41 protein-coding genes and 1 pseudogene (1 of these 42 running past the window's edge) are annotated in these 41,401 nt (G+C 61.1%); 19 read left to right on the top strand and 23 right to left on the bottom strand.

What is annotated here, in order from left to right; translation table 11 throughout:
* The 3 genes from ASD00_RS17710 to ASD00_RS17700 all read left to right on the top strand — a co-directional run.
* Window positions 1-588, top strand: a 588-nt coding sequence (locus ASD00_RS17710; RefSeq protein ID WP_156585653.1) for an aminotransferase class I/II-fold pyridoxal phosphate-dependent enzyme, incomplete at its 5' end; no start/stop codon positions are given.
* A 203-nt stretch (window positions 589-791) separates the two neighbouring features.
* Window positions 792-1,826: an L-threonine 3-dehydrogenase gene (gene tdh, locus ASD00_RS17705; protein WP_057207779.1), complete on the top strand. Its 1,035-nt coding sequence runs from the start codon at window positions 792-794 to the stop codon at window positions 1,824-1,826.
* A 217-nt stretch (window positions 1,827-2,043) separates the two neighbouring features.
* The gene (locus tag ASD00_RS17700; RefSeq protein ID WP_057207793.1) at window positions 2,044-3,366 is read left to right on the top strand and encodes an MATE family efflux transporter; all 1,323 of its coding nucleotides are present in this window, start codon (window positions 2,044-2,046) and stop codon (window positions 3,364-3,366) included.
* 211 nt (window positions 3,367-3,577) lie between these two features.
* On the opposite strand, the gene ASD00_RS17695 is transcribed toward ASD00_RS17700, so the two are convergent.
* A complete protein-coding gene (locus ASD00_RS17695) occupies window positions 3,578-5,173 on the bottom strand; it encodes a winged helix-turn-helix domain-containing protein (RefSeq protein WP_057207792.1) in 1,596 nt (531 codons plus the stop codon).
* Between the two features lie 251 nt (window positions 5,174-5,424).
* Between ASD00_RS17695 and ASD00_RS17690 the strand changes: the two genes are divergently transcribed.
* From ASD00_RS17690 to ASD00_RS17675, 4 genes are all read left to right on the top strand, one after another.
* On the top strand, window positions 5,425-6,177 hold the full coding sequence (locus tag ASD00_RS17690; protein WP_057207778.1) for an SDR family oxidoreductase: 753 nt from the start codon (window positions 5,425-5,427) through the stop codon (window positions 6,175-6,177).
* 75 nt (window positions 6,178-6,252) lie between these two features.
* On the top strand, window positions 6,253-6,666 hold the full coding sequence (locus tag ASD00_RS17685) for a cupin domain-containing protein (RefSeq protein WP_057207777.1): 414 nt from the start codon (window positions 6,253-6,255) through the stop codon (window positions 6,664-6,666).
* A 90-nt stretch (window positions 6,667-6,756) separates the two neighbouring features.
* On the top strand, window positions 6,757-7,854 hold the full coding sequence (locus ASD00_RS17680) for an HlyD family secretion protein (RefSeq protein WP_057207776.1): 1,098 nt from the start codon (window positions 6,757-6,759) through the stop codon (window positions 7,852-7,854).
* Complete coding sequence (locus ASD00_RS17675) at window positions 7,851-9,461, top strand: DHA2 family efflux MFS transporter permease subunit (protein ID WP_057207775.1); 1,611 nt, start codon at window positions 7,851-7,853, stop codon at window positions 9,459-9,461. The genes ASD00_RS17680 and ASD00_RS17675 overlap by 4 nt, the downstream gene beginning before the upstream one ends.
* Before the next feature lie 191 nt (window positions 9,462-9,652).
* Here ASD00_RS17675 and doeB read toward each other — a convergent pair whose 3' ends face one another.
* The 10 genes from doeB to ASD00_RS17625 form a co-directional block, all read right to left on the bottom strand.
* On the bottom strand, window positions 9,653-10,663 hold the full coding sequence (gene doeB / locus ASD00_RS17670) for a N(2)-acetyl-L-2,4-diaminobutanoate deacetylase DoeB (RefSeq protein ID WP_057207774.1): 1,011 nt from the start codon (window positions 10,661-10,663) through the stop codon (window positions 9,653-9,655).
* Between the two features lie 2 nt (window positions 10,664-10,665).
* Window positions 10,666-11,847, bottom strand: coding sequence for an ectoine hydrolase DoeA (gene doeA, locus ASD00_RS17665; protein WP_057207773.1), 1,182 nt, complete (start codon window positions 11,845-11,847; stop codon window positions 10,666-10,668).
* Between the two features lie 31 nt (window positions 11,848-11,878).
* The gene (gene eutC / locus ASD00_RS17660; RefSeq protein WP_057207772.1) at window positions 11,879-12,871 is read right to left on the bottom strand and encodes an ectoine utilization protein EutC; all 993 of its coding nucleotides are present in this window, start codon (window positions 12,869-12,871) and stop codon (window positions 11,879-11,881) included.
* Window positions 12,868-13,875: a hydroxyectoine utilization dehydratase EutB gene (eutB, locus tag ASD00_RS17655; RefSeq protein WP_057207771.1), complete on the bottom strand. Its 1,008-nt coding sequence runs from the start codon at window positions 13,873-13,875 to the stop codon at window positions 12,868-12,870. Before eutB ends, eutC begins: the two co-directional genes overlap by 4 nt.
* Window positions 13,876-13,877: 2 nt before the next feature.
* Window positions 13,878-14,657, bottom strand: a complete 780-nt coding sequence (eutA, locus tag ASD00_RS17650; protein WP_057207770.1) for an ectoine utilization protein EutA — start codon at window positions 14,655-14,657, stop codon at window positions 13,878-13,880.
* Window positions 14,657-15,319, bottom strand: coding sequence for an ectoine/hydroxyectoine ABC transporter permease subunit EhuD (gene ehuD, locus ASD00_RS17645; RefSeq protein ID WP_057207769.1), 663 nt, complete (start codon window positions 15,317-15,319; stop codon window positions 14,657-14,659). Before ehuD ends, eutA begins: the two co-directional genes overlap by 1 nt.
* A 4-nt stretch (window positions 15,320-15,323) precedes the next feature.
* Complete coding sequence (gene ehuC, locus ASD00_RS17640) at window positions 15,324-15,983, bottom strand: ectoine/hydroxyectoine ABC transporter permease subunit EhuC (RefSeq protein WP_057207768.1); 660 nt, start codon at window positions 15,981-15,983, stop codon at window positions 15,324-15,326.
* 82 nt (window positions 15,984-16,065) lie between these two features.
* Window positions 16,066-16,917: an ectoine/hydroxyectoine ABC transporter substrate-binding protein EhuB gene (gene ehuB, locus ASD00_RS17635; RefSeq protein WP_057207767.1), complete on the bottom strand. Its 852-nt coding sequence runs from the start codon at window positions 16,915-16,917 to the stop codon at window positions 16,066-16,068.
* Between the two features lie 62 nt (window positions 16,918-16,979).
* On the bottom strand, window positions 16,980-17,765 hold the full coding sequence (gene ehuA, locus ASD00_RS17630) for an ectoine/hydroxyectoine ABC transporter ATP-binding protein EhuA (protein ID WP_025431380.1): 786 nt from the start codon (window positions 17,763-17,765) through the stop codon (window positions 16,980-16,982).
* A 123-nt stretch (window positions 17,766-17,888) separates the two neighbouring features.
* On the bottom strand, window positions 17,889-19,274 hold the full coding sequence (locus ASD00_RS17625) for a PLP-dependent aminotransferase family protein (protein ID WP_057207766.1): 1,386 nt from the start codon (window positions 19,272-19,274) through the stop codon (window positions 17,889-17,891).
* A gap of 102 nt (window positions 19,275-19,376) precedes the next feature.
* On the opposite strand from ASD00_RS17625, the gene ASD00_RS17620 reads away from it, so the two are divergent.
* From ASD00_RS17620 to ASD00_RS17605, 4 genes are all read left to right on the top strand, one after another.
* Window positions 19,377-19,859: an Lrp/AsnC family transcriptional regulator gene (locus tag ASD00_RS17620; RefSeq protein WP_057207765.1), complete on the top strand. Its 483-nt coding sequence runs from the start codon at window positions 19,377-19,379 to the stop codon at window positions 19,857-19,859.
* Between the two features lie 119 nt (window positions 19,860-19,978).
* Entirely contained in the window at window positions 19,979-21,475 is a 1,497-nt protein-coding gene (locus tag ASD00_RS17615; protein ID WP_057207764.1) for an NAD-dependent succinate-semialdehyde dehydrogenase, read from the top strand.
* Between the two features lie 49 nt (window positions 21,476-21,524).
* A complete protein-coding gene (locus ASD00_RS17610) occupies window positions 21,525-22,901 on the top strand; it encodes an aspartate aminotransferase family protein (protein ID WP_057207763.1) in 1,377 nt (458 codons plus the stop codon).
* A gap of 11 nt (window positions 22,902-22,912) precedes the next feature.
* The gene (locus ASD00_RS17605; protein ID WP_057207762.1) at window positions 22,913-23,983 is read left to right on the top strand and encodes an alcohol dehydrogenase family protein; all 1,071 of its coding nucleotides are present in this window, start codon (window positions 22,913-22,915) and stop codon (window positions 23,981-23,983) included.
* Window positions 23,984-24,162: 179 nt separating this feature from the next.
* Here ASD00_RS17605 and ASD00_RS17600 read toward each other — a convergent pair whose 3' ends face one another.
* Entirely contained in the window at window positions 24,163-24,552 is a 390-nt protein-coding gene (locus ASD00_RS17600) for a RidA family protein (RefSeq protein ID WP_057207791.1), read from the bottom strand.
* Window positions 24,553-24,717: 165 nt separating this feature from the next.
* On the opposite strand from ASD00_RS17600, the gene ASD00_RS17595 reads away from it, so the two are divergent.
* A complete protein-coding gene (locus ASD00_RS17595) occupies window positions 24,718-25,311 on the top strand; it encodes a TetR/AcrR family transcriptional regulator (protein ID WP_057207761.1) in 594 nt (197 codons plus the stop codon).
* Window positions 25,312-25,550: 239 nt separating this feature from the next.
* On the opposite strand, the gene ASD00_RS17590 is transcribed toward ASD00_RS17595, so the two are convergent.
* From ASD00_RS17590 to ASD00_RS17580, 3 genes are all read right to left on the bottom strand, one after another.
* Window positions 25,551-26,948, bottom strand: a complete 1,398-nt coding sequence (locus ASD00_RS17590; RefSeq protein WP_057207760.1) for an MATE family efflux transporter — start codon at window positions 26,946-26,948, stop codon at window positions 25,551-25,553.
* Window positions 26,949-27,388: 440 nt separating this feature from the next.
* Entirely contained in the window at window positions 27,389-27,613 is a 225-nt protein-coding gene (locus ASD00_RS17585; RefSeq protein ID WP_057207759.1) for a hypothetical protein, read from the bottom strand.
* A gap of 269 nt (window positions 27,614-27,882) precedes the next feature.
* Complete coding sequence (locus ASD00_RS17580) at window positions 27,883-28,611, bottom strand: invasion associated locus B family protein (protein ID WP_200951474.1); 729 nt, start codon at window positions 28,609-28,611, stop codon at window positions 27,883-27,885.
* Between the two features lie 140 nt (window positions 28,612-28,751).
* Between ASD00_RS17580 and ASD00_RS17575 the strand changes: the two genes are divergently transcribed.
* From ASD00_RS17575 to ASD00_RS17550, 6 genes are all read left to right on the top strand, one after another.
* Window positions 28,752-29,135 (top strand): hypothetical protein, encoded by a 384-nt coding sequence (locus ASD00_RS17575; RefSeq protein WP_057207757.1) that lies wholly within the window; start codon window positions 28,752-28,754, stop codon window positions 29,133-29,135.
* Window positions 29,136-29,476: 341 nt separating this feature from the next.
* Window positions 29,477-30,322, top strand: coding sequence for a CsgG/HfaB family protein (locus tag ASD00_RS17570; RefSeq protein ID WP_082523618.1), 846 nt, complete (start codon window positions 29,477-29,479; stop codon window positions 30,320-30,322).
* A gap of 289 nt (window positions 30,323-30,611) precedes the next feature.
* Entirely contained in the window at window positions 30,612-34,136 is a 3,525-nt protein-coding gene (locus ASD00_RS17565) for a hypothetical protein (RefSeq protein WP_057207755.1), read from the top strand.
* Between the two features lie 67 nt (window positions 34,137-34,203).
* Window positions 34,204-34,626: a curli-like amyloid fiber formation chaperone CsgH gene (gene csgH / locus ASD00_RS17560; protein WP_057207754.1), complete on the top strand. Its 423-nt coding sequence runs from the start codon at window positions 34,204-34,206 to the stop codon at window positions 34,624-34,626.
* A 31-nt stretch (window positions 34,627-34,657) separates the two neighbouring features.
* Entirely contained in the window at window positions 34,658-35,266 is a 609-nt protein-coding gene (locus ASD00_RS17555) for a hypothetical protein (RefSeq protein WP_057207753.1), read from the top strand.
* A 30-nt stretch (window positions 35,267-35,296) separates the two neighbouring features.
* Window positions 35,297-35,569 (top strand): curli assembly protein CsgF, encoded by a 273-nt coding sequence (locus ASD00_RS17550; RefSeq protein ID WP_057207752.1) that lies wholly within the window; start codon window positions 35,297-35,299, stop codon window positions 35,567-35,569.
* A gap of 100 nt (window positions 35,570-35,669) precedes the next feature.
* On the opposite strand, the gene ASD00_RS17545 is transcribed toward ASD00_RS17550, so the two are convergent.
* From ASD00_RS17545 to ASD00_RS17530, 5 genes and pseudogenes are all read right to left on the bottom strand, one after another.
* On the bottom strand, window positions 35,670-36,074 hold the full coding sequence (locus ASD00_RS17545; protein ID WP_057207751.1) for a hypothetical protein: 405 nt from the start codon (window positions 36,072-36,074) through the stop codon (window positions 35,670-35,672).
* Window positions 36,075-36,273: 199 nt separating this feature from the next.
* Window positions 36,274-37,056: a hypothetical protein gene (locus ASD00_RS17540; RefSeq protein WP_244496080.1), complete on the bottom strand. Its 783-nt coding sequence runs from the start codon at window positions 37,054-37,056 to the stop codon at window positions 36,274-36,276.
* Window positions 37,057-37,725: 669 nt separating this feature from the next.
* Window positions 37,726-37,870, bottom strand: a pseudogene (locus tag ASD00_RS41185) (IS630 family transposase); the annotation flags it as partial.
* A gap of 285 nt (window positions 37,871-38,155) precedes the next feature.
* A complete protein-coding gene (locus tag ASD00_RS17535; protein ID WP_057207790.1) occupies window positions 38,156-38,434 on the bottom strand; it encodes an HU family DNA-binding protein in 279 nt (92 codons plus the stop codon).
* A 55-nt stretch (window positions 38,435-38,489) separates the two neighbouring features.
* Entirely contained in the window at window positions 38,490-38,783 is a 294-nt protein-coding gene (locus tag ASD00_RS17530; RefSeq protein ID WP_057207789.1) for a WGR domain-containing protein, read from the bottom strand.
* Window positions 38,784-38,921: 138 nt separating this feature from the next.
* Between ASD00_RS17530 and ASD00_RS17525 the strand changes: the two genes are divergently transcribed.
* Window positions 38,922-39,941, top strand: a complete 1,020-nt coding sequence (locus ASD00_RS17525) for an IS110 family transposase (RefSeq protein ID WP_057207749.1) — start codon at window positions 38,922-38,924, stop codon at window positions 39,939-39,941.
* Window positions 39,942-40,573: 632 nt separating this feature from the next.
* On the opposite strand, the gene ASD00_RS17520 is transcribed toward ASD00_RS17525, so the two are convergent.
* The 3 genes from ASD00_RS17520 to vapB form a co-directional block, all read right to left on the bottom strand.
* Window positions 40,574-40,822, bottom strand: a complete 249-nt coding sequence (locus ASD00_RS17520) for a DUF982 domain-containing protein (protein WP_025431368.1) — start codon at window positions 40,820-40,822, stop codon at window positions 40,574-40,576.
* A gap of 101 nt (window positions 40,823-40,923) precedes the next feature.
* Window positions 40,924-41,328, bottom strand: coding sequence for a tRNA(fMet)-specific endonuclease VapC (gene vapC, locus ASD00_RS17515; RefSeq protein ID WP_057207748.1), 405 nt, complete (start codon window positions 41,326-41,328; stop codon window positions 40,924-40,926).
* Window positions 41,328-41,401, bottom strand: partial view of a type II toxin-antitoxin system VapB family antitoxin gene (gene vapB / locus ASD00_RS17510; protein ID WP_025431366.1) — the 3' portion only. The gene runs 157 nt beyond the window's last position; 74 of the gene's 231 nt are visible here — the last part of the coding sequence; the start codon falls outside the window, past its right edge; it ends in the stop codon at window positions 41,328-41,330. The genes vapC and vapB overlap by 1 nt, the downstream gene beginning before the upstream one ends.

The following is a 41,401-nucleotide window of genomic DNA, read 5'->3' as shown; positions in this document are numbered from 1 at the left end:
GGCGCCATGGTCATGGTCGATGACAGCCATGCGGTCGGCTTCGTCGGCAAAAACGGGCGCGGCTCGGCCGAACATTGCGGCGTCGAGGGCCGCGTCGACATCATCACCGGCACGCTCGGCAAGGCGCTCGGCGGYGCCTCGGGCGGYTAYACGTCGGCCAAGGCCGAGGTTGTCGACTGGCTGCGCCAGCGCTCGCGGCCCTATCTGTTTTCCAACACGCTGGCGCCGGTGATTGCCGCCGCCTCGCTCAAAGTGTTCGACCTGATCGACAACGGCGATGCGCTGCGGGCGCGGCTGTCGGACAATGCGGCGCTGTTTCGTGACCAGATGTCGAAGCTCGGCTTCACGCTSGCCGGCGAGGGCCATCCGATCATCCCGGTGATGCTCGGCGATGCCGCMCTGGCGCAGGAGATGGCGGCGCGCATGCTCAAGAAGGGCGTCTACGTCATCGGCTTCTCCTTCCCGGTGGTGCCAAAGGGCCAGGCGCGCATCCGCACGCAGATGTCGGCCGCCCACAGCGAAAACGACGTGCGCCGGGCGATCGCCGCATTCGAAGAGGTCGGCCGCGAGCTCGGTGTGATCAAGTGAGTGTAGAGCTCTGCYCCTCACCCTRRCCCTCTCCCCGYAKRCGGGGAGAGGGGACGTGCCCGGCAAGAGGYTGAGCCTGCGGGCAGTCCGAGATGGGCSCAAGGGGTGCGGCATAGYCCTTCTCCCCGTCTCGCGGGGAGAAGGTGGCGGCAGCCGGATGAGGGGCAGGCCCCAGGCGGGCAGTTGATTTTGGAGACAACCAAATGACGAAGATGATGAAGGCGCTGGTCAAGACGAAGCCGGAGGTCGGGCTCTGGATGGAACGCGTGCCGGTGCCGGAGGTCGGACCGAACGACGTGCTGATCAAGGTSAAGAAGTCGGCGATCTGCGGCACCGACGTGCATATCTGGAACTGGGACCAATGGGCCCAGAARACCATTCCGGTGCCGATGGTCGTCGGYCAYGAGTTCATGGGCGAGATCGCCGCGGTCGGYTCGGCCGTCACCAAATACCATGTCGGCGAGCGGGTCTCGGGCGAGGGCCATATCGTCTGCGGCAAGTGCCGCAATTGCCGCGCCGGGCGCGGCCATCTCTGCCGCAACACGCTCGGCGTCGGTGTCAACCGGCCGGGCTCGTTCGGCGAATTCGTTTGCCTGCCGGAATACAATGTCGTGCCGATCCCGGAAGACGTTCCCGACGAGATCGCCGCGATCTTCGATCCCTTCGGCAATGCGRTGCACACCGCACTGTCGTTCGATCTGGTCGGCGAGGATGTGCTGGTGACCGGCGCCGGGCCGATCGGCATTATGGGGGCACTGGTTGCCAAGCGCTCGGGCGCGCGCAAGGTGGTGATCACCGACATCAACCCGACGCGGCTGGAGCTTGCCCGCAAGGTCGGCATCGACTACGTCGTCGACGCGTCGAAGCAGAACCTGACCGACGTGATGAAGGCGATCGGCATGACCGAGGGCTTCGACGTCGGGCTGGAAATGTCGGGGGCGGCACCCGCCTTCCGCGACATGATCGACAAGATGAACAATGGTGGCAAGATCGCCATTCTCGGCATCGCGCCGGCCGGCTTCGAGATCGACTGGAACAAGGTGATCTTCAAGATGCTCAACCTCAAGGGCATCTATGGCCGCGAGATGTTCGAGACCTGGTACAAGATGATCGCCTTCGTCCAGGGCGGGCTCGACCTGTCACCGGTCATCACCCACCGCATCGGCATCGACGAGTTCCGCGACGGCTTCGAGGCCATGCGCTCCGGCAACTCCGGCAAGGTCGTCATGGACTGGTAAGCGGGACNTCATCACCCACCGCATCGGCATCGACGAGTTCCGCGACGGCTTCGAGGCCATGCGCTCCGGCAACTCCGGCAAGGTCGTCATGGACTGGTAAGCGGGACAACGTTTTGCAGACAGTATCGACGTAAACAGGCCAACCGGCCGGGGTGATAGAGATGTTTAGGCAAACTGGTGCGGCCGTGTGGATACTTCCGCCAAGGTCGAATGCGCGATGAACATTTCGCCACCTGTGGAGCTGCAGGAAAACTGGAACCGCCGGATGGTCACGCTGGCGTTTCCGATCATCCTGGCCAATCTCGCGCAGCCGGTGTTGTCGCTGGTCGACACGATGGTGGCGGGGCATCTTCCCGGTCCCTGGTATCTCGGCGGGGTGGCGCTCAGCGGCGTTCTGTTCAATTTCCTGTTCTGGAGCTTCAGCTTTCTGCGGATGGCGACAACCGGACTGGTCGCTCAGGCATCGGGGGCCGAGGACAGCGCACTCATGCGCAAGCATCTACTCAGGGCGCTTCTCATTGCCGCTGCCGGTGGCGCGATCATCATAGTGCTGCAGAAGCCGATCATCGAAATCGGGCTTGCGCTCCTTGGTGGCAGCGAAGCGGTCTACGAGAGCGCCGTGGCTTACGCTTCGGCGCGAATCTGGTCGGCCCCCGCGGCTCTCGGGAATTTCGTCCTGCTCGGCTACCTACTGGGTCGCCAGCGGGTGATGATTTCGCTTGCGTTGCAGGTGGCGCTCAATGTGCTCAACCTGGCCGCGACCGTGACCTTGGTCTTCGTGTTCGACTGGGGGGTCGCAGGCATCGGCGCTGGCACCGCCATGGCCGAATGGGCTGCCTTCATTGCCGGTTTGTTGATCGTGCGACCGTTCAGTGCGGGGCAACCGCTGGACTTGCGCGACCTCCTTGATGGTGCCGCCTTTCGAAGCTTGATTGCAGTCAACCGCGACATATTCTTGCGCAGCCTCTTCCTGCTGGTGTGCTTCGGCTGGTTTGCGCGAAGCGGCGCTGCAGAAGGCGACGCGATCCTGGCGGCCAACGCCGTGCTCTTGAACCTCCATGGCATCACCTCCTATGGCCTCGATGGTTTTGCCCATGCGACCGAGACCCTTGTCGGATCCGTCATCGGTGCACGCCGCAAACAGGCCCTTCGACGTGTGATCCAGGCGGCCTTCCTGTGGTCCGGCCTGGTGGCGCTGCTGTTTTCGCTGTGTTATGCGCTGGCTGGTCCGACGATCATTTCCCTGTTGACCAACCAGGAGGAAGTTCGCGCCGCGGCCGTCCGCTTTCTTCCCTACGTCGTCGTGTTGCCGCTGATCTCGGTGACGAGTTACATGCTCGATGGTGTGTTCATTGGCGCAATACGCACCCGGGAACTGCGCAACAGCATGTTTATCTCGACGATGGTCTTCCTCGCGACGGCATACATTCTCCAGCAAGTCTGGGGCAATCACGGGCTCTGGCTCGGGATGATGGTGTTGATGCTGGCGCGCGCGGCGACATTGGGCCTCAAACTGAAGCGTATTTTTGCGCAGCTGTGATCTGGGCGCGTTGACGAAAGGCGCCCTCGGGCCTTCGCCATCGCCTGCTTCGCGTTGCCACTGGGCGATACCGGGCTGTCTTCTGGATTGACCCTGTCGAGTAGCCTTTAGAGTGCTCGGTTGAGCAGGGAAAAGAGGACTGGCTCGTTGACGGCGGCCAGTCTGTCCCGGCGAGGGCGGTGACGTCGTCATCCAGTTCAAGCCGGTGGGCTCATTCCGGCAACCCAGACAGGCGCAGACCATCGGCAAACCGCGCATAATCTTCCGGGCGATGGATCGGAAGCCAGTCCTTGAGATTGGCGATGCGCAAGGATGGATCAAGCGCGCGCAGGCGCCGCATGGCCTGTCGCGCTTCTACGAGCCGCCCCGCGAGCGCGTGGCTCGACGCCAGAAGGGCGACCGCGACGAGGAGGCTGGGCAGGTTTCCCAGCGCCTTTTCCGCCCAAGACGAGGCGGAATCAAAGCGCCCGTCGAAGAAATGCGCGAGCGAAGTGGCGGCCTCCATTCGAAACATTTCCGGATCTAATGGGCTCAAACGAACGGCATGCGCGAGATCCTCGATGGCGTTTTCCGTTTCGCCACGGAAGACACGCAGAGCCCCGCCGAGGAACCAGGCGGGGGCGAAGTTCGGATTGAGTAGCCGTGCCCTGTCGATGAGCGCAATGCCGCCGTCGACGTCGCCGGTGAGATGCCCGAGCGCGTGGCCGGCTCTCGTTAATGCCACCGCATCATCGCGACCCAGCTCCACCGCCAGCCGCGCCAGCCGCACGCCTTCGGCGATCTCGTGGTTCCGGTCGACCATCCAGCCGTTCAGCTTGCGCCAGAAATGGCACCAGGCCGCCCCGCCATAGGCCGATGAAAAGTCGGGGTCGAGCTCGATCGCCTTGTAGAAAAGGGCCAACGCTGCCTCGATCGCTTCGCGGGTTCCGATGTGCAGTTTCGCCATGCCGCGCAGGTAATAGTCGTAGGCGTCAAGGCTTTCCGTCGGCTTGCGTTTGGCGCGCTCGATTTCCACGCGCTCGAGTTGCGGTGAGATCGCGCCGACGACACTGGCCGAAATCTGATCCTGAAGGTCGAAAATGTTGTCGAGCGCGCCCTCGAAGCGCTCTGCCCAGAGATGCGCCCCGGTCGTGGCGTCGATCAACTGGCCGGTGATGCGCACCTGATTGCCCGCCTTGCGCAGGCTGCCTTCCAGCACGTAGCGCACGCCCAGTTCCCGGCCGACTTCCTTCACGTCCACCGCCCGGCCCTTGTAGGTAAAGCTCGAGTTGCGCGCGATGACGAACAGCCAGCGGATGCGCGACAGTGCCGTGATGATGTCCTCGACCACGCCGTCGGCGAAATACTCCTGCTCCGGATCGCCGCTCAGGTGCTGGAACGGCAGGACGGTAATGGAGGGCTTGTCGGGAAGGACAAGCGCGGACGGCTGCTCCTGCAATTTTCCCAGGGCCTGCTCGGTGGCGCCGTGCACGCCGGGTTGTCGCGTCTTACCGGTCTCATCGACGGTGATTTCGCCGACGAAGCGGAAACCCTTGCGCGCGATCGTGCGAACCAGGCACTGCTCCTCGCCACTGTCGCCGATGGCCTTGCGAACCGCATTGATGTGGCTGGTGATCGTCGATTCCGAGACAATCCGACCGCTCCACACCGCCTCCAGCAAGTCGTCCTTGCTGACGACGCGGTTGCGGTTCACCACCAGGTGGAGCAGAAGATCGAACACCTGCGGTCCGACGGCCACGACTTGCCCGCGCAGGGTCAGTTCCCTGCGCTCCCGATCAAGCACGTAGTCTGCAAACATGAACTGCAAGGCCGGCATCCCTGAACGCGCGCCACCGGCTCGCGGCCGAGCCAACTGACGAATTGATGTCTGACATCGGTAGCAGACGTCTGGCCCGCCACCCGCCCCGTAAGGGCTTCGGTCAGGCAGGCGTCTTGGACATATATTCAAGCATCCTTCAAAGGCAATTCAAGCCTGCCTCAAGGACTTCCCACATACCCGCAGGTACTCTCCATTCGTACAGACGGCAATGGTTGCGGTCGGAAAAGCGGAGAAAACCCATGAAGATCGTCGTCATCGGAGGCACCGGCCTCATTGGATCGAAACTTGTGAAGAACCTGCGCGAGCGCGGTCATGACGTGCTGCCTGCCTCTCCCAATACCGGCGTGAACACTATCACCCGCGAGGGGCTCGCGGGAGCGATGGATGGCGCCGAGATCGTCGTCGACGTGGCGAATGCGCCGGTCTGGGAAGACAAGGCCGTTCTCGAGTTTTTCGAGACCTCGGGTCGTAATCTATTGGCGGCCGAAGCCGCTGCCGGCGTTCGCCATCACGTTGCCCTGTCGATCGTCGGCAGCGAACGCCTTCCGGACAACGGTTATTTCCGGGCCAAGATCGCGCAGGAAAACCTGATCAAGGCGTCCGGCATTCCCTACACCATCCTGCGCGCCACGCAGTTCTTCGAGTTTGTCGGCGGCATCGCGCAATCGGCCGACGTCGACGGCGAGATCCGCCTGTCGCCGGCGCTGTTCCAGCCGATTGCGTCCGACGATGTGGCGGCGGCGCTCACCGATGTCGCACTCGCACCGCCGATCAACGGCACGGTCGAAGTCGCCGGCCCCGAGGCCGTTCCGCTCGATGAACTGGTGAGGCGCTTCCTCAAGGCAAAGCATGACACGCGCAAGGTCGTGCCGGACGTTCACGCACGCTACTTCGGTGCGGTGCTTAACGATCAGTCGCTGACACCAGGCGACAAACCGCGCCTCGGCATGATCCGCTTCGAGGACTGGCTCGGCCAGCAAGTCACACACTGAGCCTGGCGCAGACGCCAAAGACGCCCGTGCGGGACCTGGCGCGGCGTCCCACGAAACACCCAAAGGAAAACGACAATGCTGACACGGTTTCTCCAGGCCTTTGCCCTGGCAACGATCTCGATCACCCCGGTTTCAGCCTCCGACCGACCCGAAGGCAAGGTGACAATCGTATTCGACCACGTCCTTCCGAACGTTCCCGGCAAGAGCATGAAGGGCGTGCTCGTCGAATACGGGCCGGGTGGCGCATCGCCCGGCCATACGCATCCGGACTCGGCCTTCATCTACGCAACAGTGCTCGAAGGCTCGATCCGCAGCAGCGTCAACGGCGCACCGGAACGGGTCTACGCGGCCGGCGAGAACTTCTACGAGGATCCCGGCGCTCGTCATGGCGTCAGTGCAAACGCCAGCGACACGAAGCCGGCGCGATTGCTCGCGGTGTTCGTCGTCGACACTGGTGAAAAGGAACTGACCACGCCGATCGGCGAATAACGCGTCGAACGCGTTTCCGCTCAGGCAGCCTTTGGCAACTCCATCGAAGGGCTGCCTCGCGGCCACTTAACCCCAACAGGAACTGAGAAAATGGATCCGCTCGAGGACAAAGCCGCCAGCGTCGTAGGCGAGGGCGCAGCGATCCGTGGCGCCGCAAAACAAGGCAACAAGAAGAAGGTCGTCGGCCTGCTTCTGTGCCTCGGTGCCGTGATCGCCGTGGCCGGCGGATGGGCTTGGGCTCGTCCGAGCGGCGAGGCGTCGACCGACAATGCGTATGTGCGCGGCGATGTGACCTCGCTTGCCGCAAAAGTCGGGGGTTACGTCACGGCGGTGGAGGTTGATGACAACGAAACCGTAAGCGCAGGGCAGGTGCTGTTCCGGATCGATGATCGGGACTACAGGGCGCGCCTTGCGCAAGCGGTCGCCAATATGGAAGCCGCCGAAGCTCGCCTCACCAATGTCGACGCGGAGACCGAACTTCAGCACGCCCTCATTCGACAGGCCGAAGCACAGAAACGTTCGGCTGTCGCCGAGATGGATCTGGCGACCAAGGCCTATGGCCGCCGCCGGGAGCTTATCCGCAGCAACACGATCAGCCAGGCCCATGTCGATGAAAGCGATACGGCGCGATCAAGAGCGGAGGCGGGCGTGGCGGCCGCATCCGCCACAGTCGAGGCTCAGCAGCAACGCATAACGGTCTTTGCCGCTCAGCGCGAGGCGGCCGTTGCCGCCGTGGCACAGGCACGGGCCGCTCGCGATCTCGCTCAGATAGATCTCGAAAGCACCGTGGTTCGCGCGCCTGTCGCCGGCGTTATCGGCAACCGGCAAGTCCGTATCGGAAGACTTGTCGCGCCGGGGAACGCTTTGCTCGATATCGTACCGGTCGCCGGTGTGTGGGTGGTGGCGAACTTCAAGGAAACCCAGCTCGAACATATCAGGTCCGGCCAGCGTGTGCGCATTCGCATCGACGGTTATCCGAACGATGCCCTTGAGGGTGTGGTTGACAGTTTTGCGCCTGGCAGTGGGTCTGCCTTCAGCTTGCTCCCCACCGACAATGCGACAGGCAACTTCGTTCGTGTCGTACAACGCGTTCCGGTGAAGATCCGGCTTGCCGGCAATCCGCTGCTTGGCCGTCTGGTTCCTGGCCTATCGGCACGAGTCGCGATCGATCTGGGGAGCGGATCATGACAATGGCCGTCACCGCGATCCCGGAGCGTGAGAGATCGACGACAGGTGCGCTTCTAGTCACTGGCATCGTGCTTGCCGCCCTGACGGAGGCGATCGCCAGCACTGTCCTGTCGCTCGGGCGTGGTGATATCATCGGCGACACCTATGCAACGCCAGACGAATTCGCCTGGCTGGATGTCGGGTATACCAGCTTCAAGCTCATCGGCTTCATGACGGCCCCCTGGCTGCTCAGCCGCATCCATCCCTTGCGCCTGATCATTGCCTCGACACTTGCCATGGGCTTGGCGTGCGCCATTGCCGCCATGGCCACCCGCTTGGATCTGCTGGTCGTGCTTCGCATCGTCCAGGGGTTGTCCGGCGGCACGCTTTTGGTTGGCGGCCAGGCGATCATCTTCTTCGCCTATCCCAGAACTCGTCAATCAATCCTGCAGGCGTTGTTTGCCATGGGGGCCGTTGTCGCACCCGCAACGATCGCCCCGGCGCTTCAGGGATGGTTGTTGGACAGCCAATCCTGGATGTGGATCTTCTTCAGCGTCGTTCCGGTGTCGCTGGCAGCTACCGGGCTTCTGCTGATCGCAGACATGCCATTGCCGGCAAAAGCGGCGCATCGCCCGTTTGACTGGATCGGTTTTATACTGATGTCCGTCGCGCTCTTTTCGCTCACGTATGTCCTCGGCCAGGGAAGTCGATGGGATTGGTTCGAGGAGCCTCGCATCGTGTGGCTAACGGTGATTGGCATGGCCACGCTGTTGGCGTTTCTTGGCCAACAGGTGCTGGCAAAAGGGCAGGGTCTGCTCGATTTTACCCTGTTCCGGTCGGAGGATTTCAGCTTCGCCTTCATCGTCAGCTTCGTTGCCGGCGCCGCACTTTTCGGCAGCGCCTTCCTCATTCCCTCATTCGCCGTGTCCGTTCTCGCATTCACGCCCACCGACGCTGGGCAGCTCTTGTTGCCGAGCGGTGCACTTTTCATCGGTGCGCTCCTGCTGGCTGCCTTTCTGATGCAGGCCCGCCACCTTCCTCCGTTTGCCACCGTGCCCTTCGGCATCCTGATGATCATGGTCGCCATGTGGATGCTGTCCGGTTCGACCAGTGAGAGTGGCGCGGACGACATGATGGCAGCGGTCCTGTTGCGCGGTCTAGGTCTCGGTTTCCTGTTTCTATCGATCACCCTGATTGCGTTCAGTAATCTCAACAGCCGCAATCTTGCCTCCGGGATCGGCCTCTTCAATACCGGTCGCCAGCTCGGTGGGCTGATCGGAGTCGCAGGGCTGCAGACATTGATCGACCATAACGTTGCCGCCAATGTCGCCGTGCTTGCCGCCGACGTGACCGGAGGGGAGATCGCGGTGCTCGAACGGCTGAAGATCACGACAGCCATGCTGATGGCGAAAGGGATGGAAGGAGCTGCCGCTAGCCGGGCAGCGACGAGCCTTCTGGGCCGGGCGGTCACAAGTCAATCGACGGTGATTGCCTTCGACACTGCCTTCAACGCCGTCGCACTGCTTTTTCTGGTTGCCGCCCCAATTTTGGTCGCCATCAAGATCGGATTGGCAAAATATGCAAAGGCACGCGTTCGGCAATCGCAAGGCGAAGAAGTCGAATTGTAAGAGCTTCGCCAGTAACCCCGCGGCCCGGTCCATGCTTCGCAAAGGCACACGCGGACCAGATGGCGCATCTTGCTTCGGCGGACTGAGCGGCGCCGAAGGGCTGCATTTGCGACACATCCCTTCAGCAGTGACGACCCGCCCGATCACTTGCATATGACGCCGGTTCAACGCGTGCGGTAGAACGGGTCGAACTAGACGGCAACCGCAACGACCGCGACGCAGTCTCCTGCCTTGACGAGGCCAGGGAAATGCCGGGCGCACAGGATGCCATCCATCTTCGTGCAGACGTCGGAAGGCAGGGCGCCGGTTTTGCCGATCGGGTGGATGCGGGCGACGACCTGACCGGCAACGACGCTGTCCCCCATGTCGACCAGAGGTTCGATCAGGCCGGCGTCCTCGGCAAAGGAAAAGCAATTTCCATCCGGCATATCCAGCCATTGCGTCCGGCCGGCAGCCGACCTGTCCCCACCCTTCAGGATGCCGGCCCTGCGCAAGACGTTGGCGACACCTTGTTTGGCGATGCCTGCGCTTTTCGCGGTCGCCGTACCTCCGCCCCCAAGTTCCGTCGTGATAAAGACTTTGCCCATCTCCTCCGCCGCGGTGTCGTACATGCCGACCGCGTCGATCTCGAGCATCTTCATCGAGTAGGGCGCGCAAAATGCGTCCACGAGTTCAAACGATCGTGCCTCCTGCTCTTTGTCCGACAGGAGGTGCGCCGCGCAGAACGGCAGGAAATCCAGCGTCTTTCCGCCGGAATGAAAATCGAGGACGATATCGGCGAGCGGCAGCAGTTCGCGCTGGAAGTAATCGGCGATCTTCTCCGTCACCGTGCCGTCGGGCCTTCCGGGAAAGCTGCGGTTCATGTTGCCCTTATCGATCGGCGATGTGCGCGTCCCCGATACGAAGGCGGGATAGTTCATGGCCGGCAGAATGATGACCCGGCCGGCCACATCTTCAGCCTTCAGCGTGCGCGCAAGGTCGAACAGGGCGATCGGTCCCTCATACTCGTCGCCGTGATTGCCACCCGTCAGAAGGGCCGTCGGCCCTTCGCCGTTTTTTACGACGGTGACGGGGATCATCACCGAGCCCCAGGCGGAATCATCGCGGCTATAGGGCAGCCGCAGGAAGCCATGCTGGACGCCGTCCATCGAGAAATCGACGGTCGGCGAGATCGCAGGCGGGCGCAGCTCTGAAACCGTCATGATCAGTCCTTCACGAAAAGCTTGCGCGGCACATTGGCGAGGCATTCGACCCCCGTCTCGGTGATCAGGATGCTTTCTGTGGTCTCAAAACCCATGTCCTCGAGCCACAGGCCGGTCATGAAGTGGAAGGTCATGCCAGGCTTCAGTTCGGTCCTATCGCCGGGACGCAAGCTCATGGTGCGCTCGCCCCAATCCGGCGGATAGGACATACCGATCGAGTAGCCGGTACGGTTGTCCTTGACGATGCCGTGCTTCTTCAGAACTGCGAAGAACGCCTTGGCGATATCCTCGCAGGTGTTGCCCGGCTTAGCCTGGGCAAGTCCGGCCTCCATGCCTTCCAGTGTCGCCTTTTCTGCGTCGATGAACGCAGGCGTCGGCTTGCCGAGGAAGACGGTACGCGAAAGCGGCAGGTGGTAGCGATTGTAGCAACCGGCAATTTCGAAGAACGTGCCTTCGCCCGACTTCATCGGACGGTCGTCCCAGGTCAGATGCGGTGCCGATGCCTCGACGCCTGAGGGAAGCAGAGGGACGATGGCGGGATAGTCGCCGCCGATGCCGTCGACGCCGCGCGTGCCGGCATCGTAGATCTCGGCGACAAGGTCGCATTTGCGCATGCCGACCTCGATCTTGTCGAAAATGCGCTGATGCATGCCTTCGACGATACGGGCAGCGTTGCGCATATAGCCGATTTCGGTTGGGCTCTTCACCGCGCGCTGCCAGTTGACCAGCGCCGTCGTGTCGACGAAGCGGGCATTGGGCAGATGCTTCTGCAAGGCCGCATAGGCGGCCGCCGAAAACCAGTAATTGTCCATCTCGACACCGATGCAAAGCTTGTCGAGACCGCGCTCGACAAGCTTTGCAGCGAGATAATCCATCGGGTGGCGCTCCGTGGACTGAACATAGTGATCGGGGTAGCCGATGATGTTCTCATGGCTCAGATAGGCCGTCAGCTTGGCGCCATTGGCATCCTGCCCGCGCCCGTACCAGATCGGCTCGCCGGTCGGCGGCACCACCACAGCCTGATGCACGTAGAACGACCATCCGTCATAGCCGGTGAGCCAGGCCATATTGGTCGGATCGCTGACAATGAGCAGGTCGACGCCCTTTTCCTCCATGGCCTTGTGCGTCTTTTTCAGTCGCGCCTCATACTCCCCAAGGGAAAATTTGAGATTGGGTTGGGTCATGTCTCTCCCTCATTCTCCGGCCGTGCCGGTCTCAACTTTCAAATGTCGTGCCCTTGCCGCGCTCCTGCGCGCGGGCGAAGGCAAGCGTGGCAATGGCGGTGTCCTGGATCCCTGTGCCCGTCAGGTCGACGATCGTGATCTGGTTCGCATCGGTGCGTCCCTGCCGCTGGCCGGCGATGATTTGGCCGAGCTCGGCAAAGTCGGCGTCGGCGGCAATGGAGCCGGCCTTTATGGCGTGGTGCAGTTCGCCGAGACGCCGCGTCTGCTTCAGGCTGTCGGCGACATAGAGCGAGGCTTGGGCAATCGCTGCGGGTTCGATCTCGTTCTTGTGCTCGGCGTCGGAACCCATCGCGGTCAGATGCTGGCCCGGCTGCAGCCAGGCAGCCTTGAGGATGGGGGTGTCCGTCGGCGTCGTCGTGACGATCACATGCGCGCCATCCACCGCGCGCTGCGCATCGCGTTCAGCACGCACGGGAAATCCGAACTTCGCTGTCAGCGACCGCGCCGCAGCCTCTGCCTTTTCGCTATCCCGACCCCAGATCCGCGCTTCCCGGATCGGCCGTACCAGGCAAAGCGCTTCGAGCTGCAGCGTTGCCTGCATGCCAGCGCCGAAAATGGCGGCCACCGAGGCGTCCGGTCGCGAGACGTGCCTGGCAGCAACCGCGCCCGCCGCCGCCGTGCGCACGTCGGTCAAATAGCCATTGTCGAGGAGCAGCGCCTGCACGACACCTGTTGTGGCCGACAGCAACACCATCAGGCCGTTGGTGCTTGGCAGACCGAGCTTGGGATTGTCGAAGAAACCCGGGCTGATCTTGATCGCAAAACCGTCTAAGCCTGGCACATACGCTGTTTTGACGTCGACTTCTCCCCGGTGTTCGGGGATGTCGAGGCGCAGGATCGGCGGCATCACCACAGCTTTCGTGGCGAGCGCGTGAAAGGCATTCTCGACGCAATCGACGGCCGCAAGGTCCAGCGGCACGATCGCCCTCAGGTCGGCCTCGGTCAAAATGGTCATGCGCGTCATGCCGCATTCTCCCGCAACAGATCCGTCTCGCCATTTACCACGCGCCGGTGCAGCCCCATGTCGACGTTGCGACCGGAGAGGATCAGCGAAAGCGGGCGGCCGTGCGTGTCGATCTTGCCGGCAAGCAGTGCCGCAATGCCGACCGCACCTGCGCCTTCGACGATCTCGCGCTCCTGCGCGTAGGCGTGCCGCATGCCAGCGGCGATCTCCGCTTCCGAGAGCAGCACGACGTCGTCGAGCAGCGCGCGGCACATGGCAAAGGTGACGCGATTGGCAAGGCCGATGCCGCCGCCAAGCGAGTCGGCAAGACTTGGTACTTCGGCAACCTCGACGGGGCGACCCGCATCGAGGCTCGCCCTCATCGCCGCGCCACGTTCCATGGTGATGCCGATCACGCGAACGCCCGGCCGGCGCGTCTTGACCGCCAGCGCCACGCCCGAGGCCAGGCCGCCGCCGGAAAGCGGAACGAGCACGGTTCCGACCTCCGGCATGCTGTCGACGATTTCGAGACCGAGCGTGCCCTGGCCGGCAACAACAGCCGGATTGTCGAACGGCGGCACCATCACGAGCCCGTCCTGCTCGACGAGCCTTTCGACTTCGCGCTGGGCATCGTCCTGCGAGGCACCGGTGATATGGACCCTGGCGCCAAGACGACGAATTTCAGCGACCTTGTTGTCGGGAACGAGGTGCGACATGCAGATCGTCGCAATCGTGCCTTCGGCCTTTGCGGCATGGGCGAGAGCCCGGCCGTGATTGCCGGTGGAGGCGGCAACGACGCCGCGCTTGCGCTCGTCAGGCGACATGGACAGCAAGGCGTTGCAGGCGCCGCGCAATTTGAAGCTGCCGGTGGTCTGGTGATGTTCCAGCTTGAGCCCGACAGGCACACCCGACAACTCGGACAGGGATGGCGAGAGAACCAAAGGCGTTCTCAGCACATGCGCCGAAATCCGGCGGGCGGCCGCTTCAATGTCGCCATAGGCCACGGGCAGGGGAGATCCGGACATGCTCACGCTCCCACCATCGGCAGCGTCATCAGCCGGCCGAGCTGTGGACGGTGCTCGTCATCGCCGCAAAGGCGCAGGCACGCCCAGGCGGTTGCCAGATTGCTGGTGACAACGGGCTTGCCAATCGCATCCTCGATCCGGGCAGCGACAGAGGCGGCGCGGACCGCCGTGCAGGAAATGAAGAGCGCGTCGGATTTCTCCGCCATCGCCTCCCTGGCGAAAGCAATGATTTCGTCGGCACCGATACGCGCCATTTCGCGATCATCCGTCAGGCCAAGGCAGGTAAACCGATCGATCGTAAATCCGCTCTCAGCAAAATAATCCGCCATCGGCCGGCTGGTCTCGAGGGTATAGGGGGTCAGCACGGAAATGCGGCGGGCACCGAGGGCATGGAGGCCTTTGACCGCCGCCGCCGTCGGGGTGACGACCGGCACGTTGGGCTTTGATGCATGGATTGCCGCCGTGACCTGCTCGTCGCCGATGACCACCGAGGCCGAGGTGCAGGAATACATGATAACGTCGAGTTGTTCGTCGGGCAGGATCAGGCCGGCCGCCGTCGTCAGCGACGGCCGCATCGCACGCAGGTTTTCAGGCGTGACCGGGTTGGCATAGTGGATGCGCGCGACATAGACGCCAACGCGGTCGCTTGCGACCATGCGCTGGAAGTCCGGCTCGGTCGTGTGGTCGGTGGCGAGGATAATCAGCCCGACGCGTTTTTCGAGCGGGCGCTCGTCAAGCTTGGGGGCACGAGAAGCGAGGGAAAGAGAGAGCGTTTTTTCCATCAACGTTCCTCCACGCGACTGTAGCGTTCTTCCAGCCACCTGAGGAAGACGACCGAGATGAGGCTCATGACCAGGAAGAACACGCCGACAAGCGTCATCGGTTCGATGTAGCGATAGTTGCTGTTGGCGATGCTTTTCGCCTGGTTCATCAGTTCCAGAACAGTGATGGCCGATAACAACGGTGTCTCCTTGAACATGGCAATCAGATAGTTCGCCAGCGCCGGGATCATGGGCGGTATCGCCTGCGGCAGGATCACGTGCAGCCAGGTCTGGCGCAGCGTCAGATTGGTGGCGCGCGCCGCCTCCCATTGCCCGCGCGGCACGTTCTCGATGCCGGCGCGATAGACTTCAGCGGTGTAGGTGCCGTAGTGGATACCAAGCCCGATGACGCCGGCGACAAGCGCAGGCAGGCTGATGCCTATGTCAGGCAGGACGTAGAAGATGAAGTAAAGCTGGACAAGCAGCGGCGTGCCGCGAATGAACTCGAGGATGAAGCCGACCACTCGGGCAATCGGTTTCGGGGCCGAGAGCCTGAGGATCGCAAAGACGAGGCCGACGACGGCGGCGACTGCTGCCCCCAGAACCGTGGCCAGGATCGTGATCTTCAGGCCTTCGAGCAGGGTCGGCATGATCTGCCAGACGAAATTCCAATCCCATTCCATCAGATCATGCCCTCACGCCATCAAGGCCGCGCGTCATGCGCCGTTCAAGCCACCGCATGCTGCGCGAAATGACCCAGGACATCAGGAAATAGAGAACGAGGATCACCGTGAACGGGATCAGCGTATTGCCGGTCTGGGCACGCACGACCTGTGCCTGAAACGTCATGTCTGTCAGCGAGATCAGTGAGACGACGGCCGTTCCTTTCAACAGCTCGATGGCGTTGTTGCAGAAGGTTGGCAACATCAGCGGCAAGGCCTGGGGCAGGATGATATGGCGCATGGCCTGAGAGCGGGTCAGGTTGAGCGCGATGCAGGCTTCGCGCTGCTCCCGGCCAATCGCCTTCACCGCACCACGCACCACCTCGGCACCATAGGCTCCGACATTGAGGCCGAGCGCCAGGACGCCCGCCTGTAGCGGCGTCAGCGTGATGCCTGCGAAAGGCAGCACGAAGTAGACCCAGAACAGCTGCACGAAAATCGAGGTGCCGCGAAAGAACTCGATGTAGGTCGTCGCCAGCGCCCGCACCGCCATGAAGCGGCTGACGCGCGCAAGCCCTGCCACGAAGGCCATGACGACGGCGAGCGCCGAGCCAAGCACCGTCAGCTGCAGCGTCACCAGCGCGCCCTGCAATATCAGCCCTATGTAGCCGGACCAGTCGATCATCGTTGTTCACATTCCAGTGGTCGTCGTGAGCGATCGAGACCGGCTCCCTTGTCGCAAGCGCGAAGAAGGGAGCCGGAGAACCTTACTGGGCCGCGCAGAGCTTTTCGCGCGTCGTCGACATCGCCGCCTTGGCGGAAAAGCCATAGGGTTCGATGATCTTGGCGAACTCACCTGATTCCTTCAGCTTCGCCAGCTCGACGTCGAAGGCGTCGCGCAGCGCTTCGTCGCCCTTCTTGAACGCGGCGCCGTCGCAGTAGACCGGCGCACCTTCGACAGGGGCGACAACCTCGAGGTTCGGGTCGTTGGCTTTCGACATCAGGTCGTTGATCGACAGGACCGGGAGGGAGTAAACGTCGATGCGCCCATCCTGCAGCATCTTCAGCCCGCTCTGACCATCAGGCACGACAATGACGCGATCGCGCGGAACGCCGGCTTCCAGCGCCAGCTTTTCCTCGGTGCCGCCGCCCGGCGCGCCGATCTTGACATCGGGATTGTCGGCAATGTCCTTGTAGCTCATCAGCTTCAAGGGATTGCCCTTCTTCAGCGCGAAGGCTTCCGCGTCGCAAAGAACCGGTTCCGAATAGGCAACCGCTGCACAGCGCTCGGGCTTCATGAAGAGGCCGGCGGTGATCGCATCGTGCCGCCCGGCCTGAAGGCCGGGGATCATCGCGCCATATTCGGAGATGGATGCGGCGACATCAGCAACGCCGAGGCGCTTGAAGATTTCGCGGGCAACGTCCGGTGCGGCACCAGACACCTTGCCGTCGGCCCCCACTGCGGTGAACGGCGGCTCGTTGGCGATCGCAATGCGGGCAAAGCCCTGTTCCTTGAGCTGCTGCAGCTTGTCGTCGTCAGCAGCGGCCGGGGTTGTGGCAACGAATGCCATCAGCGTCGAAACGCTTGCGGCCACTGTCATGAAATGCGTCATTTTCATCGGTATCGGCTCCTCTGGCTGTTCTTCATCTTCTTGTTTGGGGCACATCCCGGCGCGAACGCTCAGACGCGGTGCCCTGCCGCGATTATCTTGCGCAGGAACACTTGCGTGCGCTCTTGCTTCGGATGACGGAAGATGTCGTCCGGTTTGCCTTCCTCGACGATCTTGCCGCGGTCGAAGAAAAGGATCCGGTCGGCAAAATCGTGGGCAAAGCCCATCTCATGGGTGACGAGCAGCATCGTCATGTCGGTCTCGGCTGCGAGTCTGCGCATGACGTTCAACACTTCCTCGACAAGCTCGGGGTCGAGTGCGGATGTGACTTCGTCAAACAGCATGATCTTCGGCGACAGCGCCAGCGCCCGGGCGATCGCCACCCGCTGTTTCTGCCCGCCCGACAGCTGCGCGGGCATGCTTTTGGCCTTGTCGGCCATGCCCACCATGTCGAGAAGCTCCATTGCCCGCTTTTCCGCGGCCGGCCTTGCCATGCCCTTGGTCAGCATCGGCGCCAGCGTGACATTGTCGAGAACGCATTTGTGCGGAAACAGGTTGAAGTGCTGGAAGACCATGCCGATCTTCTCGCGCATCCGGTGAAGGTAGCGCTCGTCTGCGGCAACGAGGCCGCCGTTCCCGGGCATGTGATAGAGCTGTTCGCCATCGACATGGATATGGCCGCCGCTGATCGTCTCCAGCGTCATCAGGATGCGCAGGATCGTCGTCTTGCCGGAGCCGGACGGACCGATGAGCGCAAGCTTTTCGCCTGGCATGACCTGCATCGACAGACCGTCGAGCACCGTCAACGGACCGTAGCGCTTGATGATGTTATCGATGCGGATGATGGGTTCGGGCATTCACGTCTTTCCCTGGTGGGGACCGGTGATGCCTTAACGATGATCGCCCATCTAAATCATGTCAATTGGAATAATAATATCATGACAATTATTCCGATTCCGCCCGGAAAATGGGCTGTCGCCTCAAATCGCAAGCAGAAGCGCTTCGGGATTTCCCATCGCAAGCGAGGCGACGATGCCGAGGCCCTGTCGCAATTCCTGCTCGGTGGTGGAGCCCAGCGATATGCGCACGGCCGGGCGCCAGCCGAGGTCCGAGGTGCGGAAGGAAGATCCTGGCGCTATCGCCACGCCACGCAGGCGCGCCTGCGAGACGAAGCCCTCTTCGGTATGACCCTCCGGCAGCGGCAGCCAAATATGCAGGCTCTGCGGATGGGAATGATAGCCGAGATTGCCGAGCGCCTCGGCGGCAATGGCGTGGCGGGCAGCCAGTGCCCGCCGCTGCCAGTCGACCAGCTCGATTGCCGTTCCATCGCTCACCCAATGCGTCGCGATCTCGGCGATTGCCGGTGTCGCCATCCAGTTCGAGACGAGATGCCGGTTGGCAACGGCAGCCACATAGCGATCGGGTGCAGCGAGATAGCCGATGCGCAGGCCCGGAACGGTGATCTTCGTGAAACTCGTGATGTAGAGCGTCCGCTCCGGCGCAAAGGCCGCGACCGGCTTTAGTCCCGCATCGACGAGCGGACCGAGAATGTCGTTCTCGATGATCGCGATGTCATGACGACGGGCGACTTCGGCAAGGGCGGCGCGCCGCGCCTCGCTCATCAGCGTTGCCTTCGGGTTGATGACCGACGGCTGCAGGAAAATCGCCCGGATGACGCCTTTTCGGCAGGCTTCGTCCAGGGCCCCAGGGATCATGCCGTCATGGTCGATCGGCAGGCCTTCGAGGTGGATGCCGAGATAGGTCGACAGCGGCACCAGCGTATGATGGCTCACCGCCTCGGTAGCAATTGTCGATCCGGGAGGCGCGACGCTCATCAGCGCCACCGTCATGGCCGATGTCGCGCCGTTGGTCAGGCTGACATTGAGCGGCGATATCTCCAGGCCACAGCGGGCAAGCCATTCTGCCGCCACGTTGCGATGACGCGGGAACACCATGTTGGGGCGGAAGGAGAGCGCCGAACTCGAGGGCAGGTTCTCGGCAAGCCAGGCAAACGCCCCGCGCATCTTCTGTAGATGGAGCTGCTCGCAGACCGGTTTGAGGATCGAAAGGTCGATCAGTTCGCCCAGGCGCTCCGGCAGATAGGGGGGTTCAGGCTCCTTTGCCTGGGTCTGCACGAAGCTGCCGCGCCCGATTTCGCCGGACACAAGCCCTCGGCGGATCAGTTCGTCATAGGCCCGGCTCACCGTTTGAACCGACAACGACAGCTCGTCGGCAAGGTTGCGATGGGTCGGAAGGCGCTGCCCGTTCGATAGTTTGCCCTCCTGGATCGCGCGCGCGAACTGTTCGGCCAACGAGAGGTAAGCCGGACGGCGGAGTTGGGCAGGGTCGGGGCGCCAAGTTGTCATGATTTTACACTGCTGAAAATCAGGTCAATTGACAACGGCAAAATCAACACCCAATCTCTTTTCCCAGATTTGACATGAAACAGCACGCGCGAAAGCCCTGAAATGAAACTCGACGCCATCGACCTGCGCATCCTTGAGGCGGTCCAGGAGGACGGTCGCATTACCAAGCTGGCGCTCGCCGAAAAGGCCGGGCTGTCGCCGACGCCATGCTGGATGCGGCTTCGCAAACTGGAGAAGGCCGGCATCATCACCGGCTACCATGCCCGGGTGGCTGTGCGCCGCGTGGCGCCGGTGGCGAGCGTGATGATGGAAGTGACGCTCGGCAATCACCGGCAGGCTGATTTCGAACGCTTCGAGCGCGCCGTCGCAACCATACCCGAGATCACCGCCTGCTGGTCGGTCGGCGGCGGCGTCGATTATATTCTGAAGATCATCGCGGCAGATATCGACGCCTACCAGCGGCTGGTCGACAGCCTGCTCGATCGCGAACTGGGGATCGACCGTTACTTCACCTACATCGTGACGAAGACCGTCAAGGAAGAAACCGTTCTCCCTCTGGCCGCATTGCTGCCGGCAGCACCCTAGACAATCTCTCTTTCCTCCGGCACGATTTCAGACAAAGTCTCTCGTCGCTGCTCGCTGAACAGACAATCTCTCGCCCGTCCGCTGCCACTATCTCCTCAGCCCATGCCGAGGAGATGCCGATGGCCGCCGTTTTCGCCCGCACACCGTTTCACGACACGCTGAACCAGTTGGGAGATCGTCACCTGCTGCGCGAGCTTGCCTATGTCAACGGTCGCTGGACCTCTTCTCGCCAGGGCAAGAGCTTTGCGGTGACCGACCCGGCCACGGGCGGGACCCTTGCCTGGGTGGCGTCGCTCAATGGCGATGAAACGACTGCGGCGATCGACGCGGCAGACAGGGCTTTCGCCGGGTGGCGGGATATGCTTCCGCAGGAGCGCGCCGGCATACTGCGCAAATGGTGCGAACTGATGCTGGCTGCCAAGGACGATCTCGCTTTAATCATGACGCTGGAGCAGGGCAAGCCGATTGCCGAAGCACGCGGAGAGATCGACTATGCTGCGTCCTTTCTTGAGTGGTACGGCGAAGAAGGCAAACGCCTGAATGCCGAAAGCGTGACAAGCCACCTTGCCGGCGCCGAGATGATCGTGCGCCGGGAGGCGCTCGGCGCCGTCGGTATTGTCACTCCTTGGAACTTCCCGTCCGCCATGGTGACGCGAAAGGCTGCCGCAGCACTTGCGGCGGGGTGCACGGTGGTCGCCCACCCGTCCTGCGAAACGCCGCTTTCGGCGCTGGCGCTCGCCGAACTCGCCGAACGGGCCGGAATTCCAGCAGGCGTCTTTAACGTCGTCACCGGCGATGCTGCGACCATCGTCGGTCAGATGTGCGCGGACAAACGCCTGCGCGCCATGAGCTTTACCGGGTCCACCGAGATCGGCCGATTGATCGCTGGCCAATGCGCGCCGACGATGAAGCGCCTCGTCATGGAGCTTGGCGGACATGCCCCGCTCATCGTCTTTGCCGACGCGGATATCGAAAAAGCGGCCGACATCGCTATCAACGCCAAGTTCGCGACGTCCGGCCAGGACTGTCTGGCTGCCAATCGGATCTACGTCGAACGCCCGATCCTTAGGGCTTTCAATGCCGCGTTTGCGGCACGTATCGTCAAGCTGAACGTCGGGGGCGGTCTGGATGCCGCTGTCGACATCGGTCCGCTGATGCATGAGCGCGCTGTCGCCAAGGTCGAGGAACAGGTCGCCGACGCGCTGAAACGCGGAGCGACCCTTGTATCCGGCGGCAGGCGGCACCACGTGGGCGCGCTATTTTACGAGCCGACGCTGCTGACCGATGTTCCCGACGACGCGCTGATCATGCGGGAAGAGACATTTGGCCCTGTTGCGGCCGTCACTTCCTTCGACAGCGAGGCGGAGGTGATCGCCCGTGCCAACGACACGGACTATGGCCTGGTCGCCTATGTCGTCACCGAGAACGGAGCACGACAGATGCGGCTCGGCCGGGCACTCGACTACGGCATGGTGGCGATCAACCGGGTGAAGATCACCGGCGGGCCCGTTCCCTTCGGCGGCTGGAAACAGTCGGGTCTCGGCCGCGAAGGATCGAGATATGGGCTCGAGGCCTTCACCGAGCTCAAATATCTCTGCATCGACACCGCGGCCTGAAGTCGCTCCATCAACCAATCGAAGACCGACAGCATAAGGACAAAAGACCATGCTCGACCGCAACAACGAACTGACCGCCTGGGACCGCGACCACTTCTTCCATCCGTCGACCCACATGGGCATGCATGCGCGCGGCGAGACCCCGACCCGGGTGATTGCCGGCGGCGAGGGCGTCTACATCACCGACGTCAACGGGCGGACCAGTCTCGATGCCTTTGCCGGGCTCTACTGCGTCAATGTCGGCTATGGCCGTCAGAAGATCGCTGACGCGATTGCCGAGCAGGCAAAGAACCTGGCCTACTATCACGCCTATGTCGGGCATGGCACCGAAGCCTCGATCACGCTGTCCAAGATGATCATCGACCGGGCACCGGAGAGCATGTCCCGCGTCTATTTCGGGCTTTCCGGTTCGGACGCCAACGAAACCAACATCAAGCTGATCTGGTACTACAACAACATTCTCGGACGGCCGGATAAAAAGAAGATCATTTCACGCTGGCGTGGCTATCACGGATCCGGCGTGATGACTGGATCGCTGACCGGTCTTGCGCTCTTTCACAACGCCTTCGACCTGCCACGCGCACCGATCCTGCACACGGAGGCACCCTATTATTTCCGCCGGCCCGACCGTTCGATGGACGAGGAGCAGTTCTCGCAATATTGCGCCGACAAGCTTGAGGAAATGATCGTCAATGAAGGGCCGGACACCATCGCCGCCTTCATCGGTGAACCGATCCTCGGCACCGGCGGTATCGTTCCGCCGCCGAAGGGCTATTGGCAGAAGATCCAGGCGGTGCTTGCCAAATACGACATCCTGCTGATCGCCGATGAGGTCGTAACCGGCTTCGGCCGTCTCGGCACGATGTTTGGCTCGGATCACTACGGCATGAAGCCGGATCTCATCACCATCGCCAAGGGGCTGACCTCCGCCTATGCTCCGCTCTCGGGAACGATCGTCTCCGACAAGGTATGGCAGGTTCTGGTTCAGGGATCCGACGAACTCGGGGCCATCGGCCATGGCTGGACCTATTCCTCCCATCCGATCTGTGCTGCAGCCGGCATCGCCAATCTCGAGCTGATCGACGAACTCGGCCTCATCGAAAATGCCGGTACGACCGGCGCCTATTTCCGCGAAAGACTCGCCGAAGCGGTTGGCGGCCACAGGCATGTGGGTGAGGTTCGTGGCGATGGGCTGATGGCAGCCGTCGAGTTCGTCGAAGACAGGGACGACCGTAGGTTCTTCGATGTGAGCCAGAAGATCGGCCCGCAGGTTTCTGCCGCTCTTGCCGAGCGTGGCGTCATCGGCCGCGCCATGCCGCAAGGCGATATCCTCGGTTTTGCCCCGCCGCTATGCCTGACACGGGATGAAGCCGATATCGTCGTGAAAGCCGCGACGGCGGCAATCGAACAGGTTCTCGGGCGCTGAGGGAGGCCGTTATGACCTTGATACCGACAACGATGAGCGCGGTGCAACTCGTCGGTCATGGCGGGCTCGACAAGCTCGTCTACAACGGCGCTGTCCCCGTGCCGGGGCCGGCCTCCGACGAGGTTCTGATAAGGGTGACGGCCTGCGGAATGAACAACACCGATGTCTGGGTGCGCCAGGGCGCCTATGGCACGGAGGACGACGCAGCCGCGGTTTCGACCTGGCGTCGCCAGGGCAACACCCTCACTTTCCCACGCATCCAGGGCACCGATGCCGTTGGTCGCATCGTCGCCACCGGATCGCGCGTCGATCCAGCGCGTATCGGTGAACGAGTGATGGTGGATTTTTCGATCTACAACCGCGATGACGACAGCCTTGCCGACATCGATTACATGGGCCATGGCCGCGACGGCGGCTATGCTCAATATATGGCGCTGCCAGCGGAAAATGCCCATGTCGTCGATACCGATCTGACGGATGTCGAGCTGGCGACGTTCTGTTGTGCCTACCTGACGGCGGAACGCATGTTGGAAAGGGCACGGCTGGTCGCCGGCGAGACCGTGCTGGTGACTGGTGCCTCGGGCGGCGTCGGTTCCGCCATTATCCAGCTGGCGCGGGTTCGTGGCGCGGTGCCGATAGCCATTACCAGCGCGGGTAAAGAGCAGGCCCTTCTCGATATCGGCGCCAGTGCCGTGGTCACGCGCGACAAAGGCGATCTCGTGGACGCAGTCACCAAAGCATCCCAGGGCAAACCGATCGATGTCGTTGCCGATCTCGTTGCCGGCCCGATGTTCAACGATCTTCTGAAGGTGCTGAAACCGGAGGGTCGCTACACCACCGCCGGCGCGATCGGCGGCGCCGTCGTTCAGCTCGATTTGCGGACGATGTATCTGAAGCAGCTTGAACTGCACGGTTCAAGCCAGGGCACCCGGGCCGATTTCAGGCGCTTGGTTCGCTATATCGAAGAAAACAGAATCCGGCCGCTGGTCGCAGGCGTCTATCCGCTGCGTGAGTTTCATCGCGCCCAGTCGGACTTCATGGCCAAGTCTTTTGTCGGCAATCTGGTTGTCGTTCCGGACTGAGGGCCGAATTCCTTCATGCTTGACAAATTCGAGAACGAGCTATGCGGCCGGCGCCGCATGCGTCTCGAGCAGCAAGGCCGGCGAAACCATCGGACTTCACAATGTCGGAGTTGAGCCAATGTTCCATTGGTACCGCGACCGACTGTTAGAAATCTGTCCCACGATCGCGCCGGCGGAGCCTAGGGGATGCGGGCGATGACTTTGATCTCGAAGTCGAAGCCGGCGAGCCAATTGACACCGACTGCGGTCCAGTTCGGGTAAGGCGGCTTGCTAAAAATCTGTTGCTTGACGGTCATGATCGTTGCGAACTGGTTCTCGGGATCCGTGTGGAACGTCGTCACATCGACAAGATCGTCGAATGTGCACCCGGCCGCATTCAGCGTCGCCTTGAGGTTTTCGAAGGCCAGTTGGACCTGGCGTTCAAAGTCGGGTTCCGGCGTTCCGTCGCTACGGCTACCAACCTGGCCGGAGACGAACAATAGGTCACCGGATCGAATAGCGGCCGAATAACCGTGTTCCTCATAAAGAGCGTGCCGGTTTGCGGGAAAGATTGCTTCGCGCTCTGTCATCTTTGATCTCGCCTTGTTGTCATTTGACCGCATCCAATGAGCGGAGGCGACGCTTCAAGCGCTTTCCATGCTCACTCGTTTCATGTACGGTGCGTATGTGAAATAGCCGAAATGCGCCTCGTATGTCAAGTCCATATACGAGGCGTATATGAATTTGAGGGCAAGATGGCGAAACGGCGTGTCGAGACGATGGAGGAAAACCGCGTCAAGCTGATCGCGGCGGCGCGAAAAGCCTTTGCCGAAAAGGGATATTCCGCTGCTTCAATGGACGAATTGACAGCCGAAGTCGGGCTCACGCGAGGGGCGCTTTACCACAATTTTGGCGACAAGCGCGGCCTCTTGGCCGCGGTCGTCAACCAGATCGACTCCGACATGGCTTTGCGCGCGCAGGAGATCGGCGCCCGTGCGACAGACCCTTGGCAAGGCTTGCTGGCCGAGGGTGCTGCCTATATCGAGATGGCACTTGTCCCAGAAGTGCAACGCATCGTTCTGCTCGACGGACCTGCTGTCTTGGGCGATCCATCGCAATGGCCGAGCCAGAGCAGCTGTCTTCAGGCGACAAAGCGCACAGTTGAGCGGCTGACCGAGCAGGGGATACTCAAGCCGGTGGACGCGGAAGCCGCCGCCCGGCTTCTCAGTGGCGCTGCGCTCAATGCCGCCCTCTGGATTGCCGCCAGCGACGATTCGCAGGGCGTATTGCCGAAGGCTGTAGCCGCTTTCCACGCACTGGCCACGGGCTTTCTCATGAAGCCCGCGTAGGGTCCCGGGCCAATTCAATGGCGCGAAATTACAGCGCCGCGCGTCCTATTAGACGCGCAAAGGTCGCTGTAGCCCTATGAATTGCTGCACGTTTTTATCCTTAAATCGAATAGGATTTAAGGAAACATGCAGTATTGATTTTGGCGCCACGAAACTTCGCGTGGCACCGCACCACATCGCTCCCTTGCGTCATCACCAACTGGCAACGCTGCCGGCCTCATGTGGCCCCGCTTGGTTTTTCATACAGTTATCCTTTGGACCCTGAGCCCAAAGCCGCCTGCAGGGGCGGGGGTCTTCAGGATTGGGATAAGGATCGCTGTCGCGAGGGTGGCCACAAGGCAGTCTGTGACCGGAAAGGCAAACCAGATCGCCGTGCTGTCGCCGAAGACCCCAAAGCAGACAATCAGCAGCGGGCTAAGCGCAAACGGCTTGACGAGCGTCAGCACCGCCGCTCTCCCAGGCTGGCCCACGGCCTGGAAATAAAGCGCGAACACCAGAATGGGCCCGGTAAAGAGATAAAGAGAAACCATCGGCCGCAGGATTGCGCCGACTTCTGCGACGACAGACGCATCCTGCGCAAAGCCCGCGCCGATCCTGTTGCTTGCGCTCAGCAAGACAAGTTCGACCGCGACGCAATAGAAAAACGCAACGCTTACTGCGAGGCGCAACATTCTGTCCGAACGCTGATAAAAACCGGCTCCGACATTGTTGCCGACGATGCTTTGCGTGGAGAGCGCGATCGCCATGAGTGGCAGGAAGGTAAAGCTGAAAATGCGCATGACGATGCCATAAGCAGCAGCAGTGTCGGCGTAGCTGGCGCCGGCGGTCAGCCGCAATGTCGCAATCACCGTGGCCGCAACCAGTGCGATGCCGATGAAGCTTAGGCTCAGCGGCATGCCGAGGAGCACAATGGGCCGCCAGCCACCGGCCCAACTATGCGCCCCAAGCGAAGCGAGCGGTATCATCCAAACGCCGTGTAGCCGCATCCCGACCAGGAGTGCCAATCCAAGGGCCTGGGCCAGCGCCGTGCCCAACGCCGATCCGCCAATGCCAAGATCGAGCTCGACGATCAACACGTAGTTGAACGCGATGTTGGCGAAGGTTACCCCGACCGACATCAATGCCATCAGGCCCACGCGGCCTTCATTGCGGCAAGCATCCGCGTGCAGCCCCAGCAGAAACTGCACAGGCGTCGCGCAGATCATGATCAGGAGGTAGCGATACGACATTTCGGCGATGTTGCCTTCGGTGCCTGCTATGTGGCCGGTGGCGGTGCGCCCGCCCACAAGGAAGGCAAAGATCAGCACCAGCGCCATCATGAGCGCGAGACCGTGGGCCCGTGCAAATACTGCCGCCGCCATGTCTTGCGCACCTGCGCCTAGATGCCGGGCAAGCAGGCTGGACATGCCGCCGCTGACAAGCGTCGACAATGCTATGGTGACCATCACCGCTGGAAAGACGATGCTGACCGCAGCCAGGGCATCGGCACCAATGAAATGCCCGAGGATGGCGGCATCAACCACGGTCAATAGTCCGCTCATCATCATGACAAGCATCATCGGCAAAGCATTGGTAATAAAGAGCCGCCCGGTCGGAGCGGTCAGGAACGGGTTTTGTTGTGCGCGTCCGGACGACATCGCTCACTCCTCAAATGAGGCATTTCGCATTTGACAGGGAGCCTGCTTTGCCTACCGACGAAATGCTCGAGGGTGAGAAGATGAGTATCGTCGGGCTTCACCGTGACTTGCGTCCGCAGGCGGCAGGTGCCCGATACCTTAGCCGAGCTTTATCCGCCTGCTGGTCCCGATGTCAAATTCTTAGATCTATCAAGGCGGCCGGTCCGGCGCTTCTCAGCCAGCTGCTTTGGACTTGTTCGCTGTGTTGACGCATCACACCCGCTCCCCATTGCGCTGATTGTGACATGGTGCTGCACTATTAATTGGGACAAATGTGCGAAGCTTTGAGACTTTGAGAGTTCGCCGTTGCACTCTGATACTGTAAGTTGACTTCGGCATGATTTTCCGCCTACTTCAACTTAGGATCGTGTGGAAATCTGATAGAGGTCGAGCGATTGGATTCAGGCGGCGAACCACAGTCGACGATCTTCCGCCTGCGGACATTTGGCGGTCTGGAGTTGCTCGATGAGCATGGGCACGCCATCCCGTTCCCCGCAAAGGCGCTTGTGATCCTCGCCTACCTTTTTTCCACAGGCCGCAGAACGGCCACCGTGTTCAGGTCCCGTCAGCGCTGACGCCTGGTAGTCAGGCTCATAGCTCAGGATGACGCGATCCAGCGCCTTCATCAGCCCTGAATCTCGATTTGCTCCGTTGCAATCTGCTGCAACCTCTCGACCAACGCGGCCTGCTTCCGCTTCAACTCGTACGCTACACTCATTCGAGGCTCCGTTTCCACGGGAACCAGGGTAGTCGGGATGCAATTTCAGGTCTGGTGGTTTTGCTGCCTAATGCCGCAGAAATGCGCGTTCCAGTCGCCATCTAAGTGAGGGCGCTCCTGTCGGGGTGAGGCGACCCAGGTGGCGACAGCGTCAGGTTGGCGCGAACGATCTGGGCGTCAGTCGTTGGTGGCCTTCTTCGCTTCCGCCCGTCGTCCGACAAGTGCTGTGTAAGCGTCCGAAAAGCCGGACAGCGACAGACCGATCGGGATCGCCTTGCCTTCCGGTGTCGCGACTGTAACCGTTGCTGCCGCCTTCGCCTTCATCGCTTCGATCAGCGCCGGCTCGACGGCACCTTCAACAAGGCAACCCTGTGGCGTGCAGCGGCTCAGCGCCATCGCCGCCTGATAGCCGCCGGCCACGTTGATTCTCACGCCATCCTTCAGCGCCACGCCGAGCGGCACCGCCATCTGCATCGCTACGGTCTTTCCATCGGGGCGAAATGCAAGGCTCATCACCAGAATCACCTGCTTGTTGTCGCCGGACAGCGTGCTGCCGGAGATCTGGCAACGTGCAGGTTCCTTGCCCTGCTCGACGCATTGCAGCGCCCATTGCTTGAACTGGTCGCTAGCAGCACCCGCTTTCGACGGATGCGCTTCCGCAGGCTTCTGTGCCTTATCCGTCGTAGCAGCCGGCCGGGTCTTCGCCCCGCCGCCGATCGAATCGATGATCGCCCCGTTTTCGTCTGCCGTCGGATCGCTCAGGATTGGTGCGCCGGTTGTCGAGCGGGACGCCGGCGTGGAGAACATCGGTCCCGTGGACTCTTGCGCTTTCAGCGGCAACGGCAAAGCGAGCACCAGTGCTGTCGAAAGGCCAAACAGACGACGCATCGCGTTCCTGCACGTCATAGGAATTCCTCCAATATATCTTCGTGCATTTTGTCTTCCACGGAACATTACCCGAGTCAAACACGGCTTGCCGATTGTGGTCTTATGAAGAAATGCATAAGGATCATGTCTAATCCGGGTTTTTAGATTTGGTGAGGAATATGACTTCGAACCTGCTGTCGCCGATGCGAATTTCCGCCTTCCTATTCCTGTCCCTGTTCGCCAGCGGCACGGTCTGGGCGCAGGCCTATGTCGACCAAGTCAACAAGAACGGCGGCAACAAAGTCTATGTAGATCAGATGCCTTCCGGCTCGAAGCCGAGTGTCTACAAGGCAAATTCTCACGCAAAAACAGATACTTCACGCTCTTCTTCGCGGCCAGGGGAAGCGGGCGGGCAGGCGGCATCCGGCTCCGGTTCCAGCACCGTCCAGCGCGCAGTCAACGACGTTGTGCCGACGGTCGGCGCTGGCTCGTCCGCAATCGTCCGGTTGATTTCGTCCGCCATGGACTGGCCCTCAGTCGGCCAGGGAACGGTCAGTCGCTAGGTCCGAAACGCACCACTGTCTTGGTTACCATCGCGTTAACCAGATTGTGCATTCCTGCCTCATTTTCGGCCAAAATTGCGGATTCACCCAAAAATGGGACTGCGAACCCCTAAAACTTCAGTGGTAGGGAAGCGGTGCAATAAATTCGCCTGACCATGCTGGGCTAAGTTCGGTCGGGCGGATCACTGAGGGAAGTTAATCAATTTCGAAATGCTTTCGATCCGAAAACTATAGTTTTCGGAAAAGTATTTCTGCGCGCCAATAGTTTCGGCCGGATCCGGCTCGAAAAGCGATGACGCATGGCTTGCTGCACCTCGCGGCAGCAACCTGACGGGGGAATTATGAAGTTCAAACTGGCAGCTCTTTGTGTCTTTGGTGGGCTCCTTGCGGGATGTCAAAGCGGTCAACAACTGGATACGCCAGCGGCGACCTTGACCGCACCGACGAAGACGACACCGAAGGTCAAGTCGATGCCATTGCCCGAGATCCCGGTCGATGTGGCGGTCTATGATTTCCCCGACCTGACCGGGCAGGCAAAGCCCAATGAAGCCTTTGCCGAGTATAGCCGGGCCGTCACACAGGGCGGCGCCGCCATCCTCGTCGATGTGCTCAAGAAGACGGGCAATGGCCAGTGGTTCCGGGTCGTCGAGCGCTCCGGCCTGAAGAACCTGGTCCAGGAACGAACACTGATCGAGAATACGCAACGCGCCTATGGCCGCCAGAGCGGCCTCCCGCCGGTGCGCTTCGCCGGACTGCTGCTCGAAGGCGGTATCGTCGGCTACGATTCCAATGAACTGACCGGCGGTGCCGGCGCACGCTATCTCGGCATCGGTGGCGACGTGCAGTACCGCTCCGATGTCGTCACCGTCAATCTTCGTGCCGTCAGCGTCCAGACCGGCGAAGTTCTCGCCTCGACCACGACGACCAAGCAGGTTTACTCGGTGCAGGTGCGTGGCGGCGCCTATAAATTCGCAACTGCTGGCGAGTTGCTTGAGATCGAGCTCGGCCAATCGCGCAACGACCCCGGCTCGCTGGCCGTCAGAGAAGGCATCGAGCTTGGCGTGTACTCGCTCGCAGTCGATGGCGTGCGGCAGGGCCTCTGGCATCTCAAGGACCGCACCCGCGAGGCGGAGTTCATCCGCACCTACGAAGAGAGGTACGGCGACGTCTCTCTTCCGGCATCCTGACGAAATTCAAACAATACAACCACGCTTAAAATTGACTCTACTTAATAACGCGCGACAGCGGATCAATATTGATTCGCAATCGCGCGTCTTGTTGTTTTGGAAAGACGATTTGTAATTAGCCCAATTTTGGGTGTTTCCACCTTTGTGATTAACTATTACTTAATTATTCTGTAGGAGCGCCTTGTTCAGACACAGGACGCAGTGATATTAAACGAATTGTTAACGCTCTAATTGAGTGCGGCGCTTCAGGGCGACCAAGACGCCGGCGCCGAACAAAAGGGAGAAGTCCATGAAATTCTCAGCAAGAAAAACTTTGCTGCTGACCGGCGTCGCTGTCCTGGCGATGTCCGCAGCCGCTTCCGCACAGGAAGCCAACACCGGCTACATCGGCCAGCGCGACGACAGCAACTTCGCCTACCTGTCCCAGGAAGGCGCCAACCGCGGCTTCATCTACCAGCACGGCCAGCAGAACGTCTTCCTGCCGCTGGCAGCAGGCGGCGCAGCGGGCGACGCCCAACAAGGCAAGAACGACCTCGGCGTCATGCAGCTCGGCAGCAAGAACGTCGTTGGCGGCGACTTCCTGCAAAAGGGCGAGAACGTCGGCGGCATCGCCCAGTTCGGCACCAACAACCTGGTCGACAAGTTCCGCCAGGATGGTGCAAACCGCGGCACGATCTTCCAGGGCGGCAATGCCAACGTTGCCCGCAACACCCAGGAAGAAGGTGACAGCGGCAACGACACCGGCATCATCCAGCTGAACGACAGCCCGAACAAGCCCGGCAATTATGCTGAGAGCAATCAGCTCGGCGCAAACGGTGGCAATTTCTCCGGCATTCTGCAGAACGGATCTGGTAACGCTGCCATCAACAACCAAACGGACGAGACCTCGTCCAACGCCGTCACCGCCCAGAGCGGCACCGGTAATGCCGCGATCAACAACCAGACAGCCAGCATCGACGGTAACGCCGGCATCCTGCAGGTCGGCAAAGGCAACGGCGCCATCAACACGCAGACGGGCAGCTCGCTCGACGCCACGGCCATCATTGCCCAGAACGGCAAGGACAACAGCGCCGTCAACACGCAGACCAATGTCGACCCGACATCGGCCACCGTTATTCAGGACGGCAATAACAACGCCGCTGCCAACGTTCAGACATCGGTCAACAATTCGAACGCCTTCATCCTGCAGGACGGCAACAATAACACCGCTTCAAACCTGCAGTCCCCGGGTACACAGGCCGGTCCGGCCGACAGCCTGAACGCCTCGATCGCGCAGAGCGGCAACAAGAACAATGCCGTCAACCTTCAGGCCGGCGGTTCCGGCGGCGGCAAGAAAAACACGGCACAGACCGTCCAGGACGGTAACCGCAACACGGCGCTCAACAGCCAGATCGGCGATTACCACAACAACGGCTACAACAACGACAACAAGGCTGTCATCGGTCAGGTCGGCAACGACAACCTGGCCGTCAACACCCAGAACGATGGCCGCAATTCGACGGCAACCATCCTGCAGGGCGGCGACCGCAACGATGCCTACAACCTGTCGGAAGGCGGCACGAACCACAGCTCGGCGATTGCGCAGTTCGGCGACGACAACCTTGCCGTCAACGCCCGCAACCGCGGCGGCAACCCGCTCGAAGGCAACGATGCGGCGATCTTGCAGTTCGGCGACGACAATATCGCTGCCAACTACCAGAACGACGCGATCGGCAGCGAGCAGTTCACCAATAACAGCGCCAATATCGGCCAGTTTGGTTCGGGCAACATTGCCACCAACTTCCAGGATACGGGCAGCGACAACGAAGGCAACATTACCCAGTTCGGCACCAACAATGGCGCCAGCAATGCGCAGGTCGGCGGTGGTGTAGAGAACACTGCCAACATCCTGCAGATCGGAAGCGGCAACAGCGGAGCCAACGTTCAGAGTGGCGGCACCGAAGCAACCGCCAACATCGTCCAGGGCGGCTCCAACAACGTCGCGGCCAACCTTCAGACCAATGTCGATCCGACCAATGCGTCGATCCTGCAGCTCGGCAGCCGCAATACGGCTGGCAACGTACAGGCAGACCTCGTCAACTCCGATGCGCTGATCGTCCAGGACGGCGCCCGCAACGAAGCGAGCAATCTGCAGACCGACGGCACCAATATGGCGACCGTTATCGTGCAGAAGGGTGATCGCAACAATGCTGGCACGATCCAGGCCGGCAGCACCGATGTCGACGCCTTCACCCTGCAGAATGGCGACCGCAACGAAGCAAGCAATGGCCAATCTGGCGTAACCGGCGGCACCGCCGGCATCATCCAGGACGGTAACCGCAACGTGGCCGGCAGCGTTCAGTTGACCAGCAGCGATGTCGACGCGTCGATCATCCAGTCGGGCAACCGCAATGATGCAGCCAACCTGCAGTCCGGCGTAACCGGCGGTAGCGCGGGCATCCTGCAAGATGGCCGCGACAACACGGCCGCCAACCTGCAGCTCTCAAGCACCGGCGTCGATGCGACGATCATCCAAAGCGGTCGCTTCAACGAGGCGGTCAACAGCCAGACGGCGTCGTCCTTGTCCAACGCCTTCATCATCCAGGGCGCGGGCGGCAACAACGAATCCGCCAACGTTCAGGATGACGTCAGCGGGGCAACGGCCCTCATCGGCCAGTTCGGCTGGGGCAACACGGCCGGCAACCTGCAGCAGGCCGACAGCAGCAATGTCATCGCCGGCATCCTGCAGGTCGGTTCGGGTAACACCGCCTACAACACCCAGGGCGCGACGCAGACGGCAACCTATGAAGTTCTGCCAGCCTTCAATCTGACGACGACGGCTTCGGTTCCCGGCTTGAGCAACTATCTCACGCCAAACATGCAGGGCCCATTCATCTTCGGCATCGCCGGCGGCCCGACGACGCTGACCGGCTCGGGTTCGGCGCCGGCGGAAGACTCGATCGCGTTGGTTGCTCAGTTTGGTAACGACAACAGCGCCGCCAACGTCCAGATCGGCCAGCTGATCGCGCCGGCAAGCGGCATCGCCAGCATCACAACGACGACCTATGGCATCAACACCAGCGTACAGAATGGTGGTGCGTCATGGCTGCTCGGTCCTAAGACGATCACACACAGCCAGGCCCAGTCGACCCAGACCACATCGACCCCATTCACCAACCCGCTCGGTGAAATCAACGTGCCGACCGTCGCTTCGGCGGCAGGCATCGTTCAGGTCGGCGACGACAACGACGCTTTCAACTTCCAGACCGTTGCTGCCGGTTCGCTTGCCGCCACGGTTCAGATCGGTGACGGCAACGGTGCAGCCAACGTCCAGACGGCAACGCTCGGGGCTGCGGCCGCCATCGTTCAGTCGGGCAACGGCAACACCGCGAGCAACCTGCAGAATGGCGCCATTCTGTCTGCAGCCGGCATCATCCAAGCTGGCCATGACAACGTGGCAACCACCACGCAGATCGCAAGCCTCAGTAACGCCGCTCTGACGATCCAGAACGGCAAGAAGAACGTCGCCGGCACGAACCAGTCGAACACGGTGGGCAACACCTCGCTGATCGTTCAGTCGTCGAACAACTCGCTTGCCCTCGTCGACCAGACGGGCGCTGGCGGTCACTCGTCGGCAGTCGTTCAGGCCGGAGCCTACTCCAACGCCTGGATCAGCCAAACGGGTTCCGCCTCCAACTCGGTGGTCCTGCAGTATGGCAGCGGCAGCAGCGATGCCGATCGCAACTACGCGATCGTCAGCCAGGGCAACAGCGGCCAGAACTCGGTGGTCATCCAGGCCGGCCGCGCCAACGTCGCCTTCGTCAGCCAGAATTGATCGACCCAGGTTGATCGACACGTTGGGGCGCTTTCGAGCGCCCCAACCCTTCAAGGAGGATCAGATCATGCGGCTCTCGCAGGCACTTCGGTTTCTCCAGGTTTTCGCAGTCTCAATCACCTTCGGCTTTCAAGCGAGTGCCTCTTCGATGAACGGTCAGACCATCCTCGGCAACACCAGCGACCCGCGCATCACGGCATGCGGCGTGCGGATCGGCGGCCAGGAGACGGCGACGCTCAGACCTTTCATCGAAGGTGCAACCGACCTCAACGGCAGCTTCGCCCTTGGTATCGCCACGCAATCGACGGGGGGAAGCAGCACGACCAGCCAGAAGAACCGCTTTTCCGCGGGCTCTCTTGGCGACACGCAGGTCGTGATCAACCGCACCGGCCGGGTCCGGATTACGCTCGTGGTCACGGACGACACCGGCAAGACACTCTGCGAGCTCGACCAGACGATCGAGCTTTCGCCACCGACGACACGCATCTGACCGAAGAAACAGAGAAACGGGTAGAAAACAGATGAAACGTTCAACACGCCCAATCGGCCGAGTTCTTCGCAACGCGATCATGGCCGCAGGTCTCGTGGCGACTGTTGCGCCGGCAGCCGCGGAAGACCTGCTCGTCAAAGACTACAGCACCAACCCGGCCGAGGTGAACGCTCTGATGGCGCCGATCCAGCCGTTCCTCGGCGGCGAAAGCGGTTCGACGACATCTATCATCCAGCTCGGCCAGGGCAACATTGCCAATGCCGGCGTCGAAGGCACGGGAAGCCTGGCGCTGATCCAGCAGGCAGGCACCAACAACCGCGCCGTCCAGGCAATCGAGGGCAACAGCTCGGCGCTGCTTCTCGTCCAGGGCGGCACCAACAACTCGGTGGTGCAGGCGAGCCGCGGCGACAACAACTTCCAGCTCGTCGGCGTTTCCGGCGAGAACAACCAGATTGCCTATATCCAGGACGGCAACAGCCTTGCCGGTGTGCTGGATGTGCGGGATTCCAAGAATTCGACGGTGCTGGCAATCCAGACCGCACAGAGCGGGCGGTACATGATGCCGACCGGCCTGCGCGGACTGGAAAACAAGACCGTTGTCGTGGTTCCAGGCCGGATGTACGTTTTACCGAAACGTTGACCGCCTCGATATTCAAGAAGGAGAATACCAATGAAGTGGCTTCAAACCGCGCTTCTCGCGGTAACGGTAACCATCGCTGCAGCCGGAACGGGCTTTGCGTCCGAGCTTGTCTACCAGCCGATCAATCCCTCGTTCGGCGGCGATCCGCTGAACGGCAACTGGCTGCTTTCGCAGGCGACTGCCCAGGGTGAAGGCGCAAGCTCCAGTGGCCCGGGCTTTACCATCGATTTCCCTGATTTCGGCGGCGTTCCGCAGCCGGACCCGGATCCGGTGCCGCTGCCGGAAGTTGACGACGGGCAGTAACCCGAGCCAGCTGAAAACAAAAAGAGCCTGCGATCACAGGCTCTTCCAGATTTGCATCAACGGCAGCGCCTGTCCCCGAGCGCACCATTGCACGTGTGTGTCAGCGCTGGCTGATGATCGCCACGTTGTTGCGGCCCTGCTGCGAGATGAAGGCCTGGTGGCCGACACCGGTCTGACTGATCGAAGCCGAGTTCATATAGCCGGCCTGCTGGATCAAACCGACGTTGCGCACGCCGCTCTGCAGAATCGATGCGGTGTTGAAGTCGCCGCTCTGATAGACGAAGGAAAGATTGCCGGCGAGCGACGACGTGTCGACGGTCGGCGTCGCGACGATCAGGTCCATCATCGGCTTCATGATCGCGGCGGTATCGAGAGCCGAGAAACCGGCGCCGCCGGTTGCCTGCTGCACGAAGGCCGGCGAAGCAAGCTCAGGGCCGGCCATGGCGACCGGTGCCGAAAGCAGCGATGCAAGCAATACTGCGGAAAATACTTTAGCGTTGTTCATTTCTTGTCTCCCCGTTCTTGATGGGACAAGTTGTACCTGCGCCGAATTAAGCAATAGCCATAGATACTTGGAAAATTTTCCACAAATTCCAACGATAAAAAACGACGATCGGCATTAACGCAAAAGCAACCCTGTTCCGGCCGTCACGCCAATGCCCCCGCACCTAGTGCAGGTGAAGGGACTTGTGACAAGGCGACTGTCAATCAAGCCACCCGGCAACGGCCCAATCGAACGCTTCTTCGAGTGCCGCGAACTTCACCGCCTGCCAACGGCGATAGTCGCAAACAAGCTCAGACGACACCCATAGATCACCGCGGTTTCCAGGCTTTTGCCACCCAACAATGCCCAGGTCGCGAGCACGCGCAAAAACCCGCTGGGCGTGGCTTTTCGAAATGATGTAGCGACTGGTGATCTCGCTGATCCGCAATGGACCAACAGAGGTCGGTCCTTCGGCCAACTCCCCCTTCGGCAGGCGCGCGATCAGATCGTGCAGAATGTTGCTGCCGGATTCCGTCCACACGAAGGTGGCAACGTTTTCGGGTGGGGCGCACCAACCCGGCTCCACAAACAGGCGCCGGATCGCCCTCGGCTGCGCGAAATGCATGAGCGACGGTTCGGCGCCGGACAGATGATGGCGCTTCCCCCCGTCCAACCGGTCGAGCGATTTCAGGTGGCCATCGAACCACTGACGGATGAGGTCTTCGGCCGTGTCCGCCACGATTAACGGACGCAAACGCTTGTCGCCCGACCATTCGGCGTCGAGCAGCAGCCTGTAGCTACGCATTTCGGCGAGGTGCGCCACGGCGGTATTCTTGCTTGCACCGTTGTTGGCGACGATAAAATCGATGAGCTTCGCCGCCGTCAGGCCCGGCCGGGTGGCGTCGGTTTTGTGCTCGAAATGCAAGGTCAGGATTGCCTGGGTGAGTAGCCACTTCTGCAAGTTGGCGGTGTAGCGTACGATCCGCGGCGCAATGTCGTGCATCGCGACAAGCCGCAGCGCCACATCGCGCAGGGCTTCGCCGAATTGCTCTCGCTCCAGGATCGCTTCGACCCGCGGAGAAAGTGGATACTCGAATCCCCCCTGAAGCGAAGGATGAACGTTCATGACCTCATGTCCCGTGTGACGCCCCCGGTTGACGTCGGATCATCGACATCACTGGCACTGGACTGACAATAGATGGGGCGATGTATAGAAGAGCATAACATGAGCAAAATGTCTGGTGAGATAAAGTTACATCGATCCAATGGTGTGCGCGTGACAATAATAAAATCGAAGCGACATTCGTGTGCCTATATATACAAAGACAATAACACTTTCTTTACCAATTTTTAGGGCATACATCTACCGCCTTGCTGAGATTTCAGCCAATGAGGTTAACGGCAACGCGGCATTGCTCGTGTGTCCACGACCGCCGGTATTCGATCCCTTCCCCGCGCGATAGTGCGAAGACTTCTCGTCCGGGTTCGGATTGGTTGTCGGCGACCGCCGATGTATGACTATTTCGTGAACCGCGAGGAAAACAACGCGCAGGAAGAATTGGGGATTTCAAAATGGCGGATGAAAGCAACATTGGTGATCAGCTTACACCTCAAGTGGAGTTAGTCGTCGAAAAGCCCAATCGAAACCGAAAACCAAGAAGACGGCAACGCCCAACGTGCCGTCCGGGTGTTCCAAGCCACGACTTGATCGCGTCGGCGTTGGCTTCGGTTTTGTGCGAATGACGGCCTCCACCCAACCGCCCCGGTCGAACATGGCCCTGACGGACTTGCAGGTTTCGCCACCGGCTCACGCTGGCCCTTCAGACCGTCGTTGATCTCCAACGGGCCGGAGGCACGGTTATCAAGGGCGTCAGCGTCGCGGTTTCCGTGACGTCGGCCGAGGACATCTCGAACGGCCGGTTCGACGGGTAAGGCGGTCCGGCCGGACGGCTTCACTGCGTTTGACGATGGTGCGCAGCGGCGGTGGCGCTTAAACGCGTGCGGCTGAAAAGCCCCATGGCATAGGGTTCTGCTGCTGCCTGGACGCAGAGCCTAAGCGAGTTCAGTGGCCCCGCCAGCAGGCGGGGCCAAAAGCTGCGACGTTACTTGTTGAGTGCGTCCTTCAGAGCCTTTGCCGGTACGAAGGACACCTTCCTTGCTGCCGCGACCTTGATGGTCGCTCCGGTTGCCGGATTGCGGGCTTCACGCTCAGGCGTGGCCTTAACCTTGAACTTGCCGAAGCCGGGCAGGGAGGTTTCGTTGCCGGAGACCGAAGCGGCGGCGATGGCTGCAAGCACGGATTCAACGACGGCTTTGCTTTGCGCCTTCGTCAGGCCATGCTCGCCGGCGATCTTTTCTGCGATTTCAGTTGTGGTGGTCAAAGGTTGTTCCTCCTCGTTTTTGACGAAAGGATACTTTGCCCGAATGGCGCCAATGTCATCGGTCTTGCGCAACAACTCCCGCCTCCTCAGGTGATTTTCCACAGATTGCCTTGGCAACATAGCCTTTCGCCCTCTTTCTGCGGGCGATTTGGAGAAGGATCGCAATGGCATCGGCCTCGGATGCGAAGTGATGGCTCATCTCCTGGCCGAGCGTGCCGATGCGTCCCCAGGCGCGGATAAGGGAGATTTCGCCAAAGAGCGTCGGCTGGATCGAAAGCGCATAGTAGCGCGCCATGTTTCGGCTGGGATCTATCCGTTGAAAGTAGAGGTTGGAGCACTGCTGGGTCATGAACGCAGCATCGCGCGTCGGAGAATCCGCGTCCAATGAGATGGGGTGGTTGCCGTCCTCCCCAGACGGCATCGCAATGTGCCAAAGATGTGGTGTCTACAGCACTGAGCGGAAAGGACGGCAACCGTGACGAAGGATATGATGATTGGAGTCGATCTGGCGAAGAATGTTTTCCAGCTGCACGCAGCCTCGGTGACGGGACATCTGCAGTTTCGCAAGAAGCTGTCGCGGGAGATGTTCCGCCGATTCATGGCCGAACAAGCACCAGCGGTCGTGGTGATGGAAGCCTGTGGCAGTGCGCATTACTGGGCCCGCGAAATAATCAGGCTTGGCCATGAGGTGAAACTGATCGCTCCTCATTACGTGAAGCCGTTCGTGAAGCGCCAGAAGAACGATGCGGCGGACGCCGAGGCCATCGTGATCGCGGCGCAGCGGCCAGAAATGCGCTTCGTCGAGCCGAAGTCGGCAGAGCAGCAAAGCAAGGCTATCCTGTTTCGTTCCAGGGAGCGGCTTGTCCACCAGCGAACCGAGTTGATCAATGCTCTCAGGGCGTACCTTTATGAATATGGCCATGTTGTTCCACAGGGAATTCGTCAGCTCAACAGGATCGAAGATGTCCTGAATGCGCCGAACAGCGATTTGCCCGATTTGATGCGCGAGGAGTGCCGTGATTTGCTGGAGCAGATTGCCGAGAAGACGACCCGCATCAATGCCCAAACCGGGAAGATCAAGGCGCTGGCAGCTGAAGCGGATAGGGCGCGACGCTTGCAGACAATCCCCGGGGTTGGACCTTTGACCGCTCTCGCCGTCGAAGCCTTTGCCCCGCCGATGGAGAGCTTTCGATGTGGCCGCGACTTCGCCGCCTGGCTCGGTCTCGTACCACGCCAGTTCTCGTCCGGCGGTAAAGAGCGGCTCGGGGGCGTTTCCAAAGCAGGGCAAACCGATATCCGCAGACTGCTGATTATTGGGGCGATGTCCCGTCTGAACTGGATGGGCCGCAAATCGATTGCGGAAGGTTCCTGGCTGGCGCAGATGATGATGCGCAAGCCACGGATGCTCGTGGCGATCGCATTAGCCAACAAAATGGCCAGGACCATTTGGGCGATGCTGATCAAACAAGAGGATTACCGGGTTCCGGCAGTAGCAACCGCAGCTTGACCACAAGGCTGCGCAAGGCTGACGCCGGATAAGGGGGTGAAAGAAGGCGACGACCCGAATGGGCAAAATAATCGAACAGATCTGGATTAGGAAAACCAGTCAAAACTCGTGAGCACTTAAGCTCGACAATGAGATTTGGACCTGATCCGCTGATCACCATACCGGCCAGCGGCTTCTGAAAATGCCGCAGATAAAGGCCTTACAGAAGACCGCACTCGATCACTCGCACATTCAAATCAAATCTTCTTGCATCCCGGGCGGCAACCACAGAAGAGTTTTGAATCGGTTGGGGCGAACCGATTCACGTCGTTGATGTGAAAGTTGGAGTCGCCCAGTCAAACCTCAACAGTTCCGCAAAATGTCGTCCTGAAAAGCGTGGAGGCCGCGCCTGCGGCAGCAGGGCGCGGCCTCTTTGATAGTTGCTCCACTAACCGCCCGGAACGCCGGAGCTTGTGCACCCTAGATGGATTTCATGCCACTGGAAAAACGGCGGTGGAGCAGGCGAAGCAACCCTCAAGTGATGCACTGGTTATCCACGAATGCCGGCAGGCTTAGGAGCTTGTAATTTCGTGCGAAATTCACGGGTTGTGGAGAACCGCCCCGATCGTGAAATCAGGTTGCTGGCCGGCAACTCACGAGGAAATCTCGTCCTCCGCAATCGGGAATGAACATTCGATGGCCGCGCCAATGAAGGCCTTGCGCGACAGCCCAAGGCTCTCCCCGCGCTCCAGCGCGGCGTGGCAGCGATTTCTGGCCCGTTCGTAGAACCATCCGCCTTGGGGCCATTCACTTAGATACTGCAGCGCATCCTCTGGCCCGTTGATACACCGCTCACCTTCTGGACCGACCCTGACGGGGTGATCCCAATTGATACCTTGCATCTGCGTTGCCTCCGTTTCGCCGCAGAACGCTTATCTTGCAAGTTTGTTCCTTCCTCCGGCCAGGCTTTCGCGCCCCTGGCAATCGGGCATGCCTTCCATTGTCAGGTGGTCGCCCAGTCCTCAAGACGCAAGCCAGGCACTCTTTCGAATTCCCGTCCATTGTTGGTGACCAGGATCAGCCCCTGTGAGCGGGCATGGCCAGCAATCAATTGATCGTAAGGTCCGATTGGCTTGCCGGCCCTGGCCAGCTCGGCCCGGAGTTGGCCGGTGTGTGCTGCCGCCAAGCGATCAAAGTTCAGAACGTCGAGCCTTGCCGCAAATCCTTCAACGACGTTGAGATTTCGCTCCGGCATTGCCGATTTTTCAGCGCCGAAAATCAGTTCCATAAGAGTGATCGAACTGATGCAGAGCTGCCCCTGGTGGCGGTTGAAAGCCTCGCGAACAGGCTCTGGACGATTCTTGATCGTGAAGATGCAGATGTTGGTATCGAGCATGTATTTGAGCATCAGAACGTCTCGCGCTCTTGCTGCTCGGGCTGGTCACGATCCGCCATGAAGTCGGCGCTCGCCCGTTCGCCGT

Origin of the sequence: Ensifer sp. Root31 (assembly GCF_001424825.1) — a bacterium.
Taxonomy (GTDB): Bacteria; Pseudomonadota; Alphaproteobacteria; order Rhizobiales; family Rhizobiaceae; genus Ensifer; species Ensifer canadensis.
This window is presented reverse-complemented; position numbering and strand designations above follow the sequence as displayed.

Bases quoted from the DNA above. Each gene is read 5' to 3' on its own strand.
- ASD00_RS17555 (WP_057207753.1), top strand. From the start codon at position 34,658: ATGAAACGTTCAACACGCCCAATCGGCCGAGTTCTTCGCAACGCGATC.
- ASD00_RS17690 (WP_057207778.1), top strand. From the start codon at position 5,425: ATGAAGATCGTCGTCATCGGAGGCACCGGCCTCATTGGATCGAAACTT.
- ASD00_RS17520 (WP_025431368.1), bottom strand. From the start codon at position 40,822: ATGCAAGGTATCAATTGGGATCACCCCGTCAGGGTCGGTCCAGAAGGT.
- ehuD (WP_057207769.1), bottom strand. From the start codon at position 15,319: ATGGAATGGGATTGGAATTTCGTCTGGCAGATCATGCCGACCCTGCTC.
- ehuB (WP_057207767.1), bottom strand. From the start codon at position 16,917: ATGAAAATGACGCATTTCATGACAGTGGCCGCAAGCGTTTCGACGCTG.
- ASD00_RS17620 (WP_057207765.1), top strand. From the start codon at position 19,377: ATGAAACTCGACGCCATCGACCTGCGCATCCTTGAGGCGGTCCAGGAG.
- doeA (WP_057207773.1), bottom strand. From the start codon at position 11,847: ATGACCCAACCCAATCTCAAATTTTCCCTTGGGGAGTATGAGGCGCGA.
- eutA (WP_057207770.1), bottom strand. From the start codon at position 14,657: ATGGAAAAAACGCTCTCTCTTTCCCTCGCTTCTCGTGCCCCCAAGCTT.
- ASD00_RS17595 (WP_057207761.1), top strand. From the start codon at position 24,718: ATGGCGAAACGGCGTGTCGAGACGATGGAGGAAAACCGCGTCAAGCTG.
- ASD00_RS17545 (WP_057207751.1), bottom strand. From the start codon at position 36,074: ATGAACAACGCTAAAGTATTTTCCGCAGTATTGCTTGCATCGCTGCTT.
- ASD00_RS17590 (WP_057207760.1), bottom strand. From the start codon at position 26,948: ATGTCGTCCGGACGCGCACAACAAAACCCGTTCCTGACCGCTCCGACC.
- eutB (WP_057207771.1), bottom strand. From the start codon at position 13,875: ATGTCCGGATCTCCCCTGCCCGTGGCCTATGGCGACATTGAAGCGGCC.
- ehuA (WP_025431380.1), bottom strand. From the start codon at position 17,765: ATGCCCGAACCCATCATCCGCATCGATAACATCATCAAGCGCTACGGT.
- ASD00_RS17625 (WP_057207766.1), bottom strand. From the start codon at position 19,274: ATGACAACTTGGCGCCCCGACCCTGCCCAACTCCGCCGTCCGGCTTAC.
- ehuC (WP_057207768.1), bottom strand. From the start codon at position 15,983: ATGATCGACTGGTCCGGCTACATAGGGCTGATATTGCAGGGCGCGCTG.
- doeB (WP_057207774.1), bottom strand. From the start codon at position 10,663: ATGACGGTTTCAGAGCTGCGCCCGCCTGCGATCTCGCCGACCGTCGAT.
- ASD00_RS17685 (WP_057207777.1), top strand. From the start codon at position 6,253: ATGCTGACACGGTTTCTCCAGGCCTTTGCCCTGGCAACGATCTCGATC.
- csgH (WP_057207754.1), top strand. From the start codon at position 34,204: ATGCGGCTCTCGCAGGCACTTCGGTTTCTCCAGGTTTTCGCAGTCTCA.
- ASD00_RS17565 (WP_057207755.1), top strand. From the start codon at position 30,612: ATGAAATTCTCAGCAAGAAAAACTTTGCTGCTGACCGGCGTCGCTGTC.
- eutC (WP_057207772.1), bottom strand. From the start codon at position 12,871: ATGACGCGCATGACCATTTTGACCGAGGCCGACCTGAGGGCGATCGTG.
- ASD00_RS17530 (WP_057207789.1), bottom strand. From the start codon at position 38,783: ATGACCCAGCAGTGCTCCAACCTCTACTTTCAACGGATAGATCCCAGC.
- ASD00_RS17675 (WP_057207775.1), top strand. From the start codon at position 7,851: ATGACAATGGCCGTCACCGCGATCCCGGAGCGTGAGAGATCGACGACA.
- ASD00_RS17550 (WP_057207752.1), top strand. From the start codon at position 35,297: ATGAAGTGGCTTCAAACCGCGCTTCTCGCGGTAACGGTAACCATCGCT.
- ASD00_RS17615 (WP_057207764.1), top strand. From the start codon at position 19,979: ATGGCCGCCGTTTTCGCCCGCACACCGTTTCACGACACGCTGAACCAG.
- ASD00_RS17540 (WP_244496080.1), bottom strand. From the start codon at position 37,056: ATGCACGACATTGCGCCGCGGATCGTACGCTACACCGCCAACTTGCAG.
- ASD00_RS17605 (WP_057207762.1), top strand. From the start codon at position 22,913: ATGACCTTGATACCGACAACGATGAGCGCGGTGCAACTCGTCGGTCAT.
- ASD00_RS17585 (WP_057207759.1), bottom strand. From the start codon at position 27,613: ATGAAGGCGCTGGATCGCGTCATCCTGAGCTATGAGCCTGACTACCAG.
- ASD00_RS17580 (WP_200951474.1), bottom strand. From the start codon at position 28,611: ATGACGTGCAGGAACGCGATGCGTCGTCTGTTTGGCCTTTCGACAGCA.
- ASD00_RS17680 (WP_057207776.1), top strand. From the start codon at position 6,757: ATGGATCCGCTCGAGGACAAAGCCGCCAGCGTCGTAGGCGAGGGCGCA.
- ASD00_RS17610 (WP_057207763.1), top strand. From the start codon at position 21,525: ATGCTCGACCGCAACAACGAACTGACCGCCTGGGACCGCGACCACTTC.
- ASD00_RS17700 (WP_057207793.1), top strand. From the start codon at position 2,044: ATGAACATTTCGCCACCTGTGGAGCTGCAGGAAAACTGGAACCGCCGG.
- vapC (WP_057207748.1), bottom strand. From the start codon at position 41,328: ATGCTCAAATACATGCTCGATACCAACATCTGCATCTTCACGATCAAG.
- ASD00_RS17575 (WP_057207757.1), top strand. From the start codon at position 28,752: ATGACTTCGAACCTGCTGTCGCCGATGCGAATTTCCGCCTTCCTATTC.
- ASD00_RS17600 (WP_057207791.1), bottom strand. From the start codon at position 24,552: ATGACAGAGCGCGAAGCAATCTTTCCCGCAAACCGGCACGCTCTTTAT.
- ASD00_RS17570 (WP_082523618.1), top strand. From the start codon at position 29,477: ATGAAGTTCAAACTGGCAGCTCTTTGTGTCTTTGGTGGGCTCCTTGCG.
- ASD00_RS17525 (WP_057207749.1), top strand. From the start codon at position 38,922: ATGATGATTGGAGTCGATCTGGCGAAGAATGTTTTCCAGCTGCACGCA.